This window comes from Acidovorax sp. FJL06, from assembly GCF_003852545.1.
Lineage (GTDB): Bacteria > Pseudomonadota > Gammaproteobacteria > Burkholderiales > Burkholderiaceae_C > Acidovorax.
Window position 1 is genome coordinate 1 of record NZ_QAJR01000026.1, and the last position, 56,288, is coordinate 56,288.

Below are 56,288 nucleotides of genomic sequence, written 5' to 3' on the forward strand. Positions count from 1 at the left end.
TTGTCCAGGTCGGTGAGGGTGAGGCGGCACACGCCGCCCTTGGGGGTGGCGCCGATCTGCGCCAGCTCCATGAGGGAGGACCACAGGCGTTCGCCGTTGATGCGCAGGTTCTCGATGTCGGGTTTAACTTGGGTTTCCATGGGGGCTCCGGAGAAATGGGGGAATCAGGGAAAGGTGGGCACGTCGCCCAGCGGATACACGGGCTGGCGCAGGTTCTCAAACGGAAACAGCCGGTAGTCCGAGCTGGTGACCCCCGGGCTGTCGCACTCGACCAGGCCTGCTGACAGGGGCACAAACACCGGGCGGCAGTACATCCGCGACTTGAGCAGCAGGTAGCGATAGGCCGTCGGGTCCAGGCCGACGCAAGAGAAAACACCCAGGTCCCAGGGTTCGTGGGGCTGCTCGACCACCACGATCTGCGTGCCCCCCAGATCCAGCCACACAGCACGCCCCATGGAACATCGCTGCCCCGTATAGATAGGCCCGCTCACGGTGTAGCTGCCATCGCTGATGGCACGCACCGTGCCTTGCACCAGCACCGGCTCCTTGGTGATGCCCAACCGCGCGAGCGGCACCTTGTTGCCCAGGCGCACCGATACCTGGGCGCCCACGCCCGCAGCAATGAGCTGCGCCACGGCCTCGGGGTCACACAGCGGCCCGGTGGCAATGTCCGTCAGGCCATGCTGCCAGGCCGCCTGCAGCACATCCATGGTGTCGCAGGTCCCGCCCGACATGCAGTTGTCGCTGTGGTCCAGCAGCAGCACGGGCTTGTCAGCCCCCTGGGCCACCCCCTGGGCCCGCGCAAAGGCTTCGGACAACGGCTCGCTGGCATACACATAGCCTTCGCGCTCGGACCAGATCTGGCCGGCCACGCGGTCCAGGGCGGCCGCACACAGCGCCTCGCTGCCGGGCGTGCGTTCCACCGTGGCCACCACACTCACACAAGGCGCAGCGATGTCGGCCAGCGAGAAGCCCGCAAAGATGGTCATGGCCGGCACACCGTCATCCTCGGCCTGCCGCGCGGACGCCACCGCCGCCGCCATCGCGCCCCCCAGCGTGGTGCTGCGCAGCGTGTGGCTGAGCAGCGGCAGGGGCCGCCAGCGCACCGCATACCGGCGCCCGTGCTGCAGCATCTGCAGCACCAGGCGCGCCGCGTGTTCGCCGGTTTCGTACATGTCCACATGGGGATAGGTTTTGAACCCCACCATGACATCGGCGTTGTCGATCATCTTCTGCGTGATGTTGCCATGCAGGTCGAGCGCCACCCCCAGGGGCACACCGGGCGCTGCGGCCCGCACACGCGCGAGCAGATCGCCCTCGCCGTCCGGGGTGTTCTGCGCCACCATGGCGCCATGCAGGTCCAGCAGGATGGCATCACAGCCCGCAGCCGCAGCCACGATGCGGTCAGTGAGCGCATCGTAGGCATCGGTCAACACGGGGCCGCTGGGGTTGGCCGTGGCCGAGACCGGCGTGACGCACTGGGCCCCCACACGCTGTGCTGCATCGATGAAAGCGGCCATTGCGGTGCGCATGCCCTTGTTGGCCTGGAACGCGGCAGCGTCGTAGTCGGGTGAAAACGCCTGCAGCGGCGTGGGCACCGGGGAGAAGGTGTTGGTCTCGTGGTTCAGGCGTGCGATCAGGAACTTCATCTCATGTCCTTGGGTTCAGTGCGGCAGCGAAGGCCATCCGCCGTTCAGGCCAGGCCCACGCCCAGGTAGCGGTCCTTCACCTCTTCATCGGCCAGAAAGGCCGCGTTGTCGGCGGTGTAGACAATGCGCCCCTGCTCCAGGATGCAGTGCCGGTCGGCCAACTGGGTGCAGACCTCCAGGTTCTGCTCGACCAGCAGGATGGCCACACCCGCTGCCTTGATGGTCTTGAGCTGCGCCACGATCTCTTCCACGATGACCGGTGCCAGCCCTTCCACGGGCTCGTCGAGCATGAGCAGTTTGGGGTCATTCATCAGCGCACGGCCGATGGCCAGCATCTGCTGCTCGCCCCCCGACAACTGCCCGCCGCCGTTGCGCCGCCGCTCCTTGAGCCGGGGGAAGATCCGGTACACGTCGTCCAGCTGCCAGGGCGAGCGCTGGCGCAGGCCGAGAAGCAGGTTCTCCTCCACGGTCAACAGCTTGAAGATGCCCCGGTGTTCGGGTACCAGGCACACCCCTTGCCGGGCAATGGCATGGGGCGCCAGGCCCTGCACCGGTTTGCCACAGAACGTCACACGGCCCTGGGTGGGGGGCACCACGCCGGCAATGCTCTTGAGCGTGGTGGTCTTGCCCGCTCCATTGCGGCCCAGCAGGGTGACCAGCTCACCATCGCCCACCCGAAAACCCACGCCCTGCAGCACATGGCTCTTGCCATAGTGCGCATGCACGTTGTCCACGTCGAGAATCATGCCTTGCCTCCGGTGATCATGTTGCCCAGGTAGGCCGCGCGCACGCGGTCGTCGCTGCGGATATCGTGCGGCATGCCTTCGGCCAGCACACGGCCCAGCTGCATCACGGTGATGGTGTCCGAGATGTCCATCACGATGTTCATGTTGTGCTCGATCAGGACCACGGTGTGCTCGTCCCGCAGGCTCTTGATCAGGCGCTTCATCTCGTCCAGGTCATCGATGCCCATGCCCGAGGTGGGCTCGTCCAGGAAGATGGCCTTGGGCCGCGCGGCCAGGGCCATGCCCACCTCCAGCCGGCGCTGCTGGCCGTGCGAGAGGTTGCCGGCCGGGATGTCGGCCAGGCTCTCCAGCCCCACCTTGGCGAGCACCGCGTCCACCACCTGCGACTGTGCCCGGGCCCCCACGGGCTCGTGCCAGGGATTGAGGGCGTGTGCGGGCGCCACGCCCTGTGCGCCCAGGCGCAGGTTCTCGCGCACCGGCAGGCTCAGGAACAGGCTGGTCACCTGGAACGAGCGTGCAATGCCGCGCTGCACGCGCCGGTGGTCGGGTTCGTGTGTCACATCCTGCCCGTCGAACAGGATGCGCCCGCCGCTGACGGTCTTGGTCCCGGTGAGCATGTGGAACAGGGTGGTCTTTCCGGCCCCGTTCGGGCCGATCACCGAATGCACCGTGTTTGCGCGCACCCGCAGGCTCACACCGCCCAGCGCAGCAAACTTGCCATAGTGCTTCTCGACGTCAATGGCTTCCAGCAGGACCGGGGCCTTCGGGCTCATACCTGTTCTCCTTTTGTCGCCACCACAGCAGCCGGCGGTACCAGTGGGTCAGCCAATGGCTTGCGTTGGCCTTGCAGTCGGTTCCAGATCGTTTCGCCCAGGCCCCACAGGCCCCGCTGCATCCAGAGGCTGACCGCCATCAGTGCGATGCCCAGCAGCAGCAGCCAGCGCGGCCACAATTGCGACAGCCAGTCGGCCAGCAGCAGGTAGAAAGCAGACCCCAGCAAAGAAGCAAACAGGTTGCCCGTGCCCCCGATCACGGTCATCACCAGGATCATTTCGCTGGTGTGGTACTCGGCGTTGGACAGCGGTGCCAGGCCGGTCATCATGGCGTGCAGCGCCCCCGCGAGGCCGGTGACTGCGCCCGAGATCACGAACGCCTGCAGCTTGAGCAACCGGAGGTTGTAGCCAATGGCGGCCGCACGCTCTTCGTTGTCGCGCACCGCCAGCAGGGTGCGGCCAAAAGTGGAACGCGACACTTTGAGCAGAAGCCAGAACACTACCAGAAAGAGGACCGAGACAAAACCATAGAACTGCCAGGGCGAGGCCAGCGTCCACAGGTCGGTGCCGAAGATGGACAGGTTGGGGCGCGGGATGTCCATCAGTCCGTTGTCGCCCCCGGTCAGGCCGGTGGCCGTGTAGGCCACGAAATAGAACATCTGCGCGAAGGCCAGGGTCAGCATCACGAAGTAGGTGCCCCGCTGGCGAATCGCCACCCAGCCCACCACGGCCGCCCCCAGCGCGCCCACCACCGTGGCCAGCAACAGTGCCAGCGGCATGGGCACGGGCCAGCGCGTCAGCATCAGGGCCACGGTGTAGCTGCCCAGGCCAAAGAAGATGCCCTGCCCGAACGACAGCAGGCCCGTGAAACCCAGTAGCAGGTTGCAGCCCATGGCCGCCAGCGCAAAGATGAGCACCTCGCTGGCCAGCGAACCCGACTGCATCAGCAGGGGCATGGCAGCCACCACCACCGCAGCAAAAAGAAAATGCGTGTACTTTTTCATGGGGTTCACTCCTTGCGGCCCAGCAGGCCATGGGGACGCAGCAGCAGCACGGCCGCCATGGCCACGTAGATCATCAGGCGGGCACCCTCGGGCCACAGCGTGCTCATGACGCTTTGCACGATGCCGATCATCAGCCCGCCCAGCAGCGCGCCGCTGAAGCTGCCCATGCCCCCCACCACCACCACGACAAAGGCCACGGCCAGGGCTTCGATGCCCATGAAGGGCTCGGCGCCCCGGATCGGGGACGCCAGCACACCCGCCAGCGCCGCCGTGGCTGCGCCCAGGCCAAACACCAGGCTGAAGATGCGCAGCACGTTGATGCCGAGCAGCGAGACCATCTCGGTCGACTCGCTGCCGGCCCGCACCGCGCTGCCCAGCCGTGTACCCTCCAGCACCCACCACAGCAACACGGCAAGCACGGCCGTGAAGCCGATCACGAACAGGCGGTACTTGGGGTAGATGAAACTGCCCCACATCACCACCCCCTGCAGCGCGTCGGGCACCGCCACGCTGTCCCCGAGCGGCCCCCACTGCAGGATCACCAGCTCCTGCACCGCGAGCGCCAGGCCCACCGTTACCAGGATGTGGAACTCGTGGTCCGTGGCATACACATGGCGCAGCACGAGCTTCTCCGTGGCCCAGCCAATCGCACCCACCACCAGCGGCACCACCACCAGGGCCAGCCAGAAGCTCATGCCCCAGCGTGTCATCTGGTAGCAGAAATAGGCCCCGATCAGATAGAACGCGCCGTGCGCGAAGTTCACGAATCGCAACAAGCCAAAAACAATGGACAGGCCCACCGCCAACAGGAAATACAGCATGCCAATGCCGATCCCGTTGATGACCTGTAGAAGGTAGATGTTCATAAAGTGCTCGGCCAGAAGACCGCCAGCAGCCCCTGCCAGGGCCGCTGGGGTTCTCAAAAATAGGGTGGCCACGGCGCCTGCGCAAGGCTGTGCTCAGCCTTGCTGGCGCCGGGGGCATCAGGCGCGCTTGCAGCCTGTCTGGTCGATGGGCAGGAACGACTTGCCCGAGCTGAGCACGTCCACATAGTCGTCCTTGTTCTTCATCTTGGACTTGGCCTTGCCCTTGAGCAGGTAGTAGTTCTTGAGCACCTGGTGATCCGCCTTGCGCACCTCCTCCTCGCCCGTCAGGCCCTGGTACTTGTGGCCTTCCAGCGCGGCGATCACGGTTTTTTGCTCCACCGAACCGGCCTTCACGATTCCGTCGATCAGCAGCTTGGTGCAGATGTAGGAACCTGCCAGGCTGTAGTTGGGGTTCATCTTCAGCTTGTCGTTGGTGCGTTTGACGAGATCGCGGTTGAGCTCGGAATCCACTGTGTGCCAATACTGGGCGCCGAAGTAGATGCCGTCGCACAGGTCGGCGCCCAGCGATTCGAACTGCTCCAGCCCCGACGCCCAGGCCACCAGGATCGTCATGTTCTTGTGCATGCCAAAACTCACCGCCTGGCGCAGGGTGTCGGCGCACTGCGCACCAAAGTTCAGCAGCAGCAACACGTCGGGCTTGGCGGCCAGCGCGTTGGTGATGTAGCCGCTGAATTCCTTCTCGGTCAGCGAGTGGTAGCTGTTGCCCACATGCTCGATGCCTTTTTCCTTGAAGATGTTCTTGGCGGCCGAGAGCAGGCCGTCGCCAAACACGTACTGCGGCGTGATGGTGTACCAGCGCTTGGCCTTGGGCATGGAATCGATCAGCGGACGCACCGTCTGCTCGATGGCGCCGAACGTGGGCACGGACCAGCGGAAGGTCGCTGCATTGCAGTCCGACCCCGTGATTTCATCGGCCCCCGCCGTGGTCACGAACAGGCCCCCGGCTTTCTCGGCCTCCTTGCCCATGGCCAAGGCTTCGCCCGACAGGATGCCGCCCGCGAAGAAGCGGGCGCCCTGCTGCTGCGCGGCCTCTTGCACCTTGCGCACGGCGGTGGCGGGCTTGCCCTCGGTGTCCAGCAGCGTGTAGGCCAGCGGGCGGTTGAGCGCCTTGCCATATTGCTCGATGGCCAGCCGCATCCCCATGTCGGCAAACTTCCCGTTGGCCGCAAACGGGCCGGACATCGGCACCGGGCAGCCAAACTGAATGGCGCCCGGGGCCTGCGCAAAGGCGCTGCGGGTCAGGCCGATGGACGCGGACAGAGCACTCAGTGCCGAGACTTGCAGGAGATGACGACGTTGCATGGAGGACTCCAGTGAATAGAAGTGGGGGATCAAGAGATGCCGCCTCCATGGTGTGTTGGAAACCCCCTTCGTGGTCTTTCCAAATCTTTCATTTGGATTCATGCAAGCAGAGGGTTAACCCGCCAAGCCTTTTTCTCGGGCGCAGCCGAGCCCGGCGCACACCCCGCCTGGGTGGCGCCCCAAGGAACCGCCAGTGGGAGGGTCAGTGCAGCCGCTGGGCGTCCTGAGCCAACTGCGCCGTGGCGGTGAAGGCGTAGCCAATCTGGTGCAGCGTCTTGACGGGCAAGGGCTCGGCAAAGGCCTCGGCGGCCTTCTTGCGCAGCCGCGTGAGCAGCAGGTTGAGCCGCTCGGCGCCGTTCTGGGCGCGGGCACCAAAGAGATGCGTGCTCAAGTCACGCTTGGGCACGGGCTGGCCATCGGCGCGCATGAGCTGCTGCAGGAACATGAACTCATGGGTGGTCAGCTGCAGGCACTTGCCTTGTGGCGAAGACAAGACCCAATCCTTGATCGCGAGCACCCAGGACGCAGGCTGCGCAGGCGGCTGCACGGTGACGGGCGGCAACATGTCCGTGCCCCCCATGCCTTTGGGAAGCAGCCGGCTCGCCGTGGCGTCGATATTGGCGGCCAGCTCCAGCAGGTTGACCGGCTTGACCAGGTAACGGTCCGCGCCCGCACGCATCCCGGCCAGCCGGTCGTTGAGCGAATCACGGGCGCTGAGGATGATCACCCCCACCTCGGGCCGGGACTTGAGCAGCGATGCCACGCTGAGCCCGTCCTCACCAGGCAGACCCAGGTCCAGGATCACCACATCGACCGGCTGGACGGTGAACCCCTTGTAGAACGCCTCGGCACTGCAGGCCCCCCAGACGCTGTAGCCCGAGTCGAGCAAAAACTCCTCGATGCTGTGCAACTGGTCGGAGTCATCCTCCACGATCGCGATGCTGGGCTTGGAATGGGTCATGTTGCGAATACCTCCGGGAGCCTGTCCGGAATGCAACATTCAGGCCACCGGTGTCACCGTCAAGGGGATATCGATCACAAAGCGCATGCCTTGGGGCTGGCGTGCCTGCAGCCCGACAGTCCCGCCATGCAGGTCGACGATGCGTTTTACCAAAGCCAGCCCCAGTCCGGCACCGGGTTTGCCCTCTGCCGCGCGTCCCCGTCGGTACTTTTCAAAGACCAGCGCCTGCTCCTGCGGCGGAATGCCCGGCCCTTCATCCTCGATGGCAAAACGGCACATGTCCACTTCCCGGTGCACGTGCAGGGACACCGCCGTGCCAGCAGCGGAATATTTGAATGCGTTGGACAACACATTCATGAGCATCACGCGCAGCAGCACCGGGTCGCCATTCAGGTCCGGCAGGCTGGGCGCCACATCCAGGTGCAGCGGGTGTTCGGCCGACAGCTGTCCGCCGTTTTCTGTCACCCACAGGCACAGCTCTGCCACATCGACGGGTGCGGGCTCCAGTGCGAAGTTGTGGCTGTCGATGCGGTCCTGGGTGAGGCAATTGTCAAAAAAGTAGCTCAGCCGCGCGGAGCCCCGCAGGATGCGCTGCGCCAGCGCCTGCTGCGCTGGCGCGTCTTTGGAGCGCAAAGCCAACAACTGCCCAGCCGTGTTGATCACCGCCAGCGGAGACCGCACCTCGTGCGACAACATGGCAATGAAGTTGCGCTGGTCGGTCAGCGTCTGCTCGATGGAGGCCACCGCGCTTTCCAGCTCCTGCGTTCGCTGCGCCACCATCTGCTCCAGGTCCTCGGCATGTTCCTTCAGGTGCCCGGCCATGTGGCCCATGGCATCGGCCAGCGACCGCAGTTCGCGGATGGGGCTGGACTTGGGGGCCTGGGCGCTCCAGTCGGCCTGCGTCAGCCGGATCGCCCAGTCGCTGAGCACCTGCAGGGGCCGCACCAGCCGGCTGGCCACAAACAGCGAGAACAGCACCGATGCGAGCATGACCGCCACGGTTGTGTAGATGGTGTTGCGCAGCACCCCGCGCAAGGGGGTGTTGAACCGGCTCTCGGGCAGGATGATCGCCATGGTCAGCACCGGGCCACGGTGCAGGGCATGTGTCCACCAGCGCGCCAGGTGGCGCACGCCACCGACCTCCATGAACTGGTTGCCCTCGGGTTGCCCACTTTGCAGGATGAGCTGCCCCAAGGCGCGCATCACGGGGTCACTGCTTTGATCGATGCGTGTGCGGCGCCCCTCTGCCTGCGTCGCGCCGCCCACCAGCGGGTCGTGCACAGACGCAGCCAGCAACTCCCCGGATGCCTCGGCCAGAAAGGCCTTGCCGCCCGACTCCGACGCCACGGTCGCCAGAAACTCGTTGAGCTGGGACAGCGCCACATCGGCAGTGACCACCCCGATCAACTGGCCTTCACGCGAACGCACAGGGGCAGAGATGCCCATGCCAATCGCCGCATAGGCCCCCTGCACGTCGTTGATCATGTAGCGGTACGGCGCATACCAGGAGACCCCGTCGTTGGCGATCGCAGACTGGTACCACGGGCGGTTGCGGGCATCAAAGCCGATCTCGCTGCGTGAAATCAGCGTGGGCTGTCGGGTTTCGGTGTCGACACGCAGCACTTCCATGGCCCGGCCATCGCTGATGCGTGCGCGCAGCATGCGCAGTGCGCGGTCGTCGCCCAGGGGAGGCCGGCTGCCCGCGTAATACTGGCCGTCGGGCATGCCCATGGAGATGAAGGTCAGCTGGGGCTGCTGGTCGATCTGCAGCATGAACTGGTGCATCAGCACCTCGGGCTGCTGCACCATCAGGTGGCCGGCGCGCACCTGCTCCACATTGAAGGCCACCACGCGCTGCGGCACATCGAAGAACGACACCACCTTTTCGCGCACGCGGCCCGAGACCTCGTCGGCCAGCTGCAGTGCAAACGCTTCCATCGCCACAACGGCCGAGCGATAGAACAGGCTGCCGCTGGCCAGCACGATGGGCAGCAAGACCGCCAGCAGGGCCAGCGTGAGGTAGCTGCGCAGCGCAATGCGGTGGGCAAACATGGGGCTGGAGGAAACGAGGGTGCGCGGTATTCGCATGGAAGAAGCCTGCACGGCGAACCGTGCACTGGGTTTCAGATTCAATCACAAGTCACCGCAAGGCGAGGGGGCCTCCCTGATCTCAGCGCCGAACCGGCCAGCCAGCCAATGCACGGTTTTCAGGCAGGCGGGCCATCGGTCGCAGGCACAGGGTGTGGATGGTTCACGGCCATTCGCCCCGGGGTGCCTGCAGGCGCTCGTCTCAGCCCTTGATAAACCCAACCCCGCGCCGCACAATGCCCGCTCGTTCAAGCCGGAGGCCACTATGCCAATGGAATACCTGCAGGGGCTGGCGCGGGATGAGCTGCCCCTGATCGAATCGGACGTTGTCAACATAGACAAGCTGCGTGTGCTGCGCGCTGCGGGCATGGTGGAGGTGCAGCTGCCGCCGGTGGATGCGCCGCTGCAAAAGGCGCAGGTGCTCTACATCACCGGCCTGGGGCGGGCCACGTTGCGCGCCGGCGGCTGGCCCTCCTCGGTGCCGCGCCTGCAGCCGCATTGCGACCTGGAGCCGTCGTTCGATTGACTGGGGCGTGCGGAGCGCCCGTTGCCTTATTCACCGTGCTGGCGGGCCATGCGCCCGTGTGGAGGACCATGATGGTGCTGACCCTGCATATCCGGCATGAAGGTTCCCACCAGTACCTGGCCAGGGTGTTCGATGGCAAGGTGCAGGTGGGGGGCGCCACCCTGCATGGCCGCATTGACGAGGCCATTGCCGCCTATGGTGCGCAGGGCAGCCAGTCGTTTCCTGGCGTGACGGCGTTCACCGTCTGGTACGGTGGCTGGAGCATCGGCGCCAAGCCCCTGGCGCAGATGGTGGACGAGGCGACGTTCCTGGCCAACCGGTTGGTGGTGCTGTCGGCCGTGGCCCGCTGAACACGGTGGCCGATGTCCGCAGGCACCCATTGACCATGCGAAACAAAATGAAATAAACCGAAACTGCGTCGAGACGACGTGGCGCGGGCCGCGCGGCACCATCAGGGCCATGTTCAACACCGTCCTCGAAAGGACTGCATCATGAAACCCTGGATCAAGAAAACCCTGATGGGCATTTTTGGCGCTTCCATCGCGGTGGGCGGTTTGACGGCCTGCTCCAGCAACCACTACCACCACCGTGGCCCCATGAGCGCCGAGAAAATGGCCGAAGTGCGCGGCAAGGTGGTCGAGCGCGTCAGCAGCAAGCTGGACCTGAACGAGGCGCAAAAGGCCAAGCTCAACCTGCTGGCCGACAAAATGGAGGCGCAGCGCACGGCGTTCATTGGCAAGACGGCCGACCCGCGCGCAGAAATGCAAGCCCTCGTTGCGGGCGAAAAGTTCGACCGCGCACGCGCACAGACCCTGCTGGACGAGAAAACCCGCGCGGTGCAGGCCCACAGCCCCGAGGTGGTCAGCGCGATGGCAGATTTTTACGACAGCCTGAACCCCGAGCAGCAGCACAAGGTGCGCGAGCTGATGCAGCGGCGCAAGGGCTGGATGGCGCGCGGTTGAAGGCGGGGTGCGTCACCATGTCCCCCACGCTGGAACCCATTCACCGCCTGGCGCAGGGCGTGCGCACGCACGGGCCTGTGTTGTTGGCGGGCATGCCCGATCCCCATGATGAGCTGATGTCCCTGGTCTGGGGGCCGCGCTTTGACCGTGAGCATGCGCTGGGCCTGGTGGCCCGCCAGCCCGAGGTCGCGGCCCACACCCTGCCGGCCTTGCTGGCCGCTGCCGATCATTTCGATGCCCTGCACGCAGGCGCCCAGGGGCGCCTGCGCCGTCTGATCGTGCGGCACCGTGCATTGCTCGGCGTGGGTGAGGGCGGCGCAGGGCCATCCGCCGGATGGGCGAACACCTGACGGTGTGAGAATTGCGCATGCACCGCATCCTGCTCATCGACGACGACGCCCAGCTCGGTCCCCCGCTGGCCACGTATTTCCAGCGGTTCGAGCTGGAGCTGGTCCATGCCCTCAAGCCCAGCGACGGACTGGCCCAGCTGGGGGCCGGGGGCTTCGATGCCGCCATCCTGGATGTGATGCTGCCCGAGATGGACGGGTTCGAGCTGTGCCGCACCATCCGCAAGCAAGGCGACCTGCCCATCGTGATGCTCACGGCGCGCGGCGAGGTGATGGACCGCGTGGTGGGGCTGGAGCTGGGGGCGGACGACTACCTGCCCAAGCCCTTTGAGCCGCGCGAGCTGGTGGCGCGCCTGCAGACCGTGCTGCGCCGCCGCCGCGGGCCGGGGCAGGGCGCGGCCGTGGGGGCGCTGGAATTCGACGGGCTGACCATCGACGCCGCCCGCCGCAGCGTGTTGCGCCAGGGGGTGGCCGTGGAGCTGACCGGCACCGAGTTTGACCTGCTGCACCTGCTGGCCCGCGAGCCCGGCAAGGTGTTCAGCCGCGACGACATCCTGAACCAGCTGCGCGGCCACGAGGCCGAGCTGTACACCCGCGCCGTGGACATCGTGGTGAGCCGGCTGCGCAAGAAGCTGGAGCCGCTCGACTGCATCAAGACGCTGCGCAATGCTGGCTATTCGCTGGCCCTGCGGCGGGCTGCGCCATGAGGATCAGGGCACGCACAGCCGATGATTCAAACTGCCCGTGGCACCGCCGCGCACGGCATGCGGTAGGGCACTCGCTGCGCCTTCGCCTCGTGCTGGTGTTCATGGCATTGGCCGTGACGGTGTCGGTCACTTTCATGGGCGGCGTGCAGAAGGCCGTGGCCGTGGGGTGGAAAGAAGCCGCCCGCCCTTTGTTGATGGACTACGTGGACCGGCTGACGGCCGAGATTGGCAATCCGCCAAGCGTTGAGCGTGCGCAGGCCATTACCCAGCGGCTGCCGGTCACGTTGAGCATCGACGGCCCGCAGGTCAACTGGGTTTCCCATCCTGGCCAGCCACGCCCCCACTGGATGAGCGACAAGCTCCGGGCAGAAGACCACTGGGCCGGCGACGAGAATGGACAGAGCCTGTTGCACCGCACCACCGCAGACGGGCACCACATCGAGTTTGGCCTCAATGCCCTGTCGTGGGACAAGCGCCCGCGCATCGCCTGGGGCACGCTCACCGTGCTGCTGCTGCTGACGGCGCTGGCCTATGTGTATGTGCGCCACCTGCTGCGCCCGCTGGACGACATCCGCCAGGGAGCCCAGCGTTTTGGCGACGGCAATTTTGCCCAGCCCATCCCGGTGCGGCATGCGCACCGGCCCGACGAACTGGGGCAGCTGGCGGCCACCATCAACACCATGGGCGACGACATCCACCAGATGCTGGAAGCCAAGCGCGCCCTGTTGCTGGCCATGAGCCACGAGCTGCGCAGCCCGCTGACCCGTGCCCGGCTGAACACCGAGTTGCTGCCCGAGACGGCCGACATCGAGGCCCAGCGCCTGGCCCTGCTGCGCGACCTGGGGGAAATGGCCGGCCTCATCACCGACCTGCTGGAGAGCGAACGCCTGGCCGGGCGCCACGCCGCGCTGCACCGCGAGCCCACCGACCTTGCGGAGCTGGCGCGCGAGGTGATTGCCGAGCTGGGCGCCCGCCATGCTGGCGCGGCCGACATTGTTCTGCACGCGCCGCCAGACCTGCCCACCATCCGCCTCGACCGCTCCCGCCTGCGGCTGCTGCTGCGCAACCTGCTGGACAACAGCCTGCGCCACAGCGAATCCGCCGCATCGCCACCCGAGCTGCATCTGCGGCTGGAAGGGGATCGCCGCATGGTTGAGCTGGAAGTGCGCGACCACGGCCGTGGCGTGCCCCCTGAGCACCTGCCCCATCTGGCCCAGGCCTTCTACCGCCCGGACACCGCCCGCCAGCGCACCACCGGCGGGGTGGGGCTGGGGCTGTACCTGTGTCGGCTGGTGGCCCAGGCGCACGACGGGCAATTGCACATGCGCAATGCCGAGCCGGGCCTCTCGGTCACGGTGCGCCTGCCCGTGGTGGAGTGAGCGCCATCACGTCATGACCATCGTGGCCTAGACAGGCTGCGCCGAAGGGGCAGGGGCGTGCCCCCCTATGGTGCGGTGGCTTTGCCTGCCTGGGGGAGGGCGTGTGCCAGGCCGGCCTCGGCTGCGGGTGCTGGCGATGAGAGCATAAAATGGCATATAGCGCCCGCTGGTAAAGCGCTATATGCTATATATTTAATAGCGTTTTGGTTGCCATCTCTGGTGGGGCGGGATTTTCCATTCCTGGCCTCGTTCTTGCTTTTAGATCATTGCCTCGCCCGATGAACAGGTTTTTCTGGTGTTTACCCTGTATATGCAGGTATGCTACCAGTGTCATCATGGCGACCGGAACGCAGGTGCGGACCGGCTGGGGTGGTACTTTTTTCAAACAGGAGCAGATGATGACTCGATCGGTTGTGAAATGGACGTCGCTGGCAGCGGCAGCAGCATGTGTGATGGCACTGGCCGCACCGGCCCAGGCGCAGGACACCAAGATTGTGCTGGGCATGTCCGGCTGGACGGGTTTCGCGCCGCTCACGCTGGCCGACAAGGCCGGCATCTTCAAGAAAAACGGCCTGGACGTGGAGATCAAGATGATCCCGCAGAAGGACCGCCACCTGGCCCTGGCCTCCAAGTCCATCCAGTGCGCCGCCACCACCGTCGAGACGCATGTGGCCTGGAATGCCAATGGCGTGCCCATCGTGCAGATTTTCCAGATGGACAAGTCCTACGGCGCCGACGGTATCGCGGTGCGCGGTGACATCAAGGGCTTTGCCGACCTCAAGGGCAAGACCATCGGCGTGGATGCGCCCGGCACCGCCCCGTACTTCGGCCTGGCCTGGATGCTCAGCAAGAACGGCATGAGCCTCAAGGACGTGAAGACCACCACGCTGTCGCCCCAGGCGGCCGCACAGGCCTTTGTGGCCGGCCAGAACGACGCCGCCATGACCTACGAGCCCTACCTGTCCACCGTGCGCGACAACCCTGCCTCGGGCAAGATTTTGGCCACCACGCTCGACTACCCCATGGTGATGGACACCGTGGGCTGCGACCCCGCCTGGCTCAAGGCCAACGGCAAGGCCGCACAGGCACTGGCCAACTCGTACTTCCAGGCGCTCGACATGATCAAGGCCGACCCCACCAAGTCCAACGAGATCATGGGCGCCGCCGTCAAGCAGACGGGCGAGCAGTTCGCCAAGTCGTCGTCCTTCCTGCGCTGGCAGGACAAGGCCGCCAACCAGAAGTTCTTTGCGGGCGAGCTGACCACGTTCATGAAGGACGCCACGGCCATCCTGCTGGAGGCCGGCATCATCCGCAAGGCGCCTGAAGACCTGGCCGTCACGTTCGACGCCAGCTTCATCAAGTAAGCAAGTCATCCTGGAAGTAGAACGCGCCATGTCTGCCGTGCAACCCCTGTCCGTTACCGAGCCGCAAGCACCTGTGCGCCGGCGCTCACTGGCCCCCCTGGAGCCCGTGAGCAGCCGTGCCCGCTGGATGCTGGGGCTGGCCTTCTTCGTCGTGTTCGTGGCGGTGTGGGCGTTCTTTACGCTGGGCGGCTTCGTGTCGCCCACCTTCCTGGCCAGCCCTGCCACCATGGCCAAGGAAGGGTGGCTGCTGTTCACTGAATACGGCTTCATCAAGGACATCGGCATGACCATCTGGCGCGTCGTCGGCGGCTTCGTCCTGGCCGCCGTTATTGCCGTGCCGCTGGGCATCGCCATGGGGGCCTACAAGGGCATCGAGGCGTTCTTCGAGCCCTTTATCTCCTTTTGCCGCTACCTGCCCGCGTCGGCCTTCATCCCGCTGTTGATCCTGTGGGCGGGCATCGGCGAGGCACAAAAGATCCTGGTCATCTTCATCGGCTCGGTCTTTCAGATCACGCTGATGGTGGCCGTCACCGTGGGTGGCGCGCGGCGCGACCTGGTGGAGGCGGCCTACACGCTGGGCGCGGGCCACAAGGGCATCGTCACGCGCGTGCTCATCCCCGGTGCCGCCCCCGAGATCGCCGAGACCCTGCGCCTGGTGCTGGGCTGGGCCTGGACCTACGTCATCGTGGCCGAGCTGATCGGCTCGTCCAGCGGCATCGGCCACATGATCACCGACAGCCAGTCGCTGCTTAACACCGGCCAGATCATCTTCGGCATCATCATCATCGGCCTCATCGGGCTGGTGTCCGACTTCGCCTTCAAGGCGCTCAACCACCGTCTGTTTGCCTGGAGTTTTGTGCGATGAGCCGCGTTTCCATTCAAGCCGTTTCGCGCGTCTTCGAGAGCGCCAAGGGCCAGCGCACGCAGGCGCTGCAGCCGGTCGACTTCGAGGTGAAGGACAACGACTTCGTCACCATCCTCGGCCCCTCGGGCTGCGGCAAATCCACGCTGCTGCGCATCGTGGCGGGGCTGGACCACGCCACCAGCGGCCGCGTTCTGCTCGACGGTGCGCCCGTCGAAGGCCCCGGTGCCGAGCGCGGCATGGTGTTCCAGAGCTACACGCTGTTCCCCTGGCTGACCATCGAGCAGAACATCCGCTTCGGGCTGCGCGAACGCGGCATGCCCGAGGCGCAGCAAAAGGAGCGTGCGGCGTACTTCATCGCCAAGGTGGGCTTGCGCGGCTTCGAGCAGCATTTTCCCAAGCAGCTGTCGGGCGGCATGCAGCAGCGCACCGCCATTGCGCGCGCGCTGGCCAACGACCCCAAGATTTTGCTGATGGACGAGCCCTTCGGCGCGCTCGATAACCAGACCCGCGTGCTGATGCAAGAGCTGCTGCTCGGCATCTGGGAGGCCGAGCGCAAGACGGTGCTCTTCGTCACCCACGACATTGATGAGGCCATCTTCATGGCCAACCGCGTGGCGGTGTTCAGCGCCCGGCCCGGCCGCATCAAGACCGAGCTGGCGGTGGACCTGCCGCACCCGCGCCACTACACGATCAAGACCAGCCCGGAGTTCATGGACCTCAAGGCGCGCCTGACGGAAGAGATCCGCGCCGAATCCATGGCGGCCGATCTGCACTGAGCCTGACTCCGCCCACCGCACCATGAGCGCCCGTCCTTCCCGCCGTCCTGCAGCCGCTTCGCGCAGCGTGCCCCGTGCCGCCGCAGCCAAAGCGGTCGTGGCCGTGGCTGCGCCCGCGCAGGCCATGGCGCTGTACGAACAGGTCAAGGACCACATCGCGCGCAAGATCCAGGAAGGCATCTGGCGCGCGGGCGACCGCCTGCCGTCCGAGAACGAACTGGTCACCCAGTTCGGCATCTCGCGCATGACGGTGAACCGCGCGCTGCGCGAGCTGGTGGAGCAGGGCCGCATTGTGCGCGTGGCCGGTGTGGGCAGCTTTGTGGCCGAAGACAAGCCCCAGTCCACGCTCTTGCAGATCGCCAACCTGGCTGGCGAGATCCGCCAGCGCGGGCACGACTACCGCTGCGACGTGCTGGCGGTGGAGCGCATCTCGGCCACGCTGGAAGTGGCTGCGGCGCTGGACCTGCGCACGGGCGAGTCGGTGTTCCACTCGCTGTGCGTCCACCGCGAAGACGGTCTGCCCGTGCAGCTCGAAGACCGCCACGTGAACCCGCGCCAAGTGCCCCAGTTCTCCGCGCAGGACTTCACCTTGCTGCAGCCCTCCGAATACCTGGTGCGCAACGTGCCTTTCGACCAGATCGAGCATGTGGTCGACGCCGTCATGCCCACCGCCGAGCAGGCCACGCTGCTGGAGATGTCTCCGCAAGAGCCTTGCCTGCTGCTCACCCGCCGCACCTGGTCGCGCGGGGTGCCCATCACCGTGGTGCGCTGCCTGCACCCCGCCACCCGCTACCGTTTGGGCAGCCGCTTCCGAGCCGACGGCAACCCCGTCGCCGGTTGAAAGTTTTTCGCCAAAAGCCCAGAATTTTTTCGCTTGTACCTACTTGTATATACAGGATCAACACCATGACACACAACACTTCGCCTCTGACCCTGCGCCCCGGCCGCGTGACCCTGGCCGAGCTGCGCCGCATCCACGCGGGCCCCGTGCAACTGGTGCTTGATGCATCGGCCCGCGCAGGCCTGCAGCAGTCCCTGGCCACGGTGCAGCGCATCGTCGATGAAGACCAGGTGGTCTATGGCATCAACACCGGCTTTGGCAAGCTGGCCAGCACCAAGATTGCCCACGAGCGCCTGGCCGAGCTGCAGCGCAACCTGGTGCTGTCGCACAGCGTGGGCACGGGCGATGCGCTGCCCGATGACGTGGTGCGCCTCATCCTCGCCACCAAGGCCGTGAGCCTGGCACGCGGCCATTCGGGCGTGCGCCCCGCGCTGGTGGACGCGCTGCTGGCGCTGGCCAATGCCAACGTGCTGCCGGTGATCCCCGCCAAGGGATCGGTGGGGGCCTCGGGCGATTTGGCACCGCTGGCGCACATGGCCTGCGTGCTGATTGGCGAAGGCCAGGCCAAGGTGGACGGCAAGGTGGTGCCGGGGGCAGAGGCCATGCGCTCCATCGGTCTGCAGCCCTTTGTGCTGGGCCCCAAGGAGGGGCTGGCACTGCTCAACGGCACGCAGGTGTCCACCGCGCTCGCGCTGGCCGGGCTGTTTGGCGCCGAGAGCGTGTTTGCCGCCGCGCTGGTGGCGGGCTGTCTGTCGCTCGAAGCCATCAAGGGCTCGGTCAAGCCTTTTGACGCACGCATCCACGAAGCGCGCGGCCAGGCCGGGCAGATTGCCGTGGCCGCTGCGGTGCGTGCGCTGCTCGACGGCAGTGCCATCGACCCCTCGCACCCCCACTGCGGCCGTGTGCAAGACCCGTATTCCATCCGTTGTGTGCCGCAGGTCATGGGCGCGTGCCTCGATAACCTGCACCACGCCGCGCGCGTGCTGACCATCGAGGCGAACGCCGCGTCGGACAACCCCCTGGTGTTCGACAACGGCGACGTGATCTCCGGCGGCAACTTCCACGCCGAGCCCGTGGCTTTTGTGGCGGACATCATCGCGCTGGCCGTGGCCGAGATCGGCGCCATCTCCGAGCGCCGCCTGTCGCTGCTGCTGGACCCGGGCCTCTCGGGCCTGCCCGCCTTCCTGATCCGCGACAGCGGCGTGAACTCCGGCTTCATGATCGCCCAGGTCACCGCCGCCGCGCTGGCGGCCGAGAACCAGTGCCTGGCCAACCCCAGCAGCGTGACCAGCCTGCCCACATCGGCCAACCAGGAGGACCATGTCTCCATGGCCACCTACGGCGCACGCCGCCTGGGCGACATGGTGCGCAATGCGGCCGTGATGGTGGGCATCGAGGCCATGGCAGCAGCGCAGGGCATGGAGTTCGACCGAACCCTGAAATCCTCGCCGCTCATCGAAGACCAGTTCGCTGCCATCCGCGAGCGCGTGGCTTACCTGGAGCAAGACCGCTACCTGGCCCCCGACATCGAAGCCATGCGCGCATGGGCCCAGCAGTCCGCATGGCCCGCGCCGCTCACGCAATGCCTGCCCAGCTTCGCCTGATTTTTTCTGTTCACACCCATTGATTCACAGGAGCCCACCATGAACGCCAACGACGCCATCATCGCTGCCGCAGCTTCCTCCAACACCGACCCCCGCCACGACGCCAGCCGCGTGATCCGCGCACCGCGCGGCAACCAGCTTACCTGCAAGAGCTGGCTCACCGAAGCGGCCTACCGCATGATCCAGAACAACCTGGACGCCGAAGTCGCCGAGCGCCCGCAGGACCTGGTGGTGTACGGCGGCATCGGCCGCGCCGCGCGCAACTGGGAGTGCTATGACCAGATCCTCGCCTCGCTCAAGGACCTGAACGATGACGAAACCCTGCTCATCCAGTCCGGCAAGCCCGTGGGCGTGTTCAAGACCCATGCCAACGCGCCCCGCGTGCTGCTGGCCAACTCCAACCTGGTGCCCAAGTGGGCCAACTGGGAGCACTTCAGCGAGCTGGACCAGAAGGGCTTGTTCATGTACGGCCAGATGACGGCCGGCAGCTGGATCTACATCGGCACGCAGGGCATCGTGCAGGGCACCTACGAAACCTTTGCCGAGGCCGGTCGCAAGCACTATGGCGGCTCGCTCGAAGGCAAGTGGATCCTGACCGCAGGCCTGGGTGGCATGGGCGGCGCGCAGCCGCTGGCCGCCACGTTTGCGGGCGCGGTGTCGCTCAATATCGAATGCCAGCAAAGCAGCATCGACTTCCGTCTGCGCACGCGCTATGTGGACAAGCAGGCCAAGGACATTGACGATGCCATCGCGCTCATCAAGCATCACACGGAGCGCAAGGAAGCCATCTCCATCGCGCTGCTGGGCAATGCGGCCGATGTGCTGCCTGAACTGGTGAAGCGTGCCCAGGCCGGCGGCTTGAAGCCCGACCTGGTCACTGACCAGACCTCAGCCCACGACCTCGTCAACGGCTACCTGCCCAGCGGCTGGACGGTGGAGCAGTGGCGCGCCGCGCAGCAGGACGTGACGCAGCACGAGGTGCTGAAGAAGGCCGCTGCCCGCTCCTGCGCCGTGCATGTGCAGGCCATGCTCGACTTCCAAGCCATGGGCATCCCCACAGTGGACTACGGCAACAACATCCGCCAGGTGGCGTTTGACGAAGGCGTGAAGAACGCGTTCGACTTCCCCGGCTTTGTGCCCGCGTACATCCGCCCGCTGTTCTGCGAAGGCAAGGGCCCGTTCCGCTGGGTGGCCCTGTCGGGCGACCCCGAAGACATCCGCAAGACCGACGCCAAGATCAAGGAGCTGTTCCCCGAGAACAAGCACGTGCACCGCTGGCTCGACATGGCGGGTGAGCGCATCGCCTTCCAGGGCCTGCCCGCACGCATCTGCTGGCTGGGTCTGGGCGAGCGCCACATCGCGGGCCTGGCCTTCAACGAGATGGTGAAGAACGGCGAACTCAAGGCTCCCATCGTGATCGGCCGCGACCACCTGGACACGGGCAGCGTGGCCAGCCCCAACCGTGAGACCGAAGCCATGAAGGACGGCACCGATGCCGTGAGCGACTGGCCGCTGCTCAATGCGCTGCTCAACACCGCAGGCGGCGCCACCTGGGTCAGCCTGCACCACGGCGGTGGCGTGGGCATGGGCTACTCGCAGCACTCGGGCATGGTCATCGTGGCCGATGGCACGGATGCGGCGGCCGAGCGCCTGGCGCGCGTGCTGGTCAACGACTGCGGCAGCGGCGTGATGCGCCATGCCGACGCGGGCTACGAACTGGCCGTGGAAACGGCCAAGAAGCAGGGCCTGAAGCTGCCCATGGTGAAGTAAACCGGCGAAAGTGAGGGCGTGACAGGGATGTGAAAAAAGGGAACTGCATTCCCATTCACTGGGAATGCAGGGTTTGAATGCTGCTGCAATCCTTTGATACTGAGTCCATGCCCACCCGTGGACCCACCTCCGTTGCCGCCGCCGACCGTGTTCTGCACGTGCTGGCGGTGCTGGCGCAGCACGGCCAGCCCATGTCGGCGGCCGAGCTGATGGAGGCCACGGGCCTGGCCCGCAGCACGCTGTACCGGCAGCTCGCGCGGCTTAAGCTGTGGGGCTTTGTGCTGGAGAGCAGCGGGCACTACGCGCCCGGGCCGCTGAGCCTGCAACTGGCGCTGGGCTTTGACATGGCGTCGCACCTGGTGCACCACGCGCGGCCGGACATGCAGGCCCTGGCCCGGCAATCCCACGAGAGCGTGGGGCTGGTGGTGGCCGTGAACGACAGCGTGGTGTGCCTGGACATGGTGGACAGCACGCAGGCCCTGCGCTGCTCGTTTGAAAAAGGACGCAGCGTGCCGCTGCGCGCGGGCGCCTCCGCCAAGTGCTTGCTGGCCCATGTGGCCCCGGCCACGCGCAACGCCATTCTGGACCTGCACTACGGCGCAGGCACTGCTGAGCGCCAGGCAGCGCTGACCGAGCTGGAAGGCATTGCCAAGGCCGGTTACGCGGTCAGCTCTGGCGAGGTGGATGCCGGTGTCTGGGGTGTCAGCGTGCCCGTGTTCGGCTCTCCCCGGCAGGCGGCAGGGGCCATCACCCTGATGGCCCCGATCTTGCGAGCCCAGGGGCAGGAGGCCGCGCTCACCGGCATGGCCGTCGTCGCCGCCGCGCGCATTTCCCGCCAGCTCACTTCTCCCTGATTTCCCTCACCCCTCCCCAGGAGCTTTCCCCATGAACCTTCGTCGCAACCTTCTTTTGGCCAGCCTGGCCGCCGCCGCCTTTTGCACCACGGGTGCACAGGCCCAGGACAACGTGCTGCGTGTGGGCACCGATGCCACGTTTCCGCCCATGGAGTTTGTCGAGAACGGCAAACGCACGGGCTTTGACATCGAGCTGGTGGAAGCCATTGCCAAGACCATGGGCAAGCAGGTCGAATGGGTGGACATCGACTTCAAGGGCCTGATTCCCGGCCTGATCTCCAAGCGTTTTGACATGGCGGTATCGGCCATCTACATCACCGACGAGCGCAAGAAAGTGGTGGACTTCACCGATTCCTACTACGCCGGTGGCCTGGTGGTGATGGTGAAGGGCGACAACAAGGCCATCAACAAACTGGCCGATCTGGACGGCAAGAAAGTCAGCGTACAGGTGGGTACCAAGTCGGTGGCGTACCTGACCGAAAAATTCCCCAAGGTGCAGCGCGTTGAGGTCGAAAAGAACCAGGAGATGTTCAACCTGGTGGACATCGGCCGCGCCGACGCCGCCGTGACCGGCAAGCCCGCCGCGTTCCAGTACGTGCGCACCCGCCCGGGCCTGCGCGTGCTCGACGAGCAGCTCACCACCGAAGAGTACGGTATGGCCCTGCGCAAGGACACGCCAGAGCTGACGAAGGCCGTCAACGGTGCCATCACCAAGCTCAAGGCCGATGGCACCTATGCGGCCATCGTCAAGAAGTGGTTCAGCAACAGCGCTGCCAAGTAAGCCACCCACGGTTGCCGAACTGAGCCATGGAACTCGATTTTTCTCCTGTCTGGGCCGGGTTGCCCCAGTTGCTGGCGGGCGCGCTGGTCACTGTGGAAATCACGGCTGCCTCGCTGCTGCTGGGCTGCGTCATGGGCCTCCTGGTGGGCATTGGCCGCCTGAACCCCAAGCGCCGCGTGGTCTACGCCCTGTGCACCGCCTACGTGGCCGCGATCCGTGGCACGCCGCTGCTGGTGCAGCTGTTCATCCTGTTCTTTGGCCTGCCGCAGTTCGGCATCCTGCTGCCCGCTTTTGTGTGCGGCGTGATTGGCCTGGGCATCTACTCGGGCGCCTATGTGTCCGAGGTGGTGCGCGGCGCCATCCAGTCCATCGACAAGGGGCAGATGGAGGCTGCACGCTCCATCGGCATGTCCTCGGGCCTGGCCATGCGCACCGTGGTGTTGCCACAGGCCGTGGTGCGCATGATTCCGCCGCTGGGCAATGAGTTCATCGCGCTCATCAAGAACTCGGCGCTGGTGTCGCTGCTCACCATCCACGATTTGATGCATGAAGGGCAGAAGATCATCAGCGTGTCGTACCGTTCGCTGGAGGTGTACCTGGCGATTGCGGTGGTGTATTTCATCCTCACGGGTGTCACGACGCTGGTGCTGCGCCGCATGGAACTGCGCCTGCGCGCCGGAGGGATGGTGCAATGAAGAAGAAAGACGCTGTGATGAACGGAACGGGCCAGGCGGCCGAGCCCATCGTTCGTATTCGCGGACTGCGCAAGTCCTTTGGCAGCCATGTGGTGCTGAACGGCATCGACTTTGATGTGCTGCCGTCGCAGGTGGTGGTGGTGATCGGGCCCAGCGGCTCGGGCAAGAGCACCTTTCTGCGCTGCTGCAACGGCCTGGAGCAGCCCGAAGGCGGCACCGTGGAAATTTGCGGACGCACACTGGTGCAGGACGGCCGCATGCTGCCCGACCATGACCTCAACACCTTGCGCGAAGAAGTGGGCATGGTGTTCCAGTCGTTCAACCTGTTCCCGCACCTGTCGGTGCTCGACAACGTCACTTTGGGCCCGCGCAAGCTGCGCGGCCTCTCGCGCAAGGAGGCCGAGGAGCGCGCCCAGGCCCTGCTGGCCAAGGTGGGCCTGGCGCACAAGGCGTCGGCCATGCCCGCCAGCCTGTCGGGCGGGCAAAAGCAGCGTGTGGCCATTGCCCGCGCACTGGCCATGGAGCCGCGCGTGATGCTGTTCGACGAGCCCACGTCGGCGCTGGACCCGGAGCTGGTGGGCGAGGTGCTGCAGGTCATGAAGCTGCTGGCCAGCGAAGGCATGACCATGATGGTGGTCACGCACGAGATGGACTTTGCGCGCGAGGTGGGCGATGTGGTCGTGGTGATGGACGGCGGCGGCATCATTGAGGCCGGTGCACCCGCCACCATCTTCACCAACCCCACGCAGGAGCGCACGCGCTCCTTTCTGCAGGCGGTGCTCACCCGCGCCTGAGGCCGGGTGTGGCGTGGCGCACGACAACGGTGAACAAACAACACAACAGGAGACAAGCCCGCATGCCCCCGCCATCACCCGCCCTGGACCCGCGCCTGCAGGAGCGCTTTCAACAGCGCCTGCAGCAGCGCCTGACCGCAGACGACATTGCCCGCTTCGACCGCGACGGCGCGCTGTGTATCAAGCAGCTGCTCACGCCCGAAGAGGTGGCGCTGCTGCGCGAGGGCATCGACGCCAACCTGGCCGCGCCCAGCCCGCGTGCCAAGGTGGCCAGCCGGCCTGACGACCCAGGCCGGTTCTTCGAGGACTTTTGCAACTGGCAGGACATTCCGCAGTTCGGCCGCTTTGTGCACGAAACCCCGCTGGCGCTGGCCGCGCAGCGCCTCATGCAGTCGCGCACCGTGCGGCTGTACCACGACCATGTGCTGGTGAAGGAGCCGGGCACGCGCCAGCGCACGCCCTGGCATCAGGACCAGCCGTACTACAACATCGACGGCCAACAGAGCATCAGCATGTGGATTCCGGTCGATCCGGTGTCGCGTGCGGCCACGCTCGAATTTGTGGCCGGTTCGCACAAGGGCCCCTGGCTCATGCCGCGCACCTTCATGGACAACCAGGCGAAGTGGTTCCCCGAAGGCAGCCTGCAGGACCTGCCCGACGTCGAGGCCGACCGCGATGCCTTCCCCATCGTAGGCTGGGAGATCGAGCCCGGTGACGTGGTGTGTTTTCACATGCTCACGCTGCATGCGGCGGGTGGGGTAGAGGGCACCCACCGCCGCCGCGTGTTTTCGGTGCGGTTCCTCGGCGACGATACGCGCCATGCGCCCCGGCCGTGGAAGACCTCGCCCGAGTTTCCGGGCCTGGCCGACGAGTTGCCCGCTGGCGTGGAGATGGACCATCCGCTGTTCCCGCTGCTGGTCACCGATGCAGAGCCGACCACCGCAACATCCTGATTGATGAACACGACAACAACGATGGCAACGCACTTTTTTGACCTGGCCACCACCCCCAGCATGCCCTGGAAAAACGGCGGCGGCAGCACGCAGGAGCTGGCTTGCTGGCCGCCCGGTGCTGACATGAACAGCTTTGAGTGGCGCGTGAGCCTGGCCACGGTGGACCGACCAGGGCCGTTCTCGGTCTTCCCGGCCATCGACCGGCAGATCATGCTGCTGGGCGGCGACGGCCTGCACCTGCGCAGCGCTGGTTGGGAGCACCGGCTGGACCAGCGCTGGCAACCGTTTGCTTTCTCGGGCGACGACGCGGTGGATGGCGCCCTACTGGGCGGCACGTCCAAGGACTTCAACCTCATGCAACGCCGGGGCCTGTGGCACGGGCCGCTGCAGGTGGTGAGCGGTGCGCAATCGCCTGGCGGCGCGCCTGCGGGCCTGTGTTTGGTACTGCAGGGAGATTGGCAGTGGGTGGAGCAGGGCGCCGAGCCGCGTGCGCTGACGGCGGGACAGGGTTTTTGGTGGGCGGACGAGGGCGGCGCGCCGCAGGGCCAACTGGAGCCGGTGCACGCAGGGGCAGCCGCCGATGCGCCCGCACTGGTCTGGATCGCGTTGCAGCGTGGCGCGGCACCAGCAGTTTGAATAAAAATGGCCGCTACCGCTTGATGGATAGGCGCTAGCAGCTATTGTTTGTATAGCATTCAACACGGAGCCCACGGGGGGCAGGCAGATGCAGCACAAGGACAACAACGGCAACCCCAACGGATTTGCCGCCAGCGAGAGCGCCGACGGCGTGTGGGTTCATCTCAAGCCCGCGCCCGGCCTGTGGGTGGCCGACGTGCCCGTGCCCGAGGGCCAGCCCGCTTGCGTGGTGGTGCAGCAGGGCCAGATGGTCTGGGTGGGGCCCGAGGCGCAGTTGCCTGCCGCCTACCAGGCATTGCCGCGCCATGATGCGCGGGGGGCACTGGCCACGCCTGGGCTGGTGGACTGCCACACCCACCTGGTCTACGGCGGCCAGCGCGCCAACGAATTCGCGATGCGCCTGGCCGGTGCCACCTATGAAGAAGTGGCCAAGGCGGGCGGGGGCATCGTCTCGTCGGTGAAGGCCACACGCGCAGCCACCGAAGACGAACTCTTTGACCAGGCCGCGCCGCGCCTGCAGGCCCTGCTGGCAGAAGGCGTATGCGCCATCGAGATCAAGTCCGGATACGGCCTGGCCTTGGAGAACGAACGCAAGCAGCTGCGCGTGGCCCGCCGCCTGGGCGAGGCGTTTGGCGTGGCGGTGCGCACCACCTTCCTGGGCGCGCACGCGCTGCCGCCCGAGTACGCAGGCCGCAGCCAAGCCTATGTCGATCTAGTCTGCAATGAGATGCTGCCCGCGCTGGCCGCCGAAGGCCTGGTGGATGCGGTCGATGTGTTCTGCGAACGCATCGCCTTCACGCTGGCCGAGACGGAACAGGTGTTCCAGGCCGCGCAAAAGCTCGGCATCCCCGTCAAGCTGCATGCCGAGCAGCTCTCGGACATGGGCGGCTCGGCGCTGGCCGCGCGCTATGGCGCGCTCTCGTGCGACCACATCGAGCACCTGTCGGCCGACGGCATTGCCGCCATGAAGGCCGCAGGCACCGTGGCCGTGCTGCTGCCCGGCGCCTACTACACGCTGCGCGACACGCACCTGCCGCCCATTGCGCAGCTGCGCGAAGCCGGCGTGCCCATGGCCGTCTCCACCGACCACAACCCCGGCACCTCGCCCGCGCTCAGCCTGCTGCTCATGGCCAACATGGCCTGCACGCTGTTCCGCCTGACGGTGCCCGAGGCGCTTGCGGGCATCACCACGCACGCCGCGCGCGCGCTGGGCCTGCAAGGCACGCATGGCCTGATCGCATCGGGGCGGCCTGCCAACTTTGTGCTCTGGCCGCTGCGCGAGGCGGCCGAGCTGGCCTACTGGTTTGGCCACCACCCCGCGTGCACCATCGTGCGGCAGGGGCGGGTGGTCGCGGAAGGAGTGCGCTGATGGCGGCACCTGCCACCCCCGAATTCCTGGCGGCGCTGGTGGATGCCCTGGGCGCCGACTGCGTGCAGGTGGGCGATGCCGTGCCCGCGCGCCACCACACCGACTGGAGTGGCACCGCCCCCGTGGCGCCTGCGGCCCTGGTGCGCCCGCGCAGTACCGAAGCCGTCTCGGCCCTGCTGAGCCTGTGCCATGCCCACCGCGTGCCCGTGGTGCCGCAGGGCGGCCTCACGGGGCTGGCGGGGGCGGCCGTGCCCAGCGCGGGCTGCGTGGCCCTGTCGCTGGACCGCATGAACGCCGTGGAGGTGCTCGATGCGCGCGCCGCCACGCTCACCGTGCAGGCAGGCGCCACCGTGCAGGCGGTGCAGGACGCGGCGCTGGCGGCCGGCTTGCAGTTTGGCGTGGACTTTGGCGCGCGCGGCTCGGCCCAGGTGGGTGGCGCCATTGCCACCAATGCCGGCGGCAACGGCGTGCTGCAGCACGGCATGATGCGCGAGCAGGTGCTGGGGCTGGAGGTGGTGCTGGCCGACGGCTCGGTGCTGCCCATGCTGCGCCCCATGCTCAAGAACAACACGGGCTACGACCTCAAGCAGTGTTTCATTGGCGCCGAGGGCACGCTGGGCGTGGTCACGCGCGCGGTGCTGCGCCTGCGGCCCCTGCCCGCAGCCCGCGCCACGGCACTGGTGGCGCTGCCGGACTTTGATGCGGCCCAGGGCCTGCTCGCGCGGCTGCAGGCACGATTCCCGGGCGCACTGTCGGCCTTTGAGCTGATGTGGCGCGACTTTGTGGCAGCGTCGCTGGCGTGGCAGAACCTGCGCGAGCCGTTCGATGCCGCCCATCCCTTCGTGGCGCTGGTGGACGTGGGCGGCCAGGACGAGGCCATGCTGCGCGATGCGCTCGAGGCCGTGCTGGGCGACGCCATGGCGGCGGGCGAGGCCATCGATGCCGCCATCGCGCAGTCGCAGGCGCAGGCCCGCGCGCTGTGGAAGATCCGCGAGGCCACGGCCGAGCTGCCCGCCCACATGCACCCGCCCATCAACTTCGACGTGAGCCTGCCGCTGGCCGACATCGGCCGCTTTGCCGATGCCTGCCGCGAAGCGCTGGCGGCGCGCTGGCCCGGGCACCACAGCCTGTTCTTCGGCCATGTGGGCGATGGCAACCTGCACCTGTCCACCGACGCGGCCACGGTGGATGGCGAGGAGGCCGCCGTGGAAGCGCTGGTCTACGCGCAGGTGGCGGCCTTTGGCGGCAGCGTGTCCGCCGAGCATGGCATCGGCCTGCACAAGAAACCTTATCTCAGCGCCAGCCGCACGCCGGCCGAACTGGCGGCCATGCGCGCCATCAAGCGGGCGCTCGACCCTTTGAACCTGATGAACCCCGGCAAGGTGTTCGACCTGTGAGCCTATCCAACGTGACCGATTCCTCCACCCCTATCGCCGGCCGCCTGTTCGCGGCCGATGCGCTGTTGCCCACCGGCTGGGCGCGCAATGTGCTGCTGCAGTGGGATGCCACGGGCCGCCTGCTGTCTGTGGCGCCGGATGCTGCGCCGGGCGATGCCCCGCAGGCACGCGGCCCGGTGGTCCCCGGCATGCCCAACCTGCATTCGCACGCGTTCCAGCGCGCGTTTGTGGGCCTCACGGAATACCGGGGCGAAAGCCAGGACAGCTTCTGGAGCTGGCGCAACCTGATGTACCGCTTTGCCGCGCGCATCACGCCCGAATCGCTGGAGGCCATTGCCACCTGGCTTTATATCGAGATGCTGGAGGCGGGCTACACCAGCGTGTGCGAGTTCCACTACGTGCACCACGACCAGGACGGCCGGCCCTATGCCGACGACGCCACGCTGTCGTTGGCGCTGCTGCGCGCGGCGCACAACGCGGGCATGGGCATCACGCTGCTGCCGGTGCTCTACCAGACCAGCGGGTTTGGCGCCAAGCCGCCGCGTGCGGACCAGGCCCGCTTTATTCGCAGCACGGACAACATGCTCTCCTTATTGGAGCGCTTGGCGCCCGCCACGCGGGCGCAGGGTGGTGTTCTGGGCCTGGCCCCGCATTCGTTGCGCGCCGTGCCGCCCGATAGCCTGGCCGCCGCCGTGCAGGGCCTGACCGCGCTGAACCCCCAGGCCCCCATCCACATCCACATCGCCGAGCAGACGCAGGAGGTGGAGGACTGCATCGCCTGGAGCGGCCAGCGCCCCGTGCAATGGCTGCTGGAGCACGCGCCGGTGGATGAACGCTGGTGCCTGGTGCATGCCACGCACATGACGCCACAGGAGTACCTGGATGCCGCGCGCACGGGCGCCGTGGCCGGCATCTGCCCCACCACGGAGGCGAACCTGGGTGACGGCATCTTCGACATGCCGCTGTGGCTGCAGCACGGCGGCCGCTGGGGTGTGGGCTCGGACAGCCATGCCTGCGTGAACGCGGCCGAGGAGCTGCTGATGCTCGAATACGGCCAGCGCCTGTCGCTGCGCCAGCGCAATGTGCTGGCCAGCCCCGGCCAGGCCGAGGTGGCCACGGCCATGACCCTGCAGGCGGTGCAGGGCGGGGCGCAAGCATCCGGCCGTGCAATCGGCGGCTTGGCCGTGGGCCAGCAGGCGGACCTGGTGGCGCTGGATGCGCAGCATGTGGCACTTGCGGGCCTGCCCGCACACAGCATGCTCTCGTCCCATGTGTTTGGCAGCCACCGCACCTCGGCCATCGACAGCCTGTGGGTGGCCGGTGTGCAGCGTGTGTCGGAGGGTCGCCATGCTTTGCACGACACGGGTGCGCAGGCTTTCCTGGCTGCGCGCTCGGCCACCATTGCCGCTGACTGACTGACTGACTGACTCAATCCGTTCTGCCTGTACTTTCTTCTTTGCCATGACCGATACCGCTCCCCCACCGTTCACCTTCCACCAGGGCACCGCGCCCTTGCTCATCTCCATGCCCCACGCGGGCACCTATGTGCCGCCTGCGCTGGCCGCGCGCTTCACCGACGAAGCCCGCCACGTGCCCGACACGGACTGGCACATGGAGCGCCTCTACGCGTTTGCAAAAGACATGGGGGCGTCCATCCTGGTGGCCACGCATTCGCGCTATGTGGTGGACCTGAACCGCCCGCCCGATGGCGCGAGCCTGTACCCCGGCCAGAGCGTCACGGGCCTGTGCCCCGTGGACACCTTCGACGACACGCCCATCTACGCACAAGGCGATGTGCCGGGGGACGCCGAGGTGGCCGCGCGCCGCGATGCCGTCTGGGCGCCGTACCACGCGCAGCTGCGTGCCGAGCTGGACCGCATCCGCGCGCAGCACGGCGTGGCGGTGCTGTGGGATGCGCATTCCATCCGCTCCGTCCTGCCGCGTTTTTTTGAGGGCAAGCTGCCCGACCTGAACCTGGGCACGGCCGATGGCGCGAGCTGCGACCTGGCGCTGGCGCAGGAGCTGCTGGCCATCGCCCAGTCCGCACCCGGCTACACCGGCGTGCTCAATGGTCGCTTCAAGGGCGGGCACATCACGCGCCACTACGGCCAGCCCGCGCAGAACATCCACGCGGTGCAGCTGGAGATGACGCAGTGCAGCTACATGCAGGAGGTTTTGCCCTTTGACTACCTGCCCGAGGTGGCGGCGGGCGTGCAGCCCCACCTGCAGCGCATGCTGGCGGCGGCGCTGGCGTTTGCGCGGGCGCACGCCCGGGGCTGACCCGTCCCTGGCTTTACCTTCCGACAGCACGGTAGGGTCGGGGATCGGTGCTAGGATGGTTCGAGCGGCCTCACCTTGTTTGTGCAGGCCGCGCGGTGCGCCACCTGGCCACCTGTGCGGAAGGAGCCGCATCCTTATGGAAACTGCGGCTTATTACTACATGCCTTTGTTCAAGCCTGGCGCGGTCGTCCACCTGGGGAGCAGCCGCGAGACGGTGAGCCATGTGGTGGTGCGGCGCGGTGGCCTGATGGTGCACCTGGTGGGGCGTGATGCCCCTGTGCACCCCGACACGCTTCGGCTGGAGCCCAGTGCGTTTCAGCTCAGTCGGGTGCCTGGGTAAGGCCGTGCTGCATTGCCGCGCAGCAGCCCGGTAGCAGCAACAAGGCCCCGGTCAGCCCGCCGCCCGCTGGGCCATCGCTTCGCCCAGCTGAATGGGCCGTGCGGGCGCCCACTGGGGGTTGAACTGCAGCGGCCCCTCAGGGAACAGCATCACCACGGTGGAGCCGAGCAGAAAGCGGCCCATCTCTTCGCCCTTTTGCAGGCGCACCTGACCGGGGGCGTAGTCCCACTGGCGCAGTGTGCCGGGGCGGGGTGGGTTCACCTGGCCATGCCACACGGTGGCCATGCTGCCCACGATGGTGGCGCCCACCAGCACCAGCACAAACGGGCCCTGGGCCGACTCGAACACGCAGACCACGCGCTCGTTGCGCGCGAACAGGCCGGGCACGCCGCGCGCGGTGGTGGGGTTGACCGAGAACAGGTCGCCGGGCACATGGATCATGCGCGTCAGCTCGCCTGCGCAGGGCATGTGGATGCGGTGGTAGTCGCGCGGGCTCAGGTACAGCGTGGCGAAATGGCCGTTCTCGAAGCGCGCACCCAGCGCCGCGTCGCCGCCCACGAGGGCGGTGGTGGAATATGAGTGGCCCTTGGCCTGGAAGACCTGGTCCTTGGCAATGGGGCCGAACTGGCTGATGGCGCCGTCCACGGGGCAGACCAGGTCGGCATCGGCCAGTGGGCGCGCGCCGGGTTTGAGCGCGCGCGTGAAGAAGTCGTTGAAGCTGGCGTAGCTGGCGATGTCGGGGTTGGCCGCCTCGCCCATGTTCACGTTGTAGCGGCCCACAAACCAGCGGATCACCGAGGTGGTCAGGCCCCCCAGCCGGGCCGATGCGAACTTGCCCGCGAGGGTGGTCAGTGCCTGCTTGGGCAGGAGGTATTGCGGCAGAACTGCCAGGCGATCAGACACGGGCGAAACCCTCGAAGACGAAAGCGGATGATTCTATCGGCGCGGGGGCCTCCCCCGCACGGCTCAGACCCCGAGGTACTGGTCCAGCAGTTCGGGCTGCGCGTGCAGTGCATCCGAGCTGCCCTCGAACACCACCTGGCCCTTGACCAGGATGATGTTGCGGTCGGTGATCTGCGTGACATGTTTCCAGTTCTTGTCCACGATCACGCTGCTGATCCCGCTGTCCTTGATGAGGCTGCAGATGCGCCAGATTTCGCGCGCGATCAGCGGCGCCAGGCCCTCGGTGGCTTCGTCGAGGATGAGCACGTCGGGGTTGGTCATGAGCGCACGGCCGATGGTCAGCATCTGCTGCTCGCCGCCGCTGAGCTGCTGGCCGCCATGGCCCAGGCGCTCCTTCAGGCGCGGGAAGGTCTCCAGCACGCGCTCGTAGGTCCAGTCGCGCTGGCCGCGCGTGCCGGCGCGGGCGGCCATCTGCAAATTCTCGACCACGCTCAGGTTGCCGAAGATGCCACGGCCTTCAGGCACATAGGCAATACCCAGACGCGCCACCTCGTAGGGCGGCTTGCCCGTCATCTCGCGGCCCGCCACCGTGACGCTGCCCGCGCGCGGCTTGACCAGCCCCATCAGCGACTTGAGAAGGGTGCTCTTGCCCATGCCATTGCGGCCCATGAGGCCGATGGTCTCGCCCTGTCCCACGCTGAAGTCAATGCCGTGCAGGATGTGGCTGCTGCCGTAGAAGGTGTGGATGCCCCGGGCATCGATCCATGGAGCGCTGCTCATCAGTGGTCTTCTCCCAAATAGGCGGCTTGTACGCCCGCGTCGGCGCGCACCTCGGCCGGTGTGCCGTGTGCAATCACCTCGCCGTTGACCATCACCGTGAGGCGGTCGGCCAGCGCAAACACGGCGTCCATGTCGTGCTCCACCAGCATGATGGCGTGCGCGGGCTTGAGGCGCTGCAGCAAATCGACCATGCGCTCGGCCTCGGCCACACCCATGCCGGCCAGGGGCTCGTCGAGCAGTAGCACCTGGGGCTCCGTGGCCAGGGTCATGGCGATCTCCAGCTGGCGCTGCTCGCCATGGCTCATGGCCCCGGCAATCGCCGTGCGCCGGTCTTTGAGGCCAGAAAGCTCGATAGCGCTTTCCAGGCGTGCGGTAGTAGCTCTGTTTTTGATAGTGCTGGCGCGTGTGTCCTGCCACCAGCGCAGCGGGTTCCAGGGCTGCTGCGCATCGCGCGACTGGGCGGCCAGGCGCACGTTTTCATGCACGGTGAGCGGCAGGAAGATGTTGGTCTTCTGGTAGCTGCGGCCCAGGCCCTGGCGCGAGATGCGTTCGGGCGCCCAGCCGGTCACATCGGTGCCGCCCAGCAGCACCTGGCCCGAGGTGGGGGGCAGGTCGCCCGAGAGCAGGTTGGTCAGCGTGGACTTGCCCGCGCCGTTGGGGCCGATCACGGCGTGGATCTGGCCGCGCCAGAGGTCCACGGACACGCCGCCCACGGCGGCCAGGCCGCCAAAGCGCTTGATGAGCTGGCGGGCAGAGAGCAGGGCGTCAGCCATGGTGTGCGTCCTCCTGGGCCATGGCGCCCTTGCGTTGCCCCAGCATGCCCAGCAGCCCGCGTGGCGCGGCCACCACCACCAGCACGATGAAGCCGCCCATCAGCAACTGCCAGTGCTTGGTGATGTCCTTGAACACATGCAGCAGAACCTCGAATACAAAGGCGCCCACGATGGCCCCTGCGAAATTGCCCATGCCGCCCAGGATGACCATCATGATGGCGTGAGCGCTCATGTGAAACCCCATCAGCTCCGGGTTCACATAGCCCGTCTGCGCGCCCCACAGGTAGCCCGCCAGGCCTGCCAGCGCACCCGCCACGGTGAATGCGGTGAGCTTGTAGCCCTGCGTGCCAAAACCCATGGCGCGCATGCGGTGCTCGTTGATGCGGATGCCCGCGAGTGCCCGGCCCAACGGGCTCCAGAGCAGGCGGCGCAGCAGCGCATAGACGATGACCACCAGGGCGAGGGTGAAGTAATAGAAAGTCTTGCGGCCTTCCAGGTCGAACGGCAGCCAGCCGAAGAGGGAGGCATCGGGCCGGAAGTTGATGTACAGGCCGTCCGAGCCGCCCAGCACCTTGTTGTCGAAGAACAGGTAGAACACCATCTGCGCAAACGCCATCGTGACCATGATGAAGTAGATGCCGTGGGTGCGCACCACGAAGAAGCCGATGACCAGCGCCACCAGCCCCGCGCCGGCCACCGCCAGCGGCAGCGACCACCACAGGCTGACGGGCATGTCGGCCGGCGTGAGGAAGGCCAGCGCGTAGCCCGCCACGCCAAAGTAGGCGGCGTGGCCCAGCGACACCAGGCCGGTCACGCCCTGCAGCAGATCCAGGCTCATCGCGAAGATGGCCATGATCATCATGCGCGTGACCATCTGCACGTAGAAGTCGCTGCCCACCACGGGGAACAGCAGCAGCGCTGCCAGCCCTAGCGCGAGGGCAAACTGCACACTGCGCGGCAGCACTTCGATGTTGGCGCGAGGGGTGCTCATGAGGGGCTGCCGGGCTGGGAGGCGTAGGACATGCGCGAAGTGACAAGCATGGGGACCATCATTGTTTGAAAAGACCTTCGGGTTTCCACAGCAGCACGGCCGCCATCAGCATGTAGACCAGCATGCCCGCCATGGAGGGCAGCAGCACCTTGCCAAAAGTGTCCACCAGCCCCACCAGCAGGGCCGCAATGAGTGCCCCACGCACCGAGCCGATGCCGCCGATCACCACCACCACAAAACACATGATGAGCACGGATGCGCCCATGTTGGGATAGACGCTGGACACGGGCGCGGCCACCATGCCCGCCACCGCTGCCAGGCCCACGCCCAGTGCAAACACAATGGCATGGATGAGCTTGATGTTCACCCCCAGCGACTCGGCCATGTCGCGGTTGAACGCGCCCGCGCGGATCTTCATGCCCAGGCGGGTCTTGGAGATCAGCAGGTACAGGCCCAGCGCTAGCGCGATGCACACGCCCGAGATGAACAGCCGGTACACGGGGTAGGAGAGGGTGTCGGTCAGCGGAATGGACCAGTCCAGCATGGGGGGGATGGGCACGCCATGCACATCGTCGCCCCAGAGGATGGAGCGCAGTTCTTCAAAGATGTAGATCAGGCCGAAGGTCAGCAGCACCTGGTCGAGGTGGTCGCGGTGGTAGAAGTGGCGAAACAGCAGCCACTCCAGCGCCAGACCAAACAGCACGGAGAGCACAGCGCCACCCAGAATGGCGAGGGTGAGGCTGCCGAAGTGCCCTGACAGCGAGTAGCCCAGGTAAGCCCCCAGCATGTAGAAGCTGCCATGTGCCAGGTTCACCACGCCCATGATCCCGAAGATCAGCGTGAGGCCGGCCGCCAGCATGAACAGCAGCAGGCCGTACTGCACGCTGTTGAGCAGCTGGATCAGGAAAGTGGCGAAGTCCATGGAGGGCGAGGGTGCGGTGAGGGGGGAGTGCGAATGCAACAGGCCAGGCTGCGCGGCGCAAGGCCGGCAGCATGGGGCCCGCATGACATCCATGCGGGGGCGGTTCAGGAGGCGCGCGCCGTGCGGGCTCAGCCCATCCTGCAGCCGGTGCCGCTGTCGGCCAGGGCCTTGGCGGCCACGCCGATCACCTTGTTTTCCTTGTTGTCCACCTGGCGCAGGTAGATGTCCTGTACGGGGTTGTGGGCCCGGCTCATGGTCCACTTGCCGCGCGGGCTGTCGATGGTGGCGCTTTCCATGGCCTTGATGACGGCGGGCTTGGCGGACAGGTCACCCTTGACGGCGTTGGCGCCCTGCACCAGCAGCAGGCCAGTGTCGTAGCCCTGCACGGCGTACACGTCGGGCTGGCTGCGGAAGGCCTTGGCGTACTCCAGGCGGAACTGCTTGTTGCGCGGCGTGTCCAGCGAGTCGCTGTAGTGCATGGTGGTGATGATGCCGTCGGCTGCAGGGCCGGCGGCGTCGAGCACGCCTTCGGTCAGGAAGCCCGAGCCATACAGCGGGATCTTGCCCTTGAGGCCTGCGGCGGCGTAGTCCTTGATGAACTTGGCCGCGCCGCCACCGGCAAAGAAGCAGGCCACGGCATCGGGCTTGAGGGCTGCGATTTCGGTCAGCAGTGCCTGGAACTCCACATTGGGGAAGGGCAGGCCCAGTTCCTTGATGATGGTGCCGCCAGCCTTGGTGTAGCTTTCCTTGAAGCCTTCAAAGGCCTCGTCGCCGGCCGCGTACTTCCAGGTGATCCAGACGGCCTTCTTGTGGCCTTTTTCGACCATGGCCTTGCCCAGCGCCAGCGTGGGTTGCGAGTTGCTGAACGAGGTGCGGAACACATTGGGTGCACACAGCGCGCGAGTGGCGGCATGCACGCCTGCATTGGGGATGAGGTTGAGCACGCCGGTGTCGCGCGCCACCTTCTGGATACCCATCTGCACCCCGGAATGCACGGTGCCGATCAGCACATCCACCTTGTCGCGCTGCACCAGCTTGCTGGCGTTTTCCACGCCTTTGCTGGGCTCGGACTCATCGTCCACCTTGAACCACTCGATCTCGCGCCCGCCGAGCTTGCCGCCTTGCTGGTCGATGGCCAGGCGCACGCCGTTCTCGATGGCCACGCCCAACTGGGCAAAGGTGCCGGTATAAGGCAGCATGAAACCCACGCGCACCTTGCCGCTTTGGGCGCGCACGATGGAGGGCAGCAACAGCCCCGTGGATGCTGCGCCCACAAGGGCGGCGCTGCGGCTGATGACGAGGCGGCGGGTGGTCATGGGATGGGTCTCCTTTGTTTAGGCCTAAAGTAATTTACTTCAAGCATTCCGTGGTGAATACCTATGGGTTACCCGTACCGGCAGGGGCGGGTGTTGCCTTGCCAGGTCAAGCGCTCCAGGGGTCGGCAGCTTGGCGCGTTGCAGCCCGATCATCGGGGTGTTTGGACACTGGGACTGCAAAAACAAACATGAACTAAACTGCATTTTTTGATATTTTGTGCAGTATAGATCATGATTTCAGGGCTGCGCAGGCCTGTGGGGGCTGCCGGTATCAGTAGTTTCGAGCATAAGCCGCCCTTTTTGTGCCCTGGGTGGTGGATGCGGCGGTGGGCATGGCTGCGGCAGGGTGTTGTGGGGGCATGTGGGCCCTGGGCCCCGCCCAACGGCAAGCTCGGCGACACTGGCGGATTGCGGCGCGCGGGCTCTCTGGGCCTGCCTGTTTTGCTGCCGAATGGGTGCACGGCCGCGCTTGCTTCTTTCTTTTCCATGTCTTTTTCCGTTCCTCCACCCCCGTCTTCTTCGCCGCCGCCGGTGCGCATGCGTCTCGTGCGGTGGTTGCGCCACTTCTGGCCTGCACCACTGGGCATTGACGGCCGCGAACGGCTGCGTTTTATCGTGGGCGCGGTGGTTGGCGTGTTGCTGACGGCCTGGCTGAGCCGCTGGTGGGCGGGGGGCGGCAGTTCCGGCCCCTGGATGGTGGCTTCGCTGGGGGCCAGCGCGGTGCTGGTGTTCGGCATGCCATCAAGCCCGCTGGCCCAGCCCTGGCCTGTGCTGGGTGGCAGCACCTTGTCGGCCCTGGTGGGGGGGGCTTTGCGCGGCCCTGGTTCCCGATCCGGTGCTGGCGGGGGCGGTGGCCGTGGGCTTGGCCATTGCGCTCATGGTGCCGCTGCGCTGCCTGCACCCGCCGGGCGGCGCCATGGCGCTGTATGTGGTGCTGACCGCAGGCGATGGCTGGCACCTGGCGGCGTTTCCCATTCTGTTCAACGTGCTGGTGCTGCTGGTGGCTGCGGTGGTCTACAACGGGCTGACCGGGCGCCGCTACCCGCACCCGCAGCGTGCGGCGGCCCGCACCGACGTGGCCCAGGGGGCTTTCACGGCATCGGACGTGGATGCTGCGCTGGCGCACTACAACCAGGTGCTGGATGTGAGCCGCGCGGATCTGGAAGGGTTGCTGCACCTGGCAGGGCGCGCAGCGTTCCAGCGGACGCTGGGGGAGGTGCGCTGCTCGGACATCATGTCCCGGCCGCCGTTGGCGGTGGAGGCGGGTGTTTCGTTGAAGGATGCCTGGTCCTTGATGCGTGCCGAGCAGATTAAGGCGCTGCCCGTGGTGGATGCGCAGCGCCTGGTGGTGGGCATCGTGACGGTGGCGGACTTCATGCGCCTGGCCAACCTGGATGTACATGAAGGCCTGGGGCAGCGCCTGCGCACCCTGGTCATGGGGCGCGGCGGCCAGCCGCAGAACGTGGGCGAGATCATGTCTCACCCCGTGCAGGTGGCGCGCGTGGAACAACACGCCATGGATCTGGTCCCGCTGTTTTCCCAAGGGGGGCACCACCACATTCCCATCGTGGACGTGGACGATCGCCTGATGGGTGTGATCACACAGACGGATCTGGTGCGGACGCTGGCCCTGGCCGTGCAGGGGCGTGACGGTCCACCCGCCACTGCCCAAACGGGCCGATAGGCACAACAGGGCGCATCGCGGTACAATCGACAGGCTTTGCACAGCGCTTTTGCCTGTCCATTGAAGCCGTCTCCCCCGGCCGTCTGCCTGATCTGCGCCCCGGGTGCAGCGACTCCCACCGCCCGCAATGCACCGTGTGTCGAGCACCGACCACGTCGTGGCTACCGTGGTGGATGCACCAAGCGTTCAGGCGCTGATCACAGAATATTAGTTTTGAAGAGATAACGAACATGGCCAAAGAAGAACTCATTGAAATGCAAGGCTCCGTCACCGAAGTCTTGCCCGACTCGCGCTTTCGCGTCACGCTGGACAACGGTCACCAACTGATCGCCTACACGGGTGGCAAGATGCGCAAGCACCACATCCGCATCCTGGCGGGTGACAAGGTGTCCCTGGAAATGTCGCCTTACGACCTGACCAAGGGCCGCATCACCTTCCGCCACCTGGCTGGCCGTGGCCCTGGCCCGAGCAGCCGCTAAGCCATCGCCTGGTTGGTTTCATTGGTTTCATTGGTTTCATTGGTCTTTTTCAGCCTGAAGGGCTGATCCGTTTCTTGTTGTTCTCTCGTCCTCGCACGGCCTTGCCAGAGGCTGTGGATTTTCGGTTTGCTTGGGGTGTCTGCTGTTTTTCAAAAAAAATGCAAAAAGCAGGCATCGAACCAAAAAACAGAAAATTGGCGGGTTAGAATACGAGCTGTCGGAGCGTAGCGCAGCCTGGTAGCGCATCTGCTTTGGGAGCAGAGGGTCGCGAGTTCGAATCCCGCCGCTCCGACCAATGTTTGAAGGCCTTGCAGCACATGCTGCAAGGCCTTTTTTCTTGCCTGTTGCGGTGCTGGGCAAGTGACAGGGGCAAACGTCCTTACCATCGGGGCGTCCCGGATGGCACCGAAGCCCGGGGCGCTTCTGTCCAATCGCCGCCTGACTGGCCACGCCATGAAACGTTCTCTGTCTGCCCTTCTGTCTTCTGCTTCGAGACCACGGATGGGCGCCTTGGCCACCAGCGGCCTGCGCTATGACGCCGTGGATGCGCTGCGGGGGCTGGCCATGGTGTGGATGACCGTCTTCCACTTCTGTTTTGACCTGAGCCATTTTGGTTTCTGGCCGCAGAACTTCCGCGTGGACCCGTTCTGGACCACGCAGCGCACGTTCATCGTGAGCCTCTTTCTTTTCTGTGCGGGGCTGGGCCAGGCCATTGCGCTGCACCAGGCGCAAGGGTGGCTGCGTTTCGGGCGCCGCTGGATGCAGATCGCGGGTTGCGCGCTGCTGGTGACGGCAGGCTCTTTCGCCATGTTTCCGCAGAGCTTCATCTATTTCGGTGTTTTGCATGGCATGGCGGTGATGCTGCTCATTGCCCGGTGCACCGCCGGCTGGGGGCGGTGGCTGTGGCTGGCGGGGCTGGTGGCCGTGGCTTTGCCGCCCCTGGCACAGTATTTGTTGGTGGGCAGTGGGGCTGAGTTGGCGCCATGGCTCAATGGCCGCGCCCTCAACTGGCTGGGGCTGGTGTCGCACAAGCCCTTCACCGAAGACTACGTGCCTGTTTTGCCCTGGCTGGGCGTGATGTGGTGGGGGCTGGCCCTGGGCCAGTGGATGCTGGTCCGCCGGTCTGCGTTGCTGCGATGGCCGCTGCCGGGCGTTTGTCGGCCCCTGGCGGCCCTGGGGCGCTGGAGTCTGAGCTACTACATGCTTCACCAGCCCGTGATGATCGGGGGGCTGATGGCGGTGGCCTGGTGGGTGGGGCGTTTGTAGTTTGTAATCTGCTTGCCGCAAAAGGAGAGGATGGCATGCGCAGGTGCTGGGCCTGGGTGACGCACCGGGCGCAGATCACACCCCGAGTGGCCATAAAAAAACGCGGCCAGGGCCGCGTTTTTTTATGCATGAAGGCGCATCCCGTGCGGGATGCCGCCGGATCGATTACTCGACCTTGGCCTTGGCGCGCAGGTCTTCCTGGAACTTCGCCAGCTTTTGCTGTTGCAGCTGTTGGGCGACCTGGGGCTTGACTTCTTCCAGCTTGGGCAGTTCGGCCTGGCGCACGCCGTCCAGGCGGATCACGTGCCAGCCAAATTGGCTCTTCACGGGGGTGTCGGTCATCTTGCCCTTTTCGAGCTTGATGAGGGCTTCCGTGAATTCGCTCACGTAGCTGGCGGGGTTGGCCCAGTCCAGGTCGCCACCCTTGGCGCCGGAGCCTGGGTCCTTGGATTGCTTCTTGGCGATGTCTTCGAACTTGGCGCCCTTCTTGATGGACGCGATGATGGCCTTGGCGTCGGATTCCTTTTCCACCAGGATGTGGCTGGCCTTGTATTCCTTGCCGCCGTTGGCCGCCACGAACTTGTCGTACTCGGCCTGGATTTCGGCGTCGGTCACGGGGTTCTTCTTCTGGAAGTCGGCGAACAGTTCGCGGATCAGAATGGTCTGGCGGGCCAGGTCCAGCTGGGTCTTGTAGTCTGCCGAGGCTTCCAGGCCGCGCTTTTGCGCTTCCTGCATGAAGATTTCACGGGCAATGACTTCTTCCTTGATCTGGCCTTCGATGTCGGGCGTCACGGGGCGGCCCGAGCGTTCCACCTGTTGCTTGAGCGCTTCGACGCGTTCCTTCGGCACGGCCTTGCCATTGACGACGGCAACGTTCTGGGCGGAAGCGGGCAGGGCCAACGTGCCCAGCACGGCAGCGGCGACGAGGCCGGACAGGAGCTGTTTCTTCATGCGAAATCCAAAAAATGAGAGGTTGTGTGCCAGCTGAAATCCGGCGACTGATGACTTGGGGCCGGCTCAGAGAACTTCAATGGCGAGGGCGTGAACGCCTTGGTCAATAAATTCTTGCAGCGCATCATACACAAGGCGGTGTTGCGCCACGCGGGGCCGTCCTGTAAAGAAAGGTGACGCAATCCGCACCCGGAAATGGGTGCCAAAGCCTGTGCCGTTGGCGCCGGCATGGCCTGCATGGGCGGCGCTTTCGTCCAGCACTTCCAGTTGGGTGGGGGCGAGCTTTGCCGCCAGGGCCTGGTGCATTTCTTGGGCAAGGGTTGTCATGGGGCGGCTTTCTCAGGCAGTGGGTTCGTCGCCCTTGAGGTGCGGCGCGATGTAGATGCCCTGGCCGATCAGGAAGATCAGCGGAAAGGCATAGCCCCAGAGCTTGAAGTCCACCCAGGCCTCGGTGCTGAAGTTGAGCACCACATAGGCGTTGATGGCGGACATGAAGGCGCAATAGACGATCCACGCCACGTTGAGCCGCAGCCACACCCGTTCGGGCAGGTCCAGCTGGCTGCCCAGCAGCATCTTGAGGAAGTTCTTCTTCATGGCCCACAGGGCCACGGCCAGCGCGAGTGACATGGCGCCATACAGCACCGTGGGCTTCCACTTGATGAACCGGTCGTCCTGCAGCACGAGCGTGAGCGTGCCAAACAGCAGGATGAGCGCCAGCGTGACTTTGTGCATGGTCTGCAGGCGGCGGTCGATGACATAGATCAGCGCCATTTGCGCCACGGTGGCGGCCATGAGCACGGCCGTGCCCACATAGATGCCATAGAACTTGTAGGCCCCGAAGAACAGCAGGATGGGGAAGAAGTCGATCAGGATTTTCATGGAGTCGGGGAAATTCTCGGCGGTCAGCCCTTGTTGGATTCGAAGTCGAGCGACGCGGAGTTCATGCAATAGCGCAGGCCCGTGGGGGCCGGTCCATCTTCGAACACATGGCCGAGATGGGCCCCGCATTGTGCACACACGGTCTCGGTGCGGACCATGCCGTGGCTGCGGTCCACGATTTCGGTGATGGCGCCGGGCACGGCCAGCGAGAAGCTGGGCCAGCCGCAGCCCGCGTCGAACTTGGTGTCCGAGTCAAACAGCTTGGCCGCGCAGCAGACGCAGTGGTAGCTGCCATCGGCCCAGTGGGCTTCGTATTTGCCCGTGAACGGGCGTTCGGTGGCGGCGTGGCGGGTGACCTGGAAGGCCACAGGCTCGGCGCCTTTTTCACGCAGCACGGCTTGCCATTCGGCGTCGGTCTTCTGGATGGGATGGGTCATGATGAACAGCTGATCTCGATGGAAGACGCCCAGTCGGGCGGGAAGGCGGCGTAGGCATCGTGCCCCGGGTGCTCGTCGAACGGGCGCTCCAGCAGCCGCTGCAAGGTGTGGAGTTCGCTGAAGTCGCCCAATTTCGCCGCCCGGATGGCCTGCTCGCCCAGGTGGTTGCGCAGCACGAACTTGGGGTTGGTTTTGAGCATCAAATCGGCCGCAAGCGCCCTGTCATCCAGCGCAAGCAGCTCTGAATAGGATAGCAACCAGGCGTCGAAGGCATCACGGTCGGCGAACAGGTCGCGCACCGGTTCGAAGTCGCTGCTGCCCACGGCGTGCGAGAGCCGGCGCCAGAAGATCGTGTAGTCCACGCCATTCTTGGCCAGGAGCAGCAAGATGCCGTCTATCAATGCCGCATCCTGCTCGCGCACGGTGGCCAGGCCCAGCTTGGCGCGCATGCGGGCCATGAATGCTTCGGGAAACACGGCTTTGTAGGATTCCAGGGCCGCCTTGGCCAGTTCCTCGTCGCCGATCAGCGGCAGCAGCGCCTGCGCCAGGCAGAACAGATTCCAGTACGCCACGTTGGGTTGGCGGTTGTAGGCATAGCGGCCCTGCGTGTCGCTGTGGTTGCACACATGGCCGGGCACGAAGGCATCCAGGAACTGGAACGGGCCATAGTCGATCGTGAGGCCCAGGATGCTCATGTTGTCGGTGTTCATCACCCCATGGCAAAAACCCACGGCCTGCCACTGGGCCATGAGGCGCGCGGTGCGCTCGCTCACCGCCTGCAGCAGGGCGGCATAGGCATTGCCGCCGAAGTCCGGGGTGCCCCGGCATTCGGGGTAATAGCGGTCGATGACGTAGTCGGCCAGCGTTTGCAGCGGGGTTTCCTGGCCGTTGGCGGCAAAGTGCTCGAAATGCCCGAAGCGCACGAAGCTGGGCGCCACGCGTGTGACCACGGCGGCGGTCTCGACTTCTTCGCGCCGCACCGGGGCGGGCGAGCCGGTGATGCACAGCGCCCGCGATGTGGGAATGCCCAGGCCGTGCATGGCCTCGCTGCACAGGAACTCGCGGATGCTGGAGCGCAGCACCGCGCGGCCGTCCCCCATGCGGGAGTAGGGCGTGCGGCCCGCGCCCTTGAGCTGGATTTCGTGGCCGCTGGCCGTCTCGCCGAGCAGGATGGCCCTACCGTCGCCCAACTGCCCGGCCCAGATGCCAAACTGGTGGCCGCTGTACACGCTGGCCAAGGGGCGCGAGCCCGCCAGCAGCGTGTTGCCGGTGAAGGCCTGCAGCGCTTCGTTGCTGCCCAGCCAGGCGGTGTCGAGCCCGATCAGGCGCGCCACATCGGGGCTGGTGCCTACCCAGTGGGGGGCGGGCAGCGGGGTGGGGCGCAGTGCGGTGTAGAAGGCAGGCCCCAGGGCGGCAAAACCGTGGTTCCAGTCCAGGCCCAGGTCGGTGGTGGTCTCGCTGTGGTCGGCGCTCGGGTTCATGGCTCCATTCATGGCGGTGATTGTCTCGCACCGCCGATGGCCCGAAGCGGGCAGGGCCATATGGCCTGGTCAGGTTCTCCAGGCTCTCAAGGCGCGGCTTCGGACTCCGCCTGCAGCAGCACCTGGGCGCGGTACTGGCCGGGCGGCATGCCAAACCAGCGCTTGCAGGCGCGGAACAGGTTGCTCTGGTCGGAAAAACCCAGCAGATCGGCAATCTCGGCCAGGCTGCGGCGTTCGTCGCTCAGGTGCTGGCGCGCGAGTTCGCGGCGGGTGTCGTCCAGCAGCTGCTGGTAGCTCACCGACTCGGCCTGCAGGCGCCGCTGCAGGGTGCGGTCGGTCAGGTGCAGGCGCACGGCGATGTCCTCGCGCCGGGGTTCGCCCAGGTGCAGCACGCGGGCGATTTCGGTGCGCACCCGGGTGCTGGCCAGGGTCTGGCCGAGCTGGCCCAGCTCCGTCTCGACCAGCCGCTCGTGCAGGGCCCACAGGCTGGGGTTGTGGGTGGGGATGGGGGCCAGCAGGTCGGCCTCCGACAGCAGGAAGCGGTTGGCGGGCTGGCCAAAACGCGGCAACACGCCGAAGGCTGCACGGTAGCGGCTGTCTTCGGCAGGCGGCGGCGTGATGAACTCCACGGCCAAAGGCACCGGCTCGCGCCGGGTGAGCCAGCCGCACAGCATGAACAGGGTCAGTACCGCGAATTCGACGCGCTGGCGCGGGATGGGCCGGGTGGCTCCGATGTGGCTGATTGCCAGCCAGTAGCCTTGGCCGCGCGGGTCGCGCTTCATCTCAAAGGTGGTGGCGTCCGAGATCAGCGCCATCTGCCGCTGCAGGTGCTCGAAGCCCACCAGCAGGTTGGGGCCGGAGGCCAGCGCGTAGCCCACCAGGTCCACGTTGCCGTAGCGCGCCGCCAGGTCCCGCTCCAGGCCCAGGCCCGGGCGGCCGTAGCGGGCCGCTGCGGCCTCCCACAGCCGGCTCACGCGGTCCACGTCCACACGGGTCTGGGGCTGCTGCTGCAGGGCCGGCAGGTCGATGCCGGCTTCGGTGCACAGTTCGGCCGCCGGCAGGCCTTCTGCCGTGAACATGTCGGCGATGCCACGCACCCACGCGGCGGAACTGGTGCGCTGTGTCATGGGCGGTTCATGGGCAGGCAGCCTGCTCAGGGTTAACGCGAGGGTGGTGTTCTGAAGTCACTGTTTTGGCGCGGTTGCGATAGTGGGCCGGCGGCGATGCATTCGCACAATCGTCGCTGAGGTCAGGCCCTGCCGCAAGTGTGACGCTTCGCTGAGGTTTGCCCCATTCCTAAAAACCCCAAAGGAGACAAGACATGATCGATTTGCGCAAGCGTGTGCCATGGCTGGGGGCGGTGGTGTCCGTGCTGGCCCTGGCCGGTTGTGGTGGTGGTTCGGGCTCGGCACCCGAGGTGCGCGAAACGGTGTACGGCACCGTGCGTGGCGTGGACGACAGCGCCGTCACCGGCACCTATGCCTGGAAGGGCCTGCCTTTCGCCAAGCCGCCCGTGGGGGATCTGCGCTGGCAGCCGCCTGCCGAACCCGCCGCCTGGACTGGCGAGCGCAGCGCCACGCGTTTTGGCAATGCCTGCCTGCAGATGGGGCGCCTGTACGGGCCTGGGGCCAACAACCGCTTTGACGACACCATCGGCCAGACCCTGGGCACGCCCGTGGGCGACGAGGATTGCCTGACGCTGAACATCTGGCGCCCGGCGACCAACCAGGACAACCTGCCGGTGCTGTTGTTCCTGCATGGCGGCAGCGCCATCTCGGGCTACACGGCCGACCCGGTGTACGACGGCGCGGCCCTGGCACGCACGGCCAATGCCGTGGTGGTCACGGCCAACTACCGGCTCGATGTGCTGGGCTTCCTCCAGCTGCCGCAACTGCACAGTGGCAGCCAGGCGTACACGGGCAACTATGCGCTGCTGGACAACGTGCAGGCGCTGACCTTCATCCAGCGCAACATCGCCAAGTTTGGCGGCAACGCGGGCAATGTGACGCTGATGGGGCAGTCGGCGGGCGCGATCAACGCGCTGGCGCTGCTCACCGCGCCCCAGGCCGCAGGCCTGTTCCACAAGATCGTGCCCATCAGCGGGGGCATCTCGCTGGCCAGCAACCTGCCGGCAGGATCCATTCCCACGCTCAATCCGGCGGCGAAGTATGCGGCCCAGTCAGGGGCCTTGCTGGCCGCACTGGCGCTGGCCGATGGCCTGGCGCCCGATGCGGCCGCCGCTGCCACGTTGGTGGCGGGCTGGACGCCTGCGCAAACCGCCAGCTACCTGCGCGGCAAGGACGGCCGTGTGGTGCTGCAGACGGTGCTGCAAAAGGGCCTCACGGGGTCGGGGCCGATTCCCGACGGTGTGGTGGTGCCGGCCAACCCCATTGCAGAGATGGCTGCGGGCCGCTACCACAAGGTGCCCGTGCTGTCGGGCTACACCCTGGACGAGGCCAAGCTCTTCGCGCCCTTCCTTGCGCTGCTGGGCGGCAAGCCGGGCCTGAAGATCAGCGATGCGGAGCGCTTTGCGATGACGCAGGGTTTCAACCCCGACGCCCCGACCACGCTCTCGGTGGCGGACATCATTGACCCTTCGTACCTGCCGGTCACGGCGCCATCAACGGGCTACAACGCCCGCATGAAGCTGCTGGGCAGCGTGTTCTTTGAACCCAGCCGCGACAACCTGCTGGGCACGCTGCGCACCCAGCAAGCCAGCGTGTGGAGCTACCAGTTCAACTGGGCCCAGCAGCCTGCGCCCTGGGCGGATGTGTATGGCGCGGCCCATGGCTTTGACCTGCCCTTTGTCTTTGGCAACTTCGGCCCATCGTTGCTGGCCAAGGCCGCCAACAGCATGGCCAACCAGCCGGGGCGCCTGGCGCTCTCAGCCGTGATGATGGACAGCCTGCGCGCCTTCGTGCACACCGGCAACCCCAACCACGCTGGCCTGGGCCAGGAGTGGCAGCCCTGGCCGCGCAAATTTATCTTCGATGCGGACCAGAAGGCCACGCGCCTGAGCGTTCAGTGAAGACCCAGCGCCTGATGCAGTTTCCCATGTCCGTTCATGCTGCAGCCGTGGCCGTGAGGTATGCACCCAGCGCCTCGTCGTCCACGATGGCCACCTTGCCAAAATCCAGCGACACGATGCCCAGCTCTTCCAGCGTGCGCAGCACGCGGTTCACCGTCTGGCGCGACAGGCCCACCAACTGGCCCAGCTCGTCCTGCGTGAGGTTGAGCCGGCGCGTGCTGCGCCAGAACAGGCGGCTCAGGTACAACGCCACGCGGTGCTCGGTGGACTGCGTGCGGCCGGCCTCGATGATGGTCATGGCCTGGCCCAGGCGCATGTTCAGGTGCAGCACCAGGAACTGGTTGAACGCCAGGCTGCTGTCGCGCAGCGTGGCAAACAGTGGCAGGGGCAGGCACAGCAGCGTGGTGGGCCGCAGCGCCACCACGTGGTATTTGCGGGGCTCGGGCTTCATGGCGGAGCCCTCGCCAAACCACTCGCCGTCGGGCACGCCGATGAAGGCCGAAGACCGGCCCTTGCTGGCCGGGCTTTGCAGCATCACCAGGCCCGACAGCACCGCATGCCAGCCCTGCACCGCACTGCCCGCCGGCATCATGATTTCGCCCTTGTCGCCCTGCACGGCAAACACCTCGCCGCGCAGGCGCTCCTGCAGTACCGCGGGCACGCTGGCAAACCAGGGCTGGGTTTCGATGAAACGCTGGGCAGTGGGCGCAAAGCAGTGCATGCGCCGGATTGTCGCTGCATTGGCCGGGGCCATGCAGGGTAATCCCTGTGCGTTTGTCAACGGGACGACAGGTGTTGGCAAGCGCCGAGGCCGGGCGCACACTGCCATGCTGTGGATGGCGCGCGAGGTGTCTGCCGGGGCGTCCGGCCACGGCCCGCGTGACACCGGTGCGGCCCCTGCCGCGCTACGATGATCTTTCCCTTCACTACAACATTCAAGGAGCACCCATGTTGGGCCTGATGCAAAGTCAACCGTTGCTGATCTCGTCGCTGATCGAGTTCGCCGAACGCCACCATGGCGACGCCGAAATCGTGTCGCGCCGGGTAGAGGGTGACATTCATCGCTACACCTACCGCGACCTGGCGGCGCGCGCGCGCTGCCTGGCCAACGCGCTGGACGATCTGCAGCTGCAGTTCAGCGACCGCGTGGCCACGCTGGCCTGGAACGGTTATCGCCACATGGAGATGTACTTCGGCGTCTCCGGCTCGGGCCGCGTGCTGCACACCGTCAACCCGCGCCTGCACCCAGACCAGATCGCATGGATCGTCAACCACGCCGAAGACCAGGTGCTGTGCTTCGACCTCAGCTTTCTGCCCCTGGTGCAGGCCGTGCACGCCAAGTGCCCCACCGTGAAGAAGTGGGTGGCCCTGTGCGATGCCGACAGGCTGCCGGCAGATTCCGGCATTCCGGGCCTGTCGAGCTACGAGGACTGGATCGGCGCGCAATCGGCCGACTACGCCTGGCCCGAGTTCGACGAGAACTCCGCTTCGAGCATGTGCTACACCAGCGGCACCACGGGCAACCCCAAGGCGGCGCTGTACAGCCACCGCTCGACCACGCTGCATGCCTATGCCGCCGCGCTGCCGGACGTGATGTGCCTGTCGGCCCGCGACTCCGTGCTGCCCGTGGTGCCGATGTTCCACGTCAACGCCTGGGGCATTCCGTACTCGGCCGCGCTCACGGGCTGCAAGCTGGTGTTCCCAGGCCCGGCCATGGACGGCAAATCCATCTACGAACTCATCGAGGCCGAGAAGGTCACCTACGCCGCAGGCGTGCCCACCGTGTGGCAGATGATGCTGGGCCACATGAAGCCTGCGGGCCTGAAATTCTCCACGCTCAAGCGCACGGTGATTGGCGGTTCGGCCTGCCCGCCGGCCATGATCCATGCCTTCAAGGAAGACTACGGCGTGGAAGTTCTGCACGCCTGGGGCATGACCGAGATGAGCCCGCTGGGCACGCTGTGCACGCTCAAGAACAAGCACCTGGCCATGCCCAAGGACGAGCAGATGAAGGTCCTGCTCAAGCAGGGCCGCGCGATCTACGGCGTGGACATGAAGATCGTCGGCGGCGACGGTGAGGAGCTGCCCTGGGATGGCAAGACCTATGGCGACCTGCTGGTCAAGGGGCCGTGGATCGTGGACAGCTACTTCAAGGGCGAGGGTGGCCATCCACTCGTCAAGGACAAGCAAGGTCGGGGCTGGTTCCCCACGGGCGACGTGGCCACCATCGATGCCGACGGCTTCATGCAGATCACCGACCGCAGCAAGGACGTGATCAAGTCGGGCGGCGAGTGGATCAGCTCCATTGATATCGAAAACATTGCGATGGCCCATCCCGCCATTGCCATGGCGGCGTGTGTGGGTATGCCGCACCCCAAGTGGGACGAGCGCCCCATCGTGGCCGTGGTCAAGCGCCCCGGCTCCGAAGTCACGCGCGAGGAGCTGCTGGCGTTCTACGAGGGCAAGACCGCCAAGTGGCAGATCCCCGATGACGTGGTGTTTGTCGATGCCATTCCACTGGGGGCCACCGGCAAGATGCTCAAGACAAAACTGCGCGAGCAGCTCAAGGATTACAAGCTTCCGGGCTTGTGAAAGCTGCGTCCTCGGCCTCGCCAGTCCTCTTGATGGCCCTTGCGGTTGTCGAAACTGGCGCGGCCCAGGCCAGTGCACCCGTGGAGCTGGCTTTGCCAGGCCACCGGGTGCGTCTCCCTCCCGAAGGAGAGGGGGAAGGCGCGCAGCGCCACAGGGGGTGACACCCAGTCCAGTCACGTGTGCGACGCTGGTAGGGGCAATCCCTGAGCATCGCTTTGTTGCAACGCGGTACGCTGCGTTGTGTCGATTCACTAGGAGACAAAACCATGAAATTTGCTATTAAGGCTGTAGCAGCCTCGGTAATTCTGGCAAGCGCTGGCGGGGCGTTCGCTCAAAAGGGCGAAACAGTGAAGATCGCTTGGCTGGACCCGCTGTCGGGCCTGATGGCAGCCGTCGGAACGAACCAGCTCAAGAGCTTCCAGTTCATCTCCGAAGAGTTCAACAAGAAGAACGCCGCAGGGGTCAAATTCGAGATCATCGGCATCGACAACAAGCTCAGCCCGCAAGAGACCACCAGCGCCCTGCGCTCGGCCATGGACCAGGGCGCGCGCTATGTGGTGCAGGGCAATGGATCGGGCCCCGCGCTCGCTATCATGGACGCGCTGGAAAAGCACAACGCGCGCAACCCCGGCAAGGAAGTCCTGTTCCTGAACTACGCCGCGGTGGATCCCGACCTCACCAACAGCAAGTGCAGCTACTGGCATTTCCGCCTGGACGCAGACACCTCCATGAAGATGGAAGCGCTGACGACCTACATGAAGGATTTGCCCGAGGTCAAGAAGGTCTACCTGATCAACCAGAACTACTCGCACGGCCACCAGGTCTCGAAGTTCGCCAAGGAAATGATGCAGCGCAAGCGCCCCGACGTGCAGTTCGTCGGCGACGACCTGCACCCCCTGGCCCAGGTGCGCGACTTTGCCCCCTACATCGCCAAGATCAAGGCCTCGGGTGCCGACAGCGTGATCACCGGCAACTGGGGCTCTGACCTCGCACTGCTCATCAAGGCTGCCAACGATGCGGGCCTGAACAACGTCAACTTCTACACCTACTACGGCTCCGTCACCGGCAGCCCCACGGCCATGGGCGCAGCCGCTGCGGGCCGCGTGTACATGGTGGCCTATGCCCACATCAACCTGCCGGGCGAGCTCAACAAGATCGTGGTGGACTACAAGAAGAAGTTCAACGACGACATGTACACGGGCTCGGTCTACCACGCGTTCACGATGCTGTCGGAAGGCTTTGCCAAGGCCAAGTCCACTGACCCCGTCAAGGTGGCTGCAGTGTTCGAAGGCATGAAGTTCAAGAGCTTCAATGGCGAGGTCGAGATGCGCAAGACCGACCACCAGCTGCAGCAGGGCCTGTTCATCTCCAAGTGGGAAAAGGCGGGCGGCAAGTACCCCATCGATTCCGAAAACACCGGCTACACCTTCGTGCCCGTGAAGTACTACGAGCCCTATGTGGCCAGCACGCCCACGTCGTGCCAGATGAAGCGCCCGTAAGTCCTGCGCGACCGCTTCGAGGCCCGACCTGGCTCGGGCCTTTTTTTTACCCCTGCAGTGAAAAATTCCAATGAATCCTGAGTTTTTCGTGATCTCTTTGCTGAACGGCGTGAGCTACGGGCTCCTGCTGTTCATGCTGAGTTCCGGCCTTACGCTGATCTTCAGCATGATGGGCGTGCTCAACTTCGCGCACACCAGCTTCTACATGCTGGGTGCCTATTTCGCGTTCACCATCTCCGGGGTGGTGGGCTTCTGGCCGGCGCTGGTGCTGGCACCGCTGGTGGTGTTCGTGCTGGGCGCCGCGTTCGAGCGCTACTGCCTGCGCCGGGTGCACAAGTTCGGCCATGTGCCGGAGCTGCTGGTCACGTTCGGGCTTTCGTACCTGATCCTCGAAGTGGTGCAGCTGGTGTGGGGCCGCTCCACCGTGCCCTATGGCCTGCCCGAGCAACTGCAGGGGCCTCTGTTCTCGCTGTATGGCACACAGTTCCCCAAGTCGCGTTCGTTCGTGATGCTGGTGGCACTGCTGATGCTGGTGTCGGTCTGGCTGCTGCTGACGCGCACACGCATTGGCCTGGTGATCCAGGCGGCCCTCAAGTACCCCGAGATGGTCGAAGCGCTGGGCCACAACGTGCCCCGCGTGTTCATGCTGGTGTTTGGCGGCGGTGCCGCGCTGGCGGGCCTGGCGGGCGTGATCGGTGGCAACACCTATGTGACCGAGCCTGCAATGGCGGCCTCGGTGGGTTCCATCATCTTCGTGGTGGTGGTGGTGGGGGGCATGGGGTCGCTGGCGGGCGCCTTCCTGGCATCGCTGCTCATTGGGCTGGTGCAGACCTTTGCTGTGGCGCTGGACTACTCGCTGATCCATGCCTTCAAGGCTGTGGGCGTGGCGGTCACCGACCAGACCTTTGGCTACCCCTTGCTCAAACTCACGATCTCCCAGGTGGCGCCCATCCTGCCCTACCTGTTCCTCGTGCTGATCCTGATCTTCCGCCCCAAGGGCCTGCTGGGCACCCGGGAGGATTGATGCCATGAACTCCACTACCAACACTGTTTCAAGCGCCACGTCGCACTACCGGTTCAAGCCCTGGAATGTGGGGCGGACCGTCATCTGGTCGCTGTTTGCGATTGCCCTGATCGTGGCGCCCATGCTGTTTCGCAGCAGCCTGGCGCTGACCATGCTCTCGCAGATCGGCTACCTCATCATCATCTGCCTGTCCTACAACATGCTGCTGGGGCAGGGAGGAATGCTGAGCTTTGGCCATGCGGTCTACACCGGCCTGGGCTCGTTCATCGCCATCCATGCGATGAACATGGCGGGCAAGGGCAGCTTCAATATTCCGCTGGTGCTCATCCCCATCGTGGGCGGCCTGGCCGGGGCGTTCTTTGCCATCCTGCTGGGTTTTGTCACCACCAAGAAATCGGGCACCACGTTTGCCATGATCACGCTGGGCATTGGCGAGCTGGTGGCCTCCATGGCGCTGATGTTCCCCGAGTTCTTTGGCGGCGAAGGCGGCATCACCACCGACCGTGTCTACGGCCAGTCCTTCTTCGGCATCAGCTTCGGACCGGCCATCCAGGTGTACTACCTGATTGCGGCGTACTGCTTTGTCTGCACGGCAGCGATGTTTGCGTTCACCGGCACGCCGCTGGGCCGCATCTTGAACGCTGTGCGCGACAACCCCGAGCGCGTGGAGTTCATCGGCTACAACACGCAGCGTGTGCGCTACTTCGCGTTCATCATCGCGGGCTTTTTCGCGGGCATCGGCGGCGGCCTGGCCACGATCAACTTCGAGATCGTGACCGGTGCCGACAGCCTGAACGTGGTGCGCTCGGGCGGCTACCTGCTGTTCACCTTCCTGGGCGGGGCCACGTTCTTCTTTGGCCCCATCATCGGCGCGGTGCTGCTGGTGCTGGCCTCGGTGCTGCTGTCCGAGCTGTCCAAGGCCTGGCTGCTGTACCTGGGCCTGGTGTTCCTGTTCATGGTGATGTATGCACCCGGCGGCGTGGCCAGCCTGATCATGATGAACCTGCGCCTGGCCAAGTTCGGCAAGCTGCGCCAGCTGTGGACCTCATACCTGGGCCTGGGCGGCACCGCCCTGGTGGGGGTGCTGGGCGCGGCCTGCATGATCGAGATGACCTACCACCTGCAGCTCAATGCGGCACTGGGGCCAGAGCTCACCTTCCTCGGTGCGACGCTCAATGCCAAGGGCTTTACCAGCTGGTTTGGCGCCGTGTTTGTGATGGTCACGGGCTTTGCCTTGTTTGAGCTCTGCCGGCGCCAGTTCGTGCGCCAGTGGAGCCGGATCCAGGAAGAAATAGAACATGAAATCAAGCGTGGGGAGGCGGTGTGACCATGGCGGCTGACAATGCAACCTACGCGCTGGAGCTGCGCGACCTGCGCAAGAGTTTTGGCAAGACGGAAATCATCCGTGGCGCCAATCTGGCCGTGGCCCCTGGCGAGCGCGTTGCCATCATCGGCCCCAACGGTGCGGGCAAATCCACGCTGTTCAATTTGATCAGCGGACGTTTTGCGCCCACCAGCGGGGACGTGATCTTGAACGGCCAGCGCATCAATGGCATGGCGCCGTACGAGATCAACCGGCGGGGGCTCTCGCGCAGCTTCCAGATCACGAACATCTTTCCCAAGCTCTCGGTGTTCGAGAACCTGCGCTGTGGTGTGCTCTGGAGCATGGGCTACAAGTACACCTTCCTGCGCTTCCTGTCGAACCTGCACGATGCCAACGAGCGCGCCAAGCAGCTCATGGAGATGATCAAGCTCGACAAGAAGCGTGACACGCTGGCGATGAACCTCACGTATGCCGAGCAGCGCGCGCTGGAGATCGGCATCACCATCGCGGGCGGTGCCAACGTGATCTTGCTCGACGAGCCTACGGCCGGCATGAGCAAGACCGAAACCACGCGCTTCATCCACCTCATCAAGGAGGTGACCGAGGGCCGCACGCTGCTCACGGTGGAGCATGACATGGGTGTGGTGTTCGGCCTGGCCGACAAGATCGCCGTGGTGGTCTACGGCGAGGTGATTGCCTTTGACACGCCGGACAAGGTGCGCGCCAACCAGCGCGTGCAGGAGGCCTATCTGGGCTCGGTCGTTGCGGACGAGCAAGGGGCGGGACACTGACATGCTGAAAATTGAAAATCTCCACGCCTACTACGGCAAAAGTCATGTGTTGCATGGCGTGACCTTTGACGTGCAACCGGGCGAAATCGTGGCCCTGCTAGGGCGCAACGGCTCGGGCCGCTCCACCACCGCCAAGGCCATCATGGGCCTGGTGGACTGGGAGGGCACGCTCCAGTGGAAGGGGCAGGACCTGAATGGCAAAAAGGCCTACGAAATTGCCCACCTGGGGGTGGGCTACGTACCCGAAAGCCGCGACGTGTTCCCCAACCTCACGGTGCATCAGAACCTGATGCTGGGCCAAAAGGGCAGCGGCAAGAACAGCCGCTGGTCGTTCGACGACATGTACCAGATGTTCCCGCGCCTGAAGGAGCGCCAGCACACGGAGGCGGGCGTGATGTCGGGCGGCGAGCAGCAGATGCTGACGCTGTGCCGAACGCTGATGGGCGACCCTGACCTCATCATCATCGACGAGCCCACCGAAGGCCTGGCACCGAAGATCGTCGAGCTGGTGGGCCAGTACCTGCAGACCATCAAGTCGCGCGGCATCTCGGTGCTGCTGATCGAGCAGAAGCTGACCATCGCGATGAAGATCTCGGACCGCGCACTGGTCATGGGCCACGGTTCCATCGTGTTCCAGGGCACGCCGGACAGCCTGCGGGCCGACAACTACATCCGCAAGGAATGGCTGGAGGTTTAGAAGCCCCCTGAGTCGCCTGCGGCGCCTTCCCCCGGAGGGGGACGCCCCGAGCGCGGCGGGGCGGCCCTTGCGCGGAGGCACTGGCCTGGAGCGCGCCAGTTTCGCGGTCTGAGGGCGTGGCTGAGGCCTGAGGAGGCTCTTTCGCATCGGTCCTCGGAGGCGCCCCGTTCCCGGTGGCGCCTTTTTTTTTGCCCGCTCGGCCGCAGTCTTGAGGGGGTATGCCAAACCCCCTTGTCCCGCCCGGGACAAATTGACACGCCAAACGGGTTTGAAGCCCCTACAATAAAAACGCACGATCGTTCTTTTTCACTTTCCAAGGAACAACAGCACCATGACCGCTGAATACAAAGTCCACGGCTCCGTTGCCGTGATCACCATGGCCAACCCTCCCGTCAACGGACTTGGGTTATCGACCCGCCAGGGCATCGTGGACGGCCTTGGCCGCGCCAATGCCGATGCAGCGGTCACGTCCATCGTCATCACGGGCGCCGGTGGTGCGTTCTCTGGCGGTGCCGACATCAAGGAGTTCGGCACCGACAAGTCGCTGCAAGAACCCAACCTGCTGTCGGTGATTGCCGCCATCGAAAACTCGGCCAAGCCCGTCGTGGCCGCCATGCACACCGTCGCCATGGGCGGCGGGCTGGAGCTGGCCCTGGGTTGCCACTACCGCATTGCGGCGCCTGGCTGCTCGATTGCACTGCCTGAAGTCAAGCTGGGCCTGATCCCCGGCGCGGGCGGCACGCAGCGCCTGCCGCGCGTGATTGGCGTGGAAGCCGCGCTCAACCTCATCGTGAGCGGCGAGCCCGTCAAGAGCGAAATGATCGGCGCCGTGCCCGGCCAGAAGCTGTTTGACAAGATGGCCGCATCGGCTGAATCGCTGGCCGCAGAAGCCCTGGCGTTTGCGCAGAGCGTGGCCGATGCCCGCCCACTGCCCCTGGTGCGCAACTTCCCCTGCAAGCACCCCGAAGGCGACGCGTACTTCCAGTTCGCGCGCAACATGGTCAAGGGCATGGCCAAGAACTTCCCCGCGCCCGCCAAGTGCGTGGACGCGGTCGAAGCCGCCACCAAGAAGAAGTTTGCCGAAGGCATGCTGGTCGAGCGCGAGATCTTCATCAACCTGATGTGGACGCCGGAGTCGCGCGCACTGCGCCACCTGTTCATGGCCGAGCGTGCCGCGAGCAAGATCCCGGACGTCGCATCCGACACTCCCAAGCGCGACATCAAGCTGGTGGGCGTGATTGGTGCTGGCACCATGGGCGGCGGCATCTCGATGAACTTCCTGAACGCAGGCATCCCCGTCAAGATCCTGGAAATGAAGCAGGAAGCACTGGACCGCGGCATCGCCACGATCAAGAAGAACTACGAAGCCCAGGTCAAGAAGGGCAAGCTGAAGGCCGACAAGTACGAGCAGCGCATGGCCCTGCTGAGCACCACGCTGAGCTACGACGATTTCAAGGACTGCGACCTCATCATCGAAGCCGTGTTCGAAGAAATGGGCGTGAAGGAAGCCGTGTTCAAGCAACTGGACGCCGTGGCCAAGCCCGGCGCCATCCTGGCTTCCAACACCTCCACGCTCGACGTGGACCAGATCGCAGCGTTTACCAAGCGCCCGCAGGACGTGGTGGGCATGCACTTCTTCAGCCCTGCCAATGTGATGAAGCTGCTCGAAGTGGTGCGCGGCAAGGAAACCGCCAAGGACGTGCTGGCCACCGTGATGGCCATTGGCAAGAAGATCAAGAAGACCTCGGTCGTCTCGGGCGTGTGCGATGGCTTCATCGGCAACCGCATGATCGAGCAGTACAGCCGCCAGGCAGGTTTTCT

54 protein-coding genes, 1 tRNA gene and 2 pseudogenes (1 of these 57 running past the window's edge) are annotated in these 56,288 nt (G+C 65.7%); 35 read left to right on the forward strand and 22 right to left on the reverse strand.

Annotated elements, in window-relative coordinates; translation table 11 throughout:
• From DBV10_RS15025 to DBV10_RS15065, 9 genes and pseudogenes are all read right to left on the reverse strand, one after another.
• Positions 1–140 (reverse strand): annotated as a pseudogene (locus DBV10_RS15025) (Zn-dependent hydrolase); the annotation flags it as partial.
• A 24-nt stretch (positions 141–164) separates the two neighbouring features.
• Entirely contained in the window at positions 165–1,649 is a 1,485-nt protein-coding gene (locus DBV10_RS15030; RefSeq protein WP_124514426.1) for a M81 family metallopeptidase, read from the reverse strand.
• Between the two features lie 44 nt (positions 1,650–1,693).
• Positions 1,694–2,395: an ABC transporter ATP-binding protein gene (locus DBV10_RS15035; protein WP_124514427.1), complete on the reverse strand. Its 702-nt coding sequence runs from the start codon at positions 2,393–2,395 to the stop codon at positions 1,694–1,696.
• The gene (locus tag DBV10_RS15040) at positions 2,392–3,168 is read right to left on the reverse strand and encodes an ABC transporter ATP-binding protein (RefSeq protein ID WP_124514428.1); all 777 of its coding nucleotides are present in this window, start codon (positions 3,166–3,168) and stop codon (positions 2,392–2,394) included. Before DBV10_RS15040 ends, DBV10_RS15035 begins: the two co-directional genes overlap by 4 nt.
• The gene (locus DBV10_RS15045; RefSeq protein WP_124514429.1) at positions 3,165–4,172 is read right to left on the reverse strand and encodes a branched-chain amino acid ABC transporter permease; all 1,008 of its coding nucleotides are present in this window, start codon (positions 4,170–4,172) and stop codon (positions 3,165–3,167) included. Before DBV10_RS15045 ends, DBV10_RS15040 begins: the two co-directional genes overlap by 4 nt.
• Before the next feature lie 5 nt (positions 4,173–4,177).
• Positions 4,178–5,038 (reverse strand): branched-chain amino acid ABC transporter permease, encoded by an 861-nt coding sequence (locus DBV10_RS15050; RefSeq protein ID WP_124514430.1) that lies wholly within the window; start codon positions 5,036–5,038, stop codon positions 4,178–4,180.
• 117 nt (positions 5,039–5,155) lie between these two features.
• Positions 5,156–6,361, reverse strand: a complete 1,206-nt coding sequence (locus DBV10_RS15055; protein ID WP_124514431.1) for an ABC transporter substrate-binding protein — start codon at positions 6,359–6,361, stop codon at positions 5,156–5,158.
• Positions 6,362–6,563: 202 nt separating this feature from the next.
• Positions 6,564–7,322, reverse strand: a complete 759-nt coding sequence (locus DBV10_RS15060) for a response regulator transcription factor (protein WP_158616825.1) — start codon at positions 7,320–7,322, stop codon at positions 6,564–6,566.
• A 39-nt stretch (positions 7,323–7,361) separates the two neighbouring features.
• Entirely contained in the window at positions 7,362–9,410 is a 2,049-nt protein-coding gene (locus DBV10_RS15065; RefSeq protein WP_124514433.1) for a sensor histidine kinase, read from the reverse strand.
• Positions 9,411–9,675: 265 nt separating this feature from the next.
• On the opposite strand from DBV10_RS15065, the gene DBV10_RS15070 reads away from it, so the two are divergent.
• From DBV10_RS15070 to DBV10_RS15180, 23 genes are all read left to right on the forward strand, one after another.
• Positions 9,676–9,936 (forward strand): hypothetical protein, encoded by a 261-nt coding sequence (locus DBV10_RS15070; RefSeq protein WP_199740115.1) that lies wholly within the window; start codon positions 9,676–9,678, stop codon positions 9,934–9,936.
• A gap of 71 nt (positions 9,937–10,007) precedes the next feature.
• On the forward strand, positions 10,008–10,286 hold the full coding sequence (locus DBV10_RS15075; protein WP_233589942.1) for a hypothetical protein: 279 nt from the start codon (positions 10,008–10,010) through the stop codon (positions 10,284–10,286).
• A 141-nt stretch (positions 10,287–10,427) separates the two neighbouring features.
• A complete protein-coding gene (locus DBV10_RS15080; RefSeq protein ID WP_124514435.1) occupies positions 10,428–10,898 on the forward strand; it encodes a Spy/CpxP family protein refolding chaperone in 471 nt (156 codons plus the stop codon).
• Positions 10,899–10,915: 17 nt separating this feature from the next.
• Complete coding sequence (locus DBV10_RS15085; RefSeq protein WP_124514436.1) at positions 10,916–11,248, forward strand: hypothetical protein; 333 nt, start codon at positions 10,916–10,918, stop codon at positions 11,246–11,248.
• 17 nt (positions 11,249–11,265) lie between these two features.
• Positions 11,266–11,952 (forward strand): response regulator transcription factor, encoded by a 687-nt coding sequence (locus DBV10_RS15090; RefSeq protein WP_124514437.1) that lies wholly within the window; start codon positions 11,266–11,268, stop codon positions 11,950–11,952.
• Positions 11,949–13,331, forward strand: coding sequence for a HAMP domain-containing sensor histidine kinase (locus DBV10_RS15095; RefSeq protein ID WP_124514438.1), 1,383 nt, complete (start codon positions 11,949–11,951; stop codon positions 13,329–13,331). The genes DBV10_RS15090 and DBV10_RS15095 overlap by 4 nt, the downstream gene beginning before the upstream one ends.
• 398 nt (positions 13,332–13,729) lie before the next feature.
• Positions 13,730–14,695, forward strand: coding sequence for an ABC transporter substrate-binding protein (locus DBV10_RS15100; RefSeq protein WP_124514439.1), 966 nt, complete (start codon positions 13,730–13,732; stop codon positions 14,693–14,695).
• A 28-nt stretch (positions 14,696–14,723) separates the two neighbouring features.
• Entirely contained in the window at positions 14,724–15,560 is an 837-nt protein-coding gene (locus tag DBV10_RS15105; RefSeq protein WP_124514440.1) for an ABC transporter permease, read from the forward strand.
• Complete coding sequence (locus tag DBV10_RS15110) at positions 15,557–16,336, forward strand: ABC transporter ATP-binding protein (protein ID WP_124514441.1); 780 nt, start codon at positions 15,557–15,559, stop codon at positions 16,334–16,336. The genes DBV10_RS15105 and DBV10_RS15110 overlap by 4 nt, the downstream gene beginning before the upstream one ends.
• 22 nt (positions 16,337–16,358) lie before the next feature.
• Positions 16,359–17,177 carry a histidine utilization repressor gene (gene hutC / locus DBV10_RS15115; protein WP_124514442.1) on the forward strand — a complete coding sequence of 273 codons (819 nt, stop codon included), beginning with the start codon at positions 16,359–16,361 and terminating at the stop codon, positions 17,175–17,177.
• Positions 17,178–17,242: 65 nt separating this feature from the next.
• Complete coding sequence (gene hutH, locus DBV10_RS15120; RefSeq protein WP_124514443.1) at positions 17,243–18,781, forward strand: histidine ammonia-lyase; 1,539 nt, start codon at positions 17,243–17,245, stop codon at positions 18,779–18,781.
• Between the two features lie 39 nt (positions 18,782–18,820).
• Positions 18,821–20,551, forward strand: a complete 1,731-nt coding sequence (gene hutU, locus DBV10_RS15125) for a urocanate hydratase (RefSeq protein ID WP_124514444.1) — start codon at positions 18,821–18,823, stop codon at positions 20,549–20,551.
• A gap of 107 nt (positions 20,552–20,658) precedes the next feature.
• Positions 20,659–21,405 carry an IclR family transcriptional regulator gene (locus tag DBV10_RS15130; protein WP_199740116.1) on the forward strand — a complete coding sequence of 249 codons (747 nt, stop codon included), beginning with the start codon at positions 20,659–20,661 and terminating at the stop codon, positions 21,403–21,405.
• Positions 21,406–21,436: 31 nt separating this feature from the next.
• Positions 21,437–22,186, forward strand: coding sequence for a transporter substrate-binding domain-containing protein (locus DBV10_RS15135; protein WP_124514446.1), 750 nt, complete (start codon positions 21,437–21,439; stop codon positions 22,184–22,186).
• A gap of 26 nt (positions 22,187–22,212) precedes the next feature.
• A complete protein-coding gene (locus DBV10_RS15140; RefSeq protein ID WP_056645362.1) occupies positions 22,213–22,881 on the forward strand; it encodes an amino acid ABC transporter permease in 669 nt (222 codons plus the stop codon).
• Positions 22,878–23,675 (forward strand): amino acid ABC transporter ATP-binding protein, encoded by a 798-nt coding sequence (locus tag DBV10_RS15145; RefSeq protein WP_305010055.1) that lies wholly within the window; start codon positions 22,878–22,880, stop codon positions 23,673–23,675. The genes DBV10_RS15140 and DBV10_RS15145 overlap by 4 nt, the downstream gene beginning before the upstream one ends.
• A gap of 62 nt (positions 23,676–23,737) precedes the next feature.
• Positions 23,738–24,628 carry a phytanoyl-CoA dioxygenase family protein gene (locus tag DBV10_RS15150; RefSeq protein WP_124514447.1) on the forward strand — a complete coding sequence of 297 codons (891 nt, stop codon included), beginning with the start codon at positions 23,738–23,740 and terminating at the stop codon, positions 24,626–24,628.
• 21 nt (positions 24,629–24,649) lie between these two features.
• Positions 24,650–25,264 (forward strand): HutD family protein, encoded by a 615-nt coding sequence (locus tag DBV10_RS15155; RefSeq protein WP_124514448.1) that lies wholly within the window; start codon positions 24,650–24,652, stop codon positions 25,262–25,264.
• An 88-nt stretch (positions 25,265–25,352) separates the two neighbouring features.
• Positions 25,353–26,633, forward strand: a complete 1,281-nt coding sequence (hutI, locus tag DBV10_RS15160) for an imidazolonepropionase (RefSeq protein WP_124514449.1) — start codon at positions 25,353–25,355, stop codon at positions 26,631–26,633.
• Complete coding sequence (locus DBV10_RS15165) at positions 26,633–28,030, forward strand: FAD-binding oxidoreductase (protein WP_124514450.1); 1,398 nt, start codon at positions 26,633–26,635, stop codon at positions 28,028–28,030. The genes hutI and DBV10_RS15165 overlap by 1 nt, the downstream gene beginning before the upstream one ends.
• A 32-nt stretch (positions 28,031–28,062) precedes the next feature.
• Complete coding sequence (locus tag DBV10_RS15170; protein WP_124514486.1) at positions 28,063–29,445, forward strand: formimidoylglutamate deiminase; 1,383 nt, start codon at positions 28,063–28,065, stop codon at positions 29,443–29,445.
• Between the two features lie 46 nt (positions 29,446–29,491).
• Entirely contained in the window at positions 29,492–30,310 is an 819-nt protein-coding gene (gene hutG, locus DBV10_RS15175; RefSeq protein WP_124514451.1) for an N-formylglutamate deformylase, read from the forward strand.
• A 136-nt stretch (positions 30,311–30,446) separates the two neighbouring features.
• A complete protein-coding gene (locus DBV10_RS15180; protein ID WP_124514452.1) occupies positions 30,447–30,650 on the forward strand; it encodes a hypothetical protein in 204 nt (67 codons plus the stop codon).
• A 51-nt stretch (positions 30,651–30,701) separates the two neighbouring features.
• Here the strand turns inward: DBV10_RS15180 and asd are convergent, their stop codons facing one another.
• The 6 genes from asd to DBV10_RS15210 all read right to left on the reverse strand — a co-directional run bounded on the left by asd (position 30,702) and on the right by DBV10_RS15210 (position 36,335).
• The gene (asd, locus tag DBV10_RS15185) at positions 30,702–31,553 is read right to left on the reverse strand and encodes an archaetidylserine decarboxylase (protein ID WP_124514453.1); all 852 of its coding nucleotides are present in this window, start codon (positions 31,551–31,553) and stop codon (positions 30,702–30,704) included.
• Between the two features lie 63 nt (positions 31,554–31,616).
• The gene (locus DBV10_RS15190) at positions 31,617–32,333 is read right to left on the reverse strand and encodes an ABC transporter ATP-binding protein (protein WP_124514454.1); all 717 of its coding nucleotides are present in this window, start codon (positions 32,331–32,333) and stop codon (positions 31,617–31,619) included.
• Positions 32,333–33,106, reverse strand: a complete 774-nt coding sequence (locus DBV10_RS15195; RefSeq protein ID WP_124514455.1) for an ABC transporter ATP-binding protein — start codon at positions 33,104–33,106, stop codon at positions 32,333–32,335. Before DBV10_RS15195 ends, DBV10_RS15190 begins: the two co-directional genes overlap by 1 nt.
• Positions 33,099–34,097, reverse strand: a complete 999-nt coding sequence (locus DBV10_RS15200) for a branched-chain amino acid ABC transporter permease (protein WP_124514456.1) — start codon at positions 34,095–34,097, stop codon at positions 33,099–33,101. Before DBV10_RS15200 ends, DBV10_RS15195 begins: the two co-directional genes overlap by 8 nt.
• A 58-nt stretch (positions 34,098–34,155) precedes the next feature.
• Positions 34,156–35,019 carry a branched-chain amino acid ABC transporter permease gene (locus tag DBV10_RS15205; RefSeq protein ID WP_124514457.1) on the reverse strand — a complete coding sequence of 288 codons (864 nt, stop codon included), beginning with the start codon at positions 35,017–35,019 and terminating at the stop codon, positions 34,156–34,158.
• A 128-nt stretch (positions 35,020–35,147) separates the two neighbouring features.
• Positions 35,148–36,335, reverse strand: a complete 1,188-nt coding sequence (locus DBV10_RS15210; protein WP_124514458.1) for an ABC transporter substrate-binding protein — start codon at positions 36,333–36,335, stop codon at positions 35,148–35,150.
• Positions 36,336–36,821: 486 nt separating this feature from the next.
• Here DBV10_RS15210 and DBV10_RS15215 point away from each other — a divergent pair.
• From DBV10_RS15215 to DBV10_RS15230, 4 genes and pseudogenes are all read left to right on the forward strand, one after another.
• Positions 36,822–38,019 (forward strand): annotated as a pseudogene (locus tag DBV10_RS15215) (HPP family protein).
• A 230-nt stretch (positions 38,020–38,249) separates the two neighbouring features.
• On the forward strand, positions 38,250–38,498 hold the full coding sequence (gene infA / locus DBV10_RS15220) for a translation initiation factor IF-1 (protein ID WP_063460522.1): 249 nt from the start codon (positions 38,250–38,252) through the stop codon (positions 38,496–38,498).
• 218 nt (positions 38,499–38,716) lie between these two features.
• Positions 38,717–38,793: transfer RNA gene (locus DBV10_RS15225), tRNA-Pro, on the forward strand.
• Between the two features lie 206 nt (positions 38,794–38,999).
• Complete coding sequence (locus tag DBV10_RS15230; protein ID WP_124514487.1) at positions 39,000–39,764, forward strand: DUF1624 domain-containing protein; 765 nt, start codon at positions 39,000–39,002, stop codon at positions 39,762–39,764.
• Between the two features lie 165 nt (positions 39,765–39,929).
• Here DBV10_RS15230 and DBV10_RS15235 read toward each other — a convergent pair whose 3' ends face one another.
• The 6 genes from DBV10_RS15235 to DBV10_RS15260 form a co-directional block, all read right to left on the reverse strand.
• The gene (locus DBV10_RS15235; RefSeq protein WP_124514459.1) at positions 39,930–40,715 is read right to left on the reverse strand and encodes a peptidylprolyl isomerase; all 786 of its coding nucleotides are present in this window, start codon (positions 40,713–40,715) and stop codon (positions 39,930–39,932) included.
• Between the two features lie 66 nt (positions 40,716–40,781).
• The gene (locus DBV10_RS15240) at positions 40,782–41,042 is read right to left on the reverse strand and encodes a BolA family transcriptional regulator (protein ID WP_124514460.1); all 261 of its coding nucleotides are present in this window, start codon (positions 41,040–41,042) and stop codon (positions 40,782–40,784) included.
• Positions 41,043–41,054: 12 nt separating this feature from the next.
• Entirely contained in the window at positions 41,055–41,594 is a 540-nt protein-coding gene (locus tag DBV10_RS15245) for a septation protein A (protein WP_124514461.1), read from the reverse strand.
• Positions 41,595–41,617: 23 nt separating this feature from the next.
• Positions 41,618–42,031, reverse strand: a complete 414-nt coding sequence (gene msrB / locus DBV10_RS15250; RefSeq protein WP_124514462.1) for a peptide-methionine (R)-S-oxide reductase MsrB — start codon at positions 42,029–42,031, stop codon at positions 41,618–41,620.
• On the reverse strand, positions 42,028–43,512 hold the full coding sequence (locus tag DBV10_RS15255) for a YdiU family protein (RefSeq protein WP_124514463.1): 1,485 nt from the start codon (positions 43,510–43,512) through the stop codon (positions 42,028–42,030). Before DBV10_RS15255 ends, msrB begins: the two co-directional genes overlap by 4 nt.
• Before the next feature lie 86 nt (positions 43,513–43,598).
• Positions 43,599–44,639, reverse strand: a complete 1,041-nt coding sequence (locus DBV10_RS15260) for an AraC family transcriptional regulator (protein ID WP_233589944.1) — start codon at positions 44,637–44,639, stop codon at positions 43,599–43,601.
• Positions 44,640–44,833: 194 nt separating this feature from the next.
• Between DBV10_RS15260 and DBV10_RS15265 the strand changes: the two genes are divergently transcribed.
• Positions 44,834–46,540 carry a carboxylesterase/lipase family protein gene (locus tag DBV10_RS15265; protein ID WP_124514464.1) on the forward strand — a complete coding sequence of 569 codons (1,707 nt, stop codon included), beginning with the start codon at positions 44,834–44,836 and terminating at the stop codon, positions 46,538–46,540.
• A gap of 34 nt (positions 46,541–46,574) precedes the next feature.
• Here DBV10_RS15265 and DBV10_RS15270 read toward each other — a convergent pair whose 3' ends face one another.
• On the reverse strand, positions 46,575–47,261 hold the full coding sequence (locus DBV10_RS15270) for a Crp/Fnr family transcriptional regulator (protein ID WP_124514489.1): 687 nt from the start codon (positions 47,259–47,261) through the stop codon (positions 46,575–46,577).
• A 227-nt stretch (positions 47,262–47,488) separates the two neighbouring features.
• Between DBV10_RS15270 and DBV10_RS15275 the strand changes: the two genes are divergently transcribed.
• The 7 genes from DBV10_RS15275 to DBV10_RS15305 form a co-directional block, all read left to right on the forward strand.
• The gene (locus DBV10_RS15275; RefSeq protein WP_124514465.1) at positions 47,489–49,132 is read left to right on the forward strand and encodes a 3-(methylthio)propionyl-CoA ligase; all 1,644 of its coding nucleotides are present in this window, start codon (positions 47,489–47,491) and stop codon (positions 49,130–49,132) included.
• A 266-nt stretch (positions 49,133–49,398) separates the two neighbouring features.
• Positions 49,399–50,631 carry a branched-chain amino acid ABC transporter substrate-binding protein gene (locus DBV10_RS15280; RefSeq protein WP_124514466.1) on the forward strand — a complete coding sequence of 411 codons (1,233 nt, stop codon included), beginning with the start codon at positions 49,399–49,401 and terminating at the stop codon, positions 50,629–50,631.
• 70 nt (positions 50,632–50,701) lie between these two features.
• Positions 50,702–51,655: a branched-chain amino acid ABC transporter permease gene (locus DBV10_RS15285; RefSeq protein WP_124514467.1), complete on the forward strand. Its 954-nt coding sequence runs from the start codon at positions 50,702–50,704 to the stop codon at positions 51,653–51,655.
• Positions 51,656–51,659: 4 nt separating this feature from the next.
• Positions 51,660–52,982, forward strand: a complete 1,323-nt coding sequence (locus DBV10_RS15290; RefSeq protein ID WP_124514468.1) for a branched-chain amino acid ABC transporter permease — start codon at positions 51,660–51,662, stop codon at positions 52,980–52,982.
• A 2-nt stretch (positions 52,983–52,984) separates the two neighbouring features.
• Complete coding sequence (locus DBV10_RS15295) at positions 52,985–53,770, forward strand: ABC transporter ATP-binding protein (RefSeq protein ID WP_124514469.1); 786 nt, start codon at positions 52,985–52,987, stop codon at positions 53,768–53,770.
• Between the two features lies 1 nt (position 53,771).
• Positions 53,772–54,467 (forward strand): ABC transporter ATP-binding protein, encoded by a 696-nt coding sequence (locus DBV10_RS15300; protein ID WP_124514470.1) that lies wholly within the window; start codon positions 53,772–53,774, stop codon positions 54,465–54,467.
• A gap of 331 nt (positions 54,468–54,798) precedes the next feature.
• On the forward strand, positions 54,799–56,288 hold the 5' portion of the coding sequence (locus DBV10_RS15305; protein WP_124514471.1) for a 3-hydroxyacyl-CoA dehydrogenase NAD-binding domain-containing protein. It continues 610 nt past the right edge of the window; only the first 1,490 of its 2,100 coding nucleotides appear in the window; it begins with the start codon at positions 54,799–54,801; its stop codon lies off the right edge, out of view.

Bases quoted from the DNA above. Each gene is read 5' to 3' on its own strand.
- hutG (WP_124514451.1), top strand. From the start codon at position 29,492: ATGACCGATACCGCTCCCCCACCGTTCACCTTCCACCAGGGCACCGCG.
- DBV10_RS15275 (WP_124514465.1), top strand. From the start codon at position 47,489: ATGTTGGGCCTGATGCAAAGTCAACCGTTGCTGATCTCGTCGCTGATC.
- DBV10_RS15045 (WP_124514429.1), bottom strand. From the start codon at position 4,172: ATGAAAAAGTACACGCATTTTCTTTTTGCTGCGGTGGTGGTGGCTGCC.
- DBV10_RS15055 (WP_124514431.1), bottom strand. From the start codon at position 6,361: ATGCAACGTCGTCATCTCCTGCAAGTCTCGGCACTGAGTGCTCTGTCC.
- DBV10_RS15235 (WP_124514459.1), bottom strand. From the start codon at position 40,715: ATGAAGAAACAGCTCCTGTCCGGCCTCGTCGCCGCTGCCGTGCTGGGC.
- DBV10_RS15090 (WP_124514437.1), top strand. From the start codon at position 11,266: ATGCACCGCATCCTGCTCATCGACGACGACGCCCAGCTCGGTCCCCCG.
- DBV10_RS15140 (WP_056645362.1), top strand. From the start codon at position 22,213: ATGGAACTCGATTTTTCTCCTGTCTGGGCCGGGTTGCCCCAGTTGCTG.
- DBV10_RS15260 (WP_233589944.1), bottom strand. From the start codon at position 44,639: ATGACACAGCGCACCAGTTCCGCCGCGTGGGTGCGTGGCATCGCCGAC.
- DBV10_RS15190 (WP_124514454.1), bottom strand. From the start codon at position 32,333: ATGAGCAGCGCTCCATGGATCGATGCCCGGGGCATCCACACCTTCTAC.
- hutC (WP_124514442.1), top strand. From the start codon at position 16,359: ATGAGCGCCCGTCCTTCCCGCCGTCCTGCAGCCGCTTCGCGCAGCGTG.
- DBV10_RS15165 (WP_124514450.1), top strand. From the start codon at position 26,633: ATGGCGGCACCTGCCACCCCCGAATTCCTGGCGGCGCTGGTGGATGCC.
- DBV10_RS15265 (WP_124514464.1), top strand. From the start codon at position 44,834: ATGATCGATTTGCGCAAGCGTGTGCCATGGCTGGGGGCGGTGGTGTCC.
- DBV10_RS15075 (WP_233589942.1), top strand. From the start codon at position 10,008: ATGGTGCTGACCCTGCATATCCGGCATGAAGGTTCCCACCAGTACCTG.
- DBV10_RS15180 (WP_124514452.1), top strand. From the start codon at position 30,447: ATGGAAACTGCGGCTTATTACTACATGCCTTTGTTCAAGCCTGGCGCG.
- DBV10_RS15080 (WP_124514435.1), top strand. From the start codon at position 10,428: ATGAAACCCTGGATCAAGAAAACCCTGATGGGCATTTTTGGCGCTTCC.
- DBV10_RS15065 (WP_124514433.1), bottom strand. From the start codon at position 9,410: ATGCGAATACCGCGCACCCTCGTTTCCTCCAGCCCCATGTTTGCCCAC.
- DBV10_RS15130 (WP_199740116.1), top strand. From the start codon at position 20,659: ATGCCCACCCGTGGACCCACCTCCGTTGCCGCCGCCGACCGTGTTCTG.
- hutI (WP_124514449.1), top strand. From the start codon at position 25,353: ATGCAGCACAAGGACAACAACGGCAACCCCAACGGATTTGCCGCCAGC.
- infA (WP_063460522.1), top strand. From the start codon at position 38,250: ATGGCCAAAGAAGAACTCATTGAAATGCAAGGCTCCGTCACCGAAGTC.
- DBV10_RS15290 (WP_124514468.1), top strand. From the start codon at position 51,660: ATGAACTCCACTACCAACACTGTTTCAAGCGCCACGTCGCACTACCGG.
- DBV10_RS15035 (WP_124514427.1), bottom strand. From the start codon at position 2,395: ATGATTCTCGACGTGGACAACGTGCATGCGCACTATGGCAAGAGCCAT.
- DBV10_RS15295 (WP_124514469.1), top strand. From the start codon at position 52,985: ATGGCGGCTGACAATGCAACCTACGCGCTGGAGCTGCGCGACCTGCGC.
- DBV10_RS15110 (WP_124514441.1), top strand. From the start codon at position 15,557: ATGAGCCGCGTTTCCATTCAAGCCGTTTCGCGCGTCTTCGAGAGCGCC.
- DBV10_RS15300 (WP_124514470.1), top strand. From the start codon at position 53,772: ATGCTGAAAATTGAAAATCTCCACGCCTACTACGGCAAAAGTCATGTG.
- DBV10_RS15270 (WP_124514489.1), bottom strand. From the start codon at position 47,261: ATGCACTGCTTTGCGCCCACTGCCCAGCGTTTCATCGAAACCCAGCCC.
- DBV10_RS15230 (WP_124514487.1), top strand. From the start codon at position 39,000: ATGGGCGCCTTGGCCACCAGCGGCCTGCGCTATGACGCCGTGGATGCG.
- DBV10_RS15100 (WP_124514439.1), top strand. From the start codon at position 13,730: ATGACTCGATCGGTTGTGAAATGGACGTCGCTGGCAGCGGCAGCAGCA.
- hutH (WP_124514443.1), top strand. From the start codon at position 17,243: ATGACACACAACACTTCGCCTCTGACCCTGCGCCCCGGCCGCGTGACC.
- DBV10_RS15240 (WP_124514460.1), bottom strand. From the start codon at position 41,042: ATGACAACCCTTGCCCAAGAAATGCACCAGGCCCTGGCGGCAAAGCTC.
- hutU (WP_124514444.1), top strand. From the start codon at position 18,821: ATGAACGCCAACGACGCCATCATCGCTGCCGCAGCTTCCTCCAACACC.
- DBV10_RS15030 (WP_124514426.1), bottom strand. From the start codon at position 1,649: ATGAAGTTCCTGATCGCACGCCTGAACCACGAGACCAACACCTTCTCC.
- DBV10_RS15205 (WP_124514457.1), bottom strand. From the start codon at position 35,019: ATGGACTTCGCCACTTTCCTGATCCAGCTGCTCAACAGCGTGCAGTAC.
- DBV10_RS15145 (WP_305010055.1), top strand. From the start codon at position 22,878: ATGAAGAAGAAAGACGCTGTGATGAACGGAACGGGCCAGGCGGCCGAG.
- DBV10_RS15095 (WP_124514438.1), top strand. From the start codon at position 11,949: ATGAGGATCAGGGCACGCACAGCCGATGATTCAAACTGCCCGTGGCAC.
- DBV10_RS15245 (WP_124514461.1), bottom strand. From the start codon at position 41,594: ATGAAAATCCTGATCGACTTCTTCCCCATCCTGCTGTTCTTCGGGGCC.
- DBV10_RS15280 (WP_124514466.1), top strand. From the start codon at position 49,399: ATGAAATTTGCTATTAAGGCTGTAGCAGCCTCGGTAATTCTGGCAAGC.
- DBV10_RS15040 (WP_124514428.1), bottom strand. From the start codon at position 3,168: ATGAGCCCGAAGGCCCCGGTCCTGCTGGAAGCCATTGACGTCGAGAAG.
- DBV10_RS15155 (WP_124514448.1), top strand. From the start codon at position 24,650: ATGGCAACGCACTTTTTTGACCTGGCCACCACCCCCAGCATGCCCTGG.
- DBV10_RS15135 (WP_124514446.1), top strand. From the start codon at position 21,437: ATGAACCTTCGTCGCAACCTTCTTTTGGCCAGCCTGGCCGCCGCCGCC.
- DBV10_RS15050 (WP_124514430.1), bottom strand. From the start codon at position 5,038: ATGAACATCTACCTTCTACAGGTCATCAACGGGATCGGCATTGGCATG.
- DBV10_RS15285 (WP_124514467.1), top strand. From the start codon at position 50,702: ATGAATCCTGAGTTTTTCGTGATCTCTTTGCTGAACGGCGTGAGCTAC.
- DBV10_RS15060 (WP_158616825.1), bottom strand. From the start codon at position 7,322: ATGACCCATTCCAAGCCCAGCATCGCGATCGTGGAGGATGACTCCGAC.
- DBV10_RS15255 (WP_124514463.1), bottom strand. From the start codon at position 43,512: ATGAACCCGAGCGCCGACCACAGCGAGACCACCACCGACCTGGGCCTG.
- DBV10_RS15195 (WP_124514455.1), bottom strand. From the start codon at position 33,106: ATGGCTGACGCCCTGCTCTCTGCCCGCCAGCTCATCAAGCGCTTTGGC.
- DBV10_RS15105 (WP_124514440.1), top strand. From the start codon at position 14,724: ATGTCTGCCGTGCAACCCCTGTCCGTTACCGAGCCGCAAGCACCTGTG.
- DBV10_RS15210 (WP_124514458.1), bottom strand. From the start codon at position 36,335: ATGACCACCCGCCGCCTCGTCATCAGCCGCAGCGCCGCCCTTGTGGGC.
- DBV10_RS15150 (WP_124514447.1), top strand. From the start codon at position 23,738: ATGCCCCCGCCATCACCCGCCCTGGACCCGCGCCTGCAGGAGCGCTTT.
- DBV10_RS15200 (WP_124514456.1), bottom strand. From the start codon at position 34,097: ATGAGCACCCCTCGCGCCAACATCGAAGTGCTGCCGCGCAGTGTGCAG.
- DBV10_RS15070 (WP_199740115.1), top strand. From the start codon at position 9,676: ATGCCAATGGAATACCTGCAGGGGCTGGCGCGGGATGAGCTGCCCCTG.
- DBV10_RS15085 (WP_124514436.1), top strand. From the start codon at position 10,916: ATGTCCCCCACGCTGGAACCCATTCACCGCCTGGCGCAGGGCGTGCGC.
- msrB (WP_124514462.1), bottom strand. From the start codon at position 42,031: ATGACCCATCCCATCCAGAAGACCGACGCCGAATGGCAAGCCGTGCTG.